29 protein-coding genes and 2 pseudogenes are annotated in these 43970 nt (G+C 49.8%); 20 read left to right on the top strand and 11 right to left on the bottom strand.

All coding sequences use genetic code 11. From position 1 onward, the window contains the following. Positions 1-200 precede the first annotated feature (200 nt). From BWI93_RS16540 to BWI93_RS16550, 3 genes and pseudogenes are all read left to right on the top strand, one after another. Entirely contained in the window at positions 201-815 is a 615-nt protein-coding gene (locus BWI93_RS16540; protein ID WP_094813249.1) for a (2Fe-2S)-binding protein, read from the top strand. Next, positions 812-1797, top strand: a pseudogene (locus BWI93_RS16545) (xanthine dehydrogenase family protein subunit M). Before BWI93_RS16540 ends, BWI93_RS16545 begins: the two are co-directional and overlap by 4 nt. A 4-nt stretch (positions 1798-1801) precedes the next feature. Continuing rightward, positions 1802-4012 carry a xanthine dehydrogenase family protein molybdopterin-binding subunit gene (locus BWI93_RS16550; protein WP_094813251.1) on the top strand — a complete coding sequence of 737 codons (2211 nt, stop codon included), beginning with the start codon at positions 1802-1804 and terminating at the stop codon, positions 4010-4012. A gap of 208 nt (positions 4013-4220) precedes the next feature. Here the strand turns inward: BWI93_RS16550 and BWI93_RS16555 are convergent, their stop codons facing one another. Next, positions 4221-5483, bottom strand: a complete 1263-nt coding sequence (locus BWI93_RS16555; RefSeq protein WP_094813253.1) for a dipeptidase — start codon at positions 5481-5483, stop codon at positions 4221-4223. Between the two features lie 201 nt (positions 5484-5684). Between BWI93_RS16555 and crtD the strand changes: the two genes are divergently transcribed. The 5 genes and pseudogenes from crtD to BWI93_RS16580 all read left to right on the top strand — a co-directional run bounded on the left by crtD (position 5685) and on the right by BWI93_RS16580 (position 14095). Next, positions 5685-7160 carry a 1-hydroxycarotenoid 3,4-desaturase CrtD gene (gene crtD / locus BWI93_RS16560; RefSeq protein WP_094813255.1) on the top strand — a complete coding sequence of 492 codons (1476 nt, stop codon included), beginning with the start codon at positions 5685-5687 and terminating at the stop codon, positions 7158-7160. 336 nt (positions 7161-7496) lie between these two features. Then, positions 7497-10280, top strand: coding sequence for a 2-oxoglutarate dehydrogenase E1 component (locus BWI93_RS16565; RefSeq protein ID WP_094813257.1), 2784 nt, complete (start codon positions 7497-7499; stop codon positions 10278-10280). 94 nt (positions 10281-10374) lie between these two features. After that, positions 10375-11933 (top strand): annotated as a pseudogene (gene odhB / locus BWI93_RS16570) (2-oxoglutarate dehydrogenase complex dihydrolipoyllysine-residue succinyltransferase). A 229-nt stretch (positions 11934-12162) separates the two neighbouring features. After that, on the top strand, positions 12163-13029 hold the full coding sequence (locus BWI93_RS16575; protein WP_094813259.1) for a glycerophosphodiester phosphodiesterase family protein: 867 nt from the start codon (positions 12163-12165) through the stop codon (positions 13027-13029). Between the two features lie 109 nt (positions 13030-13138). Further along, positions 13139-14095, top strand: coding sequence for an MBL fold metallo-hydrolase (locus BWI93_RS16580; RefSeq protein WP_094813261.1), 957 nt, complete (start codon positions 13139-13141; stop codon positions 14093-14095). 90 nt (positions 14096-14185) lie between these two features. Here the strand turns inward: BWI93_RS16580 and mutS are convergent, their stop codons facing one another. Beyond that, positions 14186-16825, bottom strand: coding sequence for a DNA mismatch repair protein MutS (gene mutS / locus BWI93_RS16585; protein ID WP_094813263.1), 2640 nt, complete (start codon positions 16823-16825; stop codon positions 14186-14188). 247 nt (positions 16826-17072) lie between these two features. Between mutS and BWI93_RS16590 the strand changes: the two genes are divergently transcribed. From BWI93_RS16590 to ribD, 3 genes are all read left to right on the top strand, one after another. Continuing rightward, the gene (locus BWI93_RS16590) at positions 17073-17630 is read left to right on the top strand and encodes a hypothetical protein (protein WP_094813265.1); all 558 of its coding nucleotides are present in this window, start codon (positions 17073-17075) and stop codon (positions 17628-17630) included. A gap of 56 nt (positions 17631-17686) precedes the next feature. Beyond that, positions 17687-18175, top strand: a complete 489-nt coding sequence (locus BWI93_RS16595) for a hypothetical protein (RefSeq protein ID WP_094813267.1) — start codon at positions 17687-17689, stop codon at positions 18173-18175. Positions 18176-18284: 109 nt separating this feature from the next. After that, positions 18285-19301: a bifunctional diaminohydroxyphosphoribosylaminopyrimidine deaminase/5-amino-6-(5-phosphoribosylamino)uracil reductase RibD gene (gene ribD / locus BWI93_RS16600; protein ID WP_094813269.1), complete on the top strand. Its 1017-nt coding sequence runs from the start codon at positions 18285-18287 to the stop codon at positions 19299-19301. A 1-nt stretch (position 19302) separates the two neighbouring features. On the opposite strand, the gene BWI93_RS16605 is transcribed toward ribD, so the two are convergent. The 3 genes from BWI93_RS16605 to BWI93_RS16615 form a co-directional block, all read right to left on the bottom strand. Continuing rightward, positions 19303-20049: a shikimate dehydrogenase gene (locus BWI93_RS16605; RefSeq protein ID WP_094813271.1), complete on the bottom strand. Its 747-nt coding sequence runs from the start codon at positions 20047-20049 to the stop codon at positions 19303-19305. 82 nt (positions 20050-20131) lie between these two features. Continuing rightward, complete coding sequence (locus BWI93_RS16610) at positions 20132-20788, bottom strand: VTT domain-containing protein (RefSeq protein WP_094813273.1); 657 nt, start codon at positions 20786-20788, stop codon at positions 20132-20134. Positions 20789-20822: 34 nt separating this feature from the next. After that, positions 20823-21596 (bottom strand): phosphosulfolactate synthase, encoded by a 774-nt coding sequence (locus tag BWI93_RS16615; RefSeq protein WP_094813275.1) that lies wholly within the window; start codon positions 21594-21596, stop codon positions 20823-20825. A gap of 320 nt (positions 21597-21916) precedes the next feature. On the opposite strand from BWI93_RS16615, the gene BWI93_RS16620 reads away from it, so the two are divergent. The 6 genes from BWI93_RS16620 to BWI93_RS16645 all read left to right on the top strand — a co-directional run bounded on the left by BWI93_RS16620 (position 21917) and on the right by BWI93_RS16645 (position 31681). Next, the gene (locus tag BWI93_RS16620; RefSeq protein ID WP_094813277.1) at positions 21917-22537 is read left to right on the top strand and encodes a TetR/AcrR family transcriptional regulator; all 621 of its coding nucleotides are present in this window, start codon (positions 21917-21919) and stop codon (positions 22535-22537) included. A 70-nt stretch (positions 22538-22607) separates the two neighbouring features. Next, positions 22608-23492, top strand: coding sequence for an NAD-dependent epimerase/dehydratase family protein (locus tag BWI93_RS16625; protein ID WP_255157920.1), 885 nt, complete (start codon positions 22608-22610; stop codon positions 23490-23492). Between the two features lie 181 nt (positions 23493-23673). Then, positions 23674-24648, top strand: a complete 975-nt coding sequence (locus tag BWI93_RS16630; RefSeq protein ID WP_094813279.1) for a hypothetical protein — start codon at positions 23674-23676, stop codon at positions 24646-24648. Positions 24649-25087: 439 nt separating this feature from the next. Continuing rightward, positions 25088-25504 (top strand): DUF2141 domain-containing protein, encoded by a 417-nt coding sequence (locus BWI93_RS16635; protein ID WP_094813280.1) that lies wholly within the window; start codon positions 25088-25090, stop codon positions 25502-25504. Positions 25505-25538: 34 nt separating this feature from the next. Beyond that, the gene (gene prmA, locus BWI93_RS16640) at positions 25539-26378 is read left to right on the top strand and encodes a 50S ribosomal protein L11 methyltransferase (RefSeq protein ID WP_094813283.1); all 840 of its coding nucleotides are present in this window, start codon (positions 25539-25541) and stop codon (positions 26376-26378) included. Positions 26379-26542: 164 nt separating this feature from the next. Further along, positions 26543-31681: a hypothetical protein gene (locus tag BWI93_RS16645; protein WP_094813285.1), complete on the top strand. Its 5139-nt coding sequence runs from the start codon at positions 26543-26545 to the stop codon at positions 31679-31681. A 63-nt stretch (positions 31682-31744) separates the two neighbouring features. Here BWI93_RS16645 and BWI93_RS16650 read toward each other — a convergent pair whose 3' ends face one another. Next, entirely contained in the window at positions 31745-32923 is a 1179-nt protein-coding gene (locus tag BWI93_RS16650; protein ID WP_141217489.1) for a hypothetical protein, read from the bottom strand. A 306-nt stretch (positions 32924-33229) separates the two neighbouring features. Here BWI93_RS16650 and BWI93_RS16655 point away from each other — a divergent pair, with 306 nt between their 5' ends. Next, complete coding sequence (locus BWI93_RS16655) at positions 33230-33973, top strand: SDR family NAD(P)-dependent oxidoreductase (RefSeq protein ID WP_094813301.1); 744 nt, start codon at positions 33230-33232, stop codon at positions 33971-33973. 67 nt (positions 33974-34040) lie between these two features. Then, on the top strand, positions 34041-34508 hold the full coding sequence (locus BWI93_RS16660; protein ID WP_094813289.1) for a GNAT family N-acetyltransferase: 468 nt from the start codon (positions 34041-34043) through the stop codon (positions 34506-34508). 134 nt (positions 34509-34642) lie between these two features. Here BWI93_RS16660 and BWI93_RS16665 read toward each other — a convergent pair whose 3' ends face one another. From BWI93_RS16665 to BWI93_RS16675, 3 genes are all read right to left on the bottom strand, one after another. After that, a complete protein-coding gene (locus BWI93_RS16665) occupies positions 34643-36217 on the bottom strand; it encodes a calcineurin-like phosphoesterase family protein (RefSeq protein WP_094813291.1) in 1575 nt (524 codons plus the stop codon). A gap of 11 nt (positions 36218-36228) precedes the next feature. Beyond that, complete coding sequence (locus tag BWI93_RS16670) at positions 36229-36501, bottom strand: hypothetical protein (protein ID WP_102201068.1); 273 nt, start codon at positions 36499-36501, stop codon at positions 36229-36231. 288 nt (positions 36502-36789) lie between these two features. Continuing rightward, positions 36790-37467 (bottom strand): hypothetical protein, encoded by a 678-nt coding sequence (locus BWI93_RS16675; protein WP_255157921.1) that lies wholly within the window; start codon positions 37465-37467, stop codon positions 36790-36792. A gap of 310 nt (positions 37468-37777) precedes the next feature. Here BWI93_RS16675 and BWI93_RS16680 point away from each other — a divergent pair, with 310 nt between their 5' ends. Further along, entirely contained in the window at positions 37778-38530 is a 753-nt protein-coding gene (locus BWI93_RS16680) for an HD domain-containing protein (protein WP_255157922.1), read from the top strand. Positions 38531-38887: 357 nt separating this feature from the next. Here BWI93_RS16680 and BWI93_RS16685 read toward each other — a convergent pair whose 3' ends face one another. Further along, a complete protein-coding gene (locus tag BWI93_RS16685; RefSeq protein ID WP_094813297.1) occupies positions 38888-40393 on the bottom strand; it encodes a RagB/SusD family nutrient uptake outer membrane protein in 1506 nt (501 codons plus the stop codon). A gap of 9 nt (positions 40394-40402) precedes the next feature. After that, positions 40403-43537, bottom strand: a complete 3135-nt coding sequence (locus tag BWI93_RS16690; protein ID WP_094813299.1) for a TonB-dependent receptor — start codon at positions 43535-43537, stop codon at positions 40403-40405. Positions 43538-43970 lie beyond the last annotated feature (433 nt).

A 43970-nucleotide genomic window follows, 5' to 3' on the forward strand; every position in this document is an offset into this window, starting at 1 on the left:
TCCAGCCTGGAAGGCTTACGGGCTACTAGCCAGTCAGTAAAGAGAACCAAATTCGGTCCAGGTGGATAACGAAGAGCAAAATTTTTGATAAGCAGTTCATAAGGTTGCTTATAGTCTACCAGTCAGCCGTGCTTACGGGGCGAAACCCGATTTAAATAAACAGAGCACCTCTAAAAAGCACACTTCATTTTTAGAACTTTATGAAAACGAGCAAAAAGACTATTGAAAACGAAGCCCGCCGCGATTTTTTGAAGCAATCGTCGGTGTTGTCGGCTTTGGTGCTATCCCCCGAAAAGGCGATCAAGGACCCGAATTGGGATGAAAAAATTGCGGCTCCTTTTGAAAAAGTACCACTGAAACTGGAAATCAATGGGGTCAAGCATACGCTGAACGTGGAACCGCGTACGACCTTACTCGACCTTTTACGCGAGCAACTGCACCTGACGGGTACCAAAAAAGGTTGCGATTACGGCCAGTGCGGAGCCTGTACCGTACATTCCGACGGCCAGCGAATTAATTCCTGCCTGACCCTGGCAGTCACCGAAGAAGGCAAGAAAATCACGACCATCGAAGGACTGGCCAAAGGCGATACCCTGCATCCCATGCAGGAGGCTTTCGTCAAACACGACGGTTTTCAATGCGGTTACTGCACGCCCGGTCAGATTATGTCGGCGGTGGCATGTATCCGCGAAGGACACGCGAATTCCGAAGACGAAATCCGGGAGTACATGAGTGGGAACATCTGCCGGTGCGGAGCCTATCCCAATATTGTCGATGCCATTATGGACGTGAAGAAAGGAGGACAAACGGTATGAAAGCCTTTCAATACGTCCGGGCCATTACGGCAAAGTCAGCCCTTGAAGCGTTGGTAAAAGACCCTTCCGCTCAGTTCATTGCGGGTGGCACCAATCTGGTCGATTTGATGAAACGGGGCGTAACGGCTCCGGATAAACTCATCGACATCAGTCGTTTACCGCTGAATAAAATTGAAAAAGTAGCCAATGGCGTTCGCATCGGAGCCATGGCCCTCAACAGTCAGGTAGCCGATGACAAGCTGATCCTGGAAAAGTGGCCGCTACTGGCTCAGGCCCTCAATGCCGGGGCTTCGGCCCAATTACGGAATAAGGCTACGGTGGGTGGCAATATGCTCCAGCGTACGCGTTGCGGCTATTTTTACGATACCGAAATGCCCTGTAATAAACGGCAGCCGGGAACGGGTTGCGGAGCCAAGGAAGGCTATAATCGCATGCATGCCATTTTCGGTACGAGCGAACACTGCATTGCCGTCCACCCCAGTGACATGTGCGTAGCGTTGGTAGCCCTCGACGCTGCGGTAGTCGTACAAGGTCCCAAAGGCGAACGAACCATTCCTTTCACCGAATTTCATCGCTTGCCCGGCGATCGTCCCGAAAAAGACAATACGCTGGAAAAAGATGAATTGATCGTAGCCGTAACGCTACCGGATTCGCCCTATACGCAACACGCTCATTATCTGAAAGTACGCGATCGGGCTTCGTACGCCTTTGCGTTGGTCTCCGTAGCGGCGGCGTTGGAGCTGGAGGGTAAAACCATTAAGTCGGCCCGACTGGCGATGGGTGGCGTGGCTCATAAACCCTGGCGTTTGCAGGAAGTGGAAAAGGCTTTGGTGGGCAAAACCGTATCCGAAGCTACATTTCAACAGGCTGCTCAGCAGGCGATGGCCGGAGCCGGGCGTTTGAGTACAATGCCTTCAAACTCAAGCTCGCTCCTAATACAATTGTAGAAGCTTTGAAAATGGCCGCTGGCCTAACCGCATAAGCTCATGAAAAATAAAGATGAACGAATTGGCGGACGCATGAGTCGCGTCGATGCTCAGCTGAAAGTGACGGGGGCCGCCAAATATTTCGCCGAATTTGAAGTAACCAATTTGGTCTACGGGGTACTGGTTCCGAGCACGATTACGAAAGGAACGATAAAGAGTCTGGATACGAAAAAGGCCGAAAGTGCTCCGGGTGTACTGGCGGTTCTTTCCCACCTGAACGCTCCGAAAACACCCGCGTACCAAACGGACGAACCGAGCAAAACCTCTTCCGGACGCGGTCCCGGAATGAAGGCTTTTTACGATAACAAAGTCTATTTCAACGGCCAACCCATCGCGATGGTCGTAGCAGATACCTTTGAACGGGCTACCTACGCAGCTTCACTGGTGACCGCTCAGTACGAAAAGTCTTCGCATCAAACCGACCTCAAAAGCAATCTGGATAAAGGGATTACACCCAAAAGCAAGTCCCTGCAGGATTATCAACGGGGCCAGAAAGACGCGTATCAAACGGCCCCGGTTAAGATTGAAGCCGAGTACATCCAACCTACGGAAGTACATAATCCAATGGAATTACACGGTATTCTGGCTCAGTGGGAAGGTCCGGACAAAATCACCGTATACGCGAAGACGCAGGGCGTAAAGATGACCCAGCAGGTCATTGCCGATACGTTCAAGATTCCGAAAGAAAAGGTATCCGTTCACTCGCAGTTTGTGGGGGGAGCATTCGGAATGTCGCTGCGGGTATGGCCGCACGAAATTGCCACGATACTGGCGGCTCAGAAAGTACAGCGTCCCGTCAAACTGGTGATCACGCGGGATCAGATGTTTACCATCGCGGGTTACCGACCGCATACGCATCAAAAAGTAGGCATTGGAGCCAATAAAGACGGAAAGTTTGTCGGCATTTCCCACTGGGCCAATGTTCAGAACAGTAACTACGAAGAGTTTACCGAAGCGACGGTGGGCATGACGCGGTTTCTGTACCGTTCGCCCAACGTCAACACGACCTATCGGGTTGTACCGCTTGACATTTGTACGCCGATCCCCATGCGTGGACCCGGCGAAGCGACGGGAGCTTTTGCTTTGGAATCAGCAATTGATGAATTGTCGTATGCCCTGAACATGGACCCGATTGACTTACGGATGAAGAACTATCCCGAAAAAGACCCCGAGCAGGATTTACCCTGGTCGAGTAACCACGTTCGGGAGGCCTATCAGTTGGGAGCCGATAAAATCGGCTGGTCGAACCGCCCGAAAGAACCCCGCAGCAAAAAAGAAAACGGCATGTGGGTAGGATACGGCATGGCAACGGGTACGTTCGGAGCCCACCGACGCGAGGCGACGGCCCGGGCTCAGCTCAAAGCGGATGGTACCTTGCTCATCCAAAGTGCAGCCAGTGATATTGGTCCGGGAACGGGTACGGCCATGGTGCAAATTGCCGCTGAAGTCATGGGTATGTCCGCCGACCGAATCAAGTTCGAATTAGGCGAAACGGCTTTTCCTTACGCTCCCATTCAGGGTGGTTCGGCGACGGTGGCCTCGGTAGGTTCGGCGGTACACGAAGCCTGTATGGCTTTGCGTCAGCAACTGGTGGAACTTTCGGGCAATGCTTTGAAAAAAGCCAAAGTTGATACGCTGGTTTACGAAGAAGGCCGCGTTCGCTCCCCTACCGATCGCTCGGCCAGTATTGCTTACACGGAAATTCTAAAGCGGAATAATCTGCCGATGCTGGAAGTAACCAAGGAGGCGAAACCGGGCGAAGAAGGGAAGAAATTTGCTATGTATTCCTTCTCCGTACATTTTGTGAAAGTTCATGTCCACCCCACGACAGGCGTAGTCCGGGTCAAACACGCCGTAGCCGTGGCAGATGCGGGTACGATTGTGAATCACAAAACGGCCAGCAGCCAGATGATGGGTGGAGCCGTGGGTGGTATCGGCATGGCTTTACAGGAAGAAGCCGTGATTGACCATCGCTACGGACGATATATCAACAACGATCTGGCTAATTATCACGTACCCGTCAATGCCGACATACCCGATATTGATGTCTTGTTTGTCGATAAAAAAGACCCCTACATTAATCCCATGGGAGCCAAAGGACTGGGCGAAATCGCCATTATTGGGATGGCTCCAGCCATTGCCAATGCGGTGTACAACGCCACTGGAAAACGGATTCGGGAATTACCGATTACGCCGGATAAGTTGATTTAGGCTTAATTAGTGGTTGTTATAGTTGTTGGTTGTTAGTACCTCATTGGCTATGAAGTTATAGCCAAGTCACTAGGTAATAAACAATGAGATTAGGGAGCGAACCTATTATTTGTAGCGTCAACGATTAGGATATACTTGCCTTTAATAAAGACGTCCCTGACTGTACAAGTCAGGGACGTTCTATTTTTGTGGGTTGAAATCCTCGGTTTTATCGCATAGCCATGTCGCCGCTCCGGATTTTCTCGCCTACTCTCTTAACATCCTTCATCACCCGGAAAAAGTTATCACCCCAGATTTTTTTCAGGTCCTTTTCGCTGTAGCCACGACGAACCATTTCAATCGTCAGGTTTTCGTATTCAGAAATGTCGAAACAATCAGCCAGGTAACCACCGCCGTCATAATCACCGCCGATGCCCACATGATCCACGCCCATGATTTTCACAAAATGGTCGAGGTGATTGATTGCATCTTTCACTGTAGCCAACGGTACAGGGTATTTCTTGTTCAATTCCCGCATTTCCGTCCGCATGGCTTTCATTTGTTCGTCCGACATGGCCCCACCCGTCGTATACTTCTTACGGATTTCAGCCGTTGCTGCCTCGCGTTCGGGATTTTTGGGAGCTTCTTTAATATAGCTACTTAGTAAATTCAACTGCACTACGCCGCCTTTTTTGGCAACGGCCCGTAGTAAGTCATCGTTTAAGTTTCGGGGATGGTTCAGTACCGACCAGGCATCGGAATGCGTGGCGACGATGGGAGCTTTTGACAGTTTGATTAAATCCCACACCGTACTGTCGGATACGTGCGAAATGTCGATAATCATCCCAAGACGATTCATTTCCGTCACTACTTTTTCGCCGAAGGGACTCAGGCCGTTGAATTCCGGTCCTTTGGGATCGGTCGATGAGTCGCAGATATCGTTATTTGCCGAGTGAGAAAGCGTCATGTAGCGTACGCCGCGATCATAAAACTTTTGAAGCAGCGACAGATCGTTCCCGATCTGATAGCCATTTTCCATGCCAATAAAAATCGACCGTTTGCCCGCTTTTTCCTGAGCCATCGCCTCTTCCTGGGTCGTTACAATTTTGCCCATTTCCGGATGTCGGTTGATCTGAGCGTACATCGAGTCCAGAATCGTCATCGCCATTTTTTGTACTTTGGCATTGGCCTCGGGGGTACGGGGGCCCTGTCCCTGGTACACGGCGAAGAAAATGCCATCCACGCCGCCTTTTTTCATGCGGGGAAAGTCAATCTTCGAATCAAAACCCGTAACCGCTCCGGGTGTGGGCGTATTATCCTTCGAAATGTCAAAGCCTTTTCCGACCATCCGCATCGGCGTATCGGCGTGGGTATCCAGCGTAAACACCTTGGCGTGAATTTTCTTGGCTTTTTCAATCAGCTTGGCATCCTGCTGTGCCGATACCAGTTGGCTTAAACCAATCAGGGGTAAAGCAAGGAAAATTTTTTTCATATCCGTCGATAAAAAGGTTTACTAAAATTGGGAAGTATAGTCCACTAAAGGTATAAACATTTCGTTAAATACACATATCACGATATAAACGATAGCGATCACAAGAAAAACAATAGCGATAAGTTTGCGAAGAGTCGCGATCATTCTTTTTTAAACATTCCCCCTGTTTTCTGCTTACGTATTCAAAAACAGTAGGAATTCATGAACCAAACGGCAGCCGTTATCGGAGCGGGCATCGGCGGTATTGCCACCGCTATACGTTTAGCCGTGAAGGGCTATCCCGTTACCGTATTTGAGGCAAATACGTATCCCGGCGGCAAGTTGTCGGCTTTTGAAGAAAAAGGGTATCGCTTCGATGCGGGGCCTTCGCTGTTCACCATGCCTCAACTAGTCGAGGAACTTTTTATACTGGCAGGCGAAGATCCCAGGGAGCATTTTACCTACGAACGCCTGCCCGACATCTGTCATTACTTCTGGGATGATGGTACGTGGCTGACGGCTTCGGCGAATCCGGACCAGTTTGCTCAGGAAGTGGAACAAACCCTCGGCGAACCAGCGGCTCACGTTCGTAACTTCCTTCAACACAGTGCCTTTCAATACGACATTACCGAACAGCTTTTCCTGAAAGATTCCCTGCATAAAGCGTCCACTTGGCTCAGTCGGAAAGCCCTGCGAGGCTACCTGAATTTTCCACGACTGGGGGTTTTAGGTACCATGAATCAGGCGAACGAACAACGTTTCCAGCAGACGAAAGTCGTACAACTCTTCAACCGTTACGCAACGTATAACGGCTCCGATCCGTATCAGACGCCCGCGTTGCTCAACATGATTCCGCATCTGGAGTACAACATCGGAGCGTATTTTCCGAAAAAAGGGATGGTCAGTATCACCGAAAGTCTGATCGCTCTGGCCGAACGAAAAGGGGTTCAGTTTCGGTACCAGTCCAAAGTGGAACGCATTCAGGTACGCGATGGCAAAGCCGTCGGTGTGGTGGTGCAGGGTCAGGAAATTCCCTGTAGTATAGTTGTCTCAAACATGGACATTACGCCCACGTACCGAAAATTGCTTCCTACGGAGAAAGCTCCGGAACGTACGTTGCAACAACCCCGTTCGGGCTCAGGGCTGATCTTTTATTGGGGCGTACGGCGGGAATTTGCGGAACTGGGCGTACATAATATTTTCTTTTCGAACGATTACAAGGCCGAATTCGAGCACCAGTTTCAGTATAAAACTATTTACTACGACCCCACGGTATACCTGCACATCAGCTCGAAAATCAAGAAGGATGACGCCCCCGCAGGCGGTGAAAACTGGTTTGTACTTATCAACGCTCCCGCCAACGAGGGGCAGGACTGGGACACCATCATTGCCCAGACCCGACAGGAAGTACTGGCTAAAATAAGTCGCAGTTTGGGGGTAGACGTAGAACCACTGATTGAGAGTGAATCGGTACTGGATCCCCGAAGTATTGAACTTCGTACCTCTTCCTATCAGGGAGCCCTCTACGGAACGTCGTCTAATAATCGGTTTGCGGCCTTTTTGCGGCACCCCAATTTTTCGTCCCGTATCAAAAATTTGTATTTCGTAGGCGGTAGCGTACATCCGGGCGGCGGAATTCCGTTGTGTTTATTTTCAGCCCGTATTGTCGCCGGAATGGTTCCCGAAACCGGTCGCTAGAAAGTACCGGGGCTTATTCAACAATTATTGAACAAAATCATTTGTATAACGTTACAGAACCAAAAGCTTTTCTCAGCGAGAAATTCCCGTTAACAAAAGGCTTTTACTTCTTAACCAATGCTTTGACTGCACTGAATCATCAAACCACCAACCCATGCAACCGTATCCTTAGCCCGTCGTTTAAAGCTGCTAAAGCTTGCTTTAGAGCTCGCGACAAATGTGTGTTTTTTCAAGCTATACCTTTTTGGCGGAAATTTTAAGGAAATTTGAGATTATTTTCCTTCTCAGTCTTTTGCATCCCCTACCTTTGCCCAATTATTCGAGCAGTTTTCAGATATGGACCAATATTCATATATCGCCAATGCGGACGTGGATTACATTTCCGACTTGTACGATAAATACCAACAGGACCCTTCCAGTGTCGATACGAGCTGGCAAAACTTCTTTAAAGGCTACGATTTTTCCGTCATTTACGGTGAAAAAGGAGCCACCAATGGCGTTGCTTCCAACGGAACTTCTAACGGTCAGGCTAAACCAGCCGATGCGGGCCTTATTGCGAAAGAAGGCTCGGTACTGAGTTTGATCAAAGCGTACCGTTCACGCGGTCACTTGCTGGCGAAAACGAATCCGCTGGGTTACGATCGTAACGTAGAGGCCCGCCTGACGCTGGAAGATTACAAACTTTCCGAGAAAGATCTGGATACGGTTTTCGAAGCCGGTCACTTCTTGCTGGGTCGTTCGGCTACCTTACGCGAAATCATGGCTGCTCTGGAGAAAATCTACGCGGGCAACATTGGTTTCGAGTACATGTACGTGCGGAACATGGAAGAAAAAGAGTGGCTGCGGAATCAGATTGAGAAAGCCGCTCTGGTATTCGATCCGACGAAAGAAGAAAAAGAACGCATTCTGAAGAAACTCAACGAAGCCGTTACGTTCGAGCAATTCCTGCACACCAAATTCCTGGGTCAGAAACGCTTCTCGCTCGAAGGTGGTGAAGCAACGATTTCTTCCCTGGATACGATCATCAATACCTCTGCCGACATGGGCGTGAAAGAAGTGATGATCGGGATGGCTCACCGGGGCCGTCTGAACGTGCTGGTAAACATCATGCATAAATCCTACGATGAAATCATCAGTGGTTTCGTAGGACAGGTACCTGAACTGGAAGATAACCTCCCCAACGACATCAACTTTGGTGGAGACGTAAAATATCACCTGGGTTATTCAAGCACCCACGTAACGCCCAAAGGAACGGAAGTAAGCCTGAAACTGGCTCCGAACCCTTCGCACCTGGAAACGGTAAACCCCGTGGTGGAAGGTTTCGTACGCAGCCGGGCCGACGGAATTTTCGAAGGCGATTACGACAAGGTTATGCCCATCCTGATTCACGGCGATGCCGCCGTAGCGGGTCAGGGTATTGTGTATGAAGTGACGCAAATGGCGAAACTTCCCGCCTACAAAACGGGGGGTACCATTCACTTCGTCATTAACAACCAGATTGGTTTTACGACGGATGCGGCGGAAGGTCGTTCGGCGATTTACTGTACGGACATTGCCAAAATCATCGACGCTCCCGTATTCCACGTGAACGGGGACGATCCGGAAGCCGTGATGTTCGTATCGAAAATGGCCGTTGAATACCGTCAGGAATTCAATCAGGACGTATTCATCAATATGCTTTGCTACCGTCGCTGGGGACACAATGAATCGGATGAACCGGCGTTCACCCAACCGACGATGTACTCGCAGATCAAACTGCACAAGAACGTACTCGAACTCTATAACGAGCAACTGGTTAGCCGTGGTAAAGTAGATGCCAAGCTGGCCAAGGGCATGGAAGCCGAATTCAAGCAATTCCTACAGGATCGTCTGGATGGCGTAAAGCAGGCCGAAGCTCCCGTGTTCCATCCGCTCAAACTCGACGAAGACTGGAAAGCCCTGCGGTATGGTTCGGCGGAAGATTTTGAACAGTCACCCGATACGAGCGTTTCCCGCGAGAATCTGGATAAAATTTTCAAAGCCCTGACGACGCTGCCTGAAGGTTTTAAACCGCTCAAGCAGATCGACAAACTGATTTCCGACCGGAAGAAATTACTGGAAGAAAACGGTCAGGTGAACTGGGCCACGGCTGAGCTGATGGCCTACGGTTCGTTGCTGATGGAAGGCAAAACGGTACGGATGACGGGTCAGGACGTACAACGGGGCACCTTTAGCCACCGTCATGCGGTTCTGCACGACGCCGAGAATAACAAGACCTATACGCAGATTGACCACATCGAAGAAGGTCAGGAGCAGATGCAAATCTTCAACTCCCTCCTTTCGGAATACGGTGTGCTCGGCTTTGAGTTTGGTTACTCCATGGCCAACGCTCACGCTTTGGTAATCTGGGAAGCTCAGTTTGGTGATTTCGCCAACGGTGCTCAAATCATTATTGACCAGTTTGTCAGCTCCTGCGAATCGAAATGGGGTCTGCAAAACGGTCTGGTGATGTTACTGCCCCACGGCTACGAAGGTCAGGGTCCGGAGCACTCGAATGCCCGCCCCGAACGCTTCCTGCAGTTGTGCGGGGATTACAACATGGTGGTAGCCAACGTGACGACACCCGCCAACATTTTCCACCTCATGCGGCGTCAGCTGACCTGGGATTTCCGGAAACCGCTGGTGATCATGTCCCCCAAATCCATGCTGCGTCATCCGCTTAACGTATCCCCGCTTGAAGATCTGACGAAAGGTGGCTTCCGGGAAGTGATTGGCGATTCGTACGTGAATCCGAAAGAGGTCAAGAAAGTCCTGTTGTGTACGGGTAAAGTATATTACGACTTACTCGACAAACAGCAGAAAGATCAGCGGAAAGACGTAGCGATTGTTCGGGTTGAACAACTGCATCCGCTACCACTGAAACAGATTCAACAGGAACTGGGCAAATACGCCAAAGCGAAAGTGTACTGGGTACAGGAAGAACCCAAAAACATGGGCTACTGGTCGTTTATCTTACGTGAATTTGGTTGTGGCGTTGGTATGGAAGTAATTTCGCGTAAAACGTCCGCTTCACCGGCCACCGGGTTCCTCAAAACACACAGTGAAGAACAGGCAGCCCTCATTCAGGAAGCCTTTGCTTAACCAATAAAAAGCCGAATTCAGGTGGCGTTTAGCCTGAATTCGGCCATTTGATTATAAAACCGAACGAATCCTCCCTCCTGGGAAGTACCCAATCATGGCAATCATCGAAATGAAAGTCCCCGTCGTGGGGGAATCCGTCACCGAGGTTACCATCGCCACCTGGAATAAAAAAGATGGCGATACGGTAAAGATGGATGAGGTATTATGCGAGTTAGAGTCTGACAAGGCTACTTTCGAGCTACCCGCTGAAGCGGCGGGTGTGCTGCGTATCCTGGCGAAAGAAGGTGATACGCTCGCCATCGGAGCACCCATCTGCTCGATCTCAACGGACGGTGCAGCTCCCGAAGCTCCTCAAGAAGAAGCTCCGGCGGCGGCCTCCAGCAACGGTCAGGCTCCCGAAGCCGCTCCGGCTCCTGCCCCTGAAGCAAAGGCGGAAGAGACCAAAACCATTGAAGTGAAAATTCCGGTAATGGGCGAATCGGTTACCGAGCTACCATTGCCAACTGGAATAAAAAAGAAGGCGATTTCGTGAAAATGGACGAAATCCTCTGCGAACTGGAATCCGATAAAGCTACGTTCGAACTGCCCGCGGAAGCGGCAGGTACGCTGCATATTATCGCCGAACCCGGCTCTACGCTTGAAATCGGTGCAGTGGTAGCTACCATTACGGTAGGTGCAGGTGCTCCGGCGGCGGCTCCGGCAGCAGCCCCGGCTTCAGGAGGCTCTTCGGCCCCGGTAGCGGATAAAGCCAGTGGCGTAACGCCCGTAGCGGCGGCTATTCTGGCGGATAAAGGCATCAACCCGAAAGACATTCAGGGTTCCGGCGAAGGTGGAAAAATCACCAAAGCGGATGCTTTGAAAGCCACTTCGGCCCCGGCTCCTGCGGCGAAAGCCGAAGCTCCCAAGGCCGCTCCGGCTCCCCAGCCTGCGGCGGCCCCTGCAGCTGCGGGTGGACGGGCGGAACGTCGTCAACGCATGACTTCGCTGCGGAAAACCATCGCTCGCCGACTGGTAGCCGTGAAGAACGAAACAGCCATGCTGACTACGTTCAACGAAGTGGACATGCAGCCGATCATGGAACTGCGGTCGAAGTTCAAGGACAAATTCAAAGAAAAACACGGCGTTGGTTTGGGCTTCATGTCCTTCTTTGCGAAAGCCGTTTGCGTAGCCCTGAAAGAATTCCAGGCTGTAAACGCTTCCATCGATGGCGATGAAATCGTTTACCATGACTACGTGGATATTTCCGTAGCCGTATCAACCGAGCGTGGTCTGGTGGTTCCGATTCTGCGTAATGCGGATCAGCTGAGCTTCGCCGGTATCGAGAAAGGCATTATTGAGCTGGCGGTAAAAGCCCGTGACAATAAGCTGACGATCGAAGATATGTCAGGCGGTACGTTTACGATCACTAATGGTGGTGTATTCGGTTCCATGATGTCTACGCCGATCATCAACGCTCCGCAGGTAGCGATTCTCGGGATGCACAACATCATCGAGCGTCCGGTAGTGGTGAACAAAGAAATCGTAATTCGTCCGATGATGTACATCGCCCTGAGCTACGATCACCGCATCATCGACGGTAAAGAATCCGTAAGCTTCCTGGTACGCGTGAAACAACTGCTGGAAGATCCCGCTCGTCTGTTACTCGACGTTTAGGACGCTATCCTACTTAGTACTCAATCCCCGCTTTCGGCTTACCTGAGGCGGGGATTTCAGTTTTAGTTGTCAGTTGACTGTTTACTGTTTTCAGTTCATGCTAATACAGTAACGGAGAGGTTAACTCTGTAAATCATACATAAAACGGCTAATACTATTTTCAATTGATTGGAATACAGCGACGGAAATGCCATCCTGAAAACTGTAAACCGCAAACTGTAAACTTCCCATGCTTACCCGTTTTGGCCTGCTGGCCTTTTGTCTGGCTTTTTTGCTGGGCTGTGCTCCAAAAACGTACCTTCGCGTACCCAAACAGGGGCTTTCCGAGTACCTGAAACCCGAAGCCGGTAAACCAACGCTCATCAGTGCTCACCGGGGCGGTGGCGACTACCCGGGTTATCCCGAAAACTGCCTTGAATCGTTTGCGTATCTGGCGAAACAGGCAGCCATGATTATCGAATGTGACATTGGATTAACACAGGACAGCGTACTCGTAATGCTACACGACGACGTACTGGACCGTACGACGACCGGAAAAGGCAAACTCAACGCAGTTTCGTACGCCTATACCCAAAGTCTACATCTGAAAGATAACGCCGGTACTACGACCAAATTCCGGATGCCTACGCTGGAGCAGGTATTGAACTGGGGGAAAGGCAAAGTGATTTATACGCTGGACGTGAAACGCACGGTACCTTTTGAAAAAGTGGTAGACCTGATTCACCGCACCCATACGGAAGACAACTGCGTCGTCATTACGTATAATGCCCAGGATGCCGCAAAAGTCTACAGATTAGATCCCAGTCTGATGATTTCCGTAACCATCCGGAACGAAGCCGAATACAATCGTCACCACGATCTGGGGATTCCTGACAATCGGATGGTAGCCTTCGTGGGAACCCGAGAGCCGTCTGCCGAGCATTACGCTTTTCTGCACAAAAAAGGTATTTCCTGCATTTTAGGAACGCTGGGTAACCTCGATAAAATGGCCCAGGCCAAAGGCGATCAGGTATACGTCAATTTTGCCAAAAACGGAGCGGATATTATGTCCACCGACCGTCCCCTGGAAATGGCGAAGGCTTTACAAAAGAAATAGTAGACTGAAAATCAGCTTCTCAAAATAGCCCGCCGCGTGCGGGCTATTTTATTTAGGGCTATTTCATTGGTATGGCTTTTTCAGGATAGCTGCCCTAAAAAACCAACCTATGGAAAAGGAACTGCTGGAAGAAAAAACCCAAACGCACGGATCGGAATACGATGTAGCCGATGACGTAGCGGGTATTAAGGTAGTGTTTGTCAACGTGTACATGATTGGCAAACCGGGGGAAGGCAACCCCTGGGTACTGGTCGATGCCGCGATTCCAAACTCAGCCAGTCGTCTCATCAAAGAGGCGGAAACGCGTTTTGGTAAAGACAATCCGCCGCAGGCTATTGTGCTTACCCACGGTCACTTCGATCATACCGGAGCACTGGAAGACTTGTTAAAAACTTGGGGAAATATCCCGGTGTATGCTCATCCGCTGGAAATGCCATTCCTGACGGGAAAATCACATTACCCACCACCAGATCCAACGGCGGGTAATGGTGCGATGGCAGCCCTCTCGTTTTTATTTCCAACGCGTCCGCTCGACATTTCAGGTCGGGTGCAGCCTATCCCGCACGATGGTTTTATCGAGGAACTGCCTGACTGGCGGTTCATCCATACGCCCGGTCACGCTCCCGGACACGTATCGTTATTCCGGGATAAAGATAAAGTTCTGATTGCCGGAGATGCTTTTGTAACCACCAATCAGAATTCAGTATTCTCCGTAGCTACCCAGAAGCTGGAACTACACGGACCACCGAGCTACTTTACCTGCGATTGGCGGGCAGCGAAGAAGTCCGTCCGCCGACTAGCTCAGCTTAAACCCAGTGCCGTAGGTACGGGTCACGGCAAAGCCCTGCGGGGTAAAGAGTGGCGGTCGCAGTTACAGGAGCTTTCCGACGAATTTGATACCCGAGCTCTACCTGGCTCCAGTCGCTATATCAATCACCCGGCTCATACGGATGAAAATGGTATTGTGTCTATGCCAACACCGATCTCGTACTGGGTAGCCAAAGGTCTGGCCATCGGGGCGGTAGCGGGCCTAAGCTTATTGGCCTGGAATCGCTTACGAAAATAGCTTGATCTAACATCAAAAAGCCCGACGAAGAACATTCGTCGGGCTTTTTGATTTCCGGAGAAAACGAATCTCGAACTTCGTTTCCAGACTTTATTCCATCAATCGCTTGATCTCATTTAGCTTCAACAGGGCTTCAATCGGCGTCAGCGTGTTGACGTCGATCCGCGACAGCAGCTCTTCCACTTTTTCAAAACGCGGATCTTTTTCTGCCCCGAATAAACTCATCTGAAAGGCTGGCGTGGCTTTGGGTACTTCCCGCATGCGTTCGGTATGGTTTTCCTTGATGTGATCCTGTTCAAGGTGAGCCAGAATTTCGTTCGCCCGATTAACTACGGCTCCCGGCATACCTGCCATCTGGGCTACGTGGATACCAAAACTATGCTCTGACCCACCGGGTTTCAGCTTCCGCAGGAAAATCACCTTGTTCCCCGATTCCTTCACGGAAACGTTGAAGTTTTTGATTCGGGGGAAATCCTCCGCCAATTGGTTGAGTTCGTGGTAGTGCGTAGCGAAAAGCGTTTTCGGGCGTGCATTCGGCAGGCTATGCAGATACTCGGTAATTCCCCAGGCAATACTTACGCCGTCGTAGGTACTTGTACCCCGTCCAATCTCATCCATCAGGACCAGACTACGGTCGCTGAGGTTATTGAGAATACTCGCCGTTTCGGTCATTTCCACCATGAATGTGCTCTCCCCGCGGCTCAAATTATCGGAAGCCCCTACCCGCGTGAAGACCTTATCGACCAATCCAATATCGGCGGCAGTGGCCGGAACGAAACTACCGATTTGAGCCATCAGCACGATCAGGGCCGTTTGTCGTAGTAAAGCCGATTTCCCCGCCATGTTGGGACCCGTAATCATGATGATTTGCTGCTCTTCGTCGTCCAGCGTTAAATCGTTCGGTACGTAGCTTTCGCCCATGGGTAACTGCTGTTCGATCACCGGGTGTCGACCCGCTGTAATCCGAATCGCTTTGCCCTCGTTTACTTCCGGTTTGGCGTACTTATTCTTTTGAGCAATTTTCGCGAAACTTAGTAAAGCATCCAGCACCGCCAGTACTCGGGCATTTTGCTGAATGGGACTTACGTACTCACTGGCTGTTTGGATCAGTTCGTTGAAGATGCGTTGTTCAATGACGAAGATTTTATCCTCGGCATTCAAAATCTGATCCTCGTATTCTTTCAGTTCAGGCGTAATATAGCGTTCCGCATTGACGAGCGTTTGCTTACGAATCCACTCGGCAGGTACGCGATTCTTGTGAGCATTCGTCACTTCCAGATAATACCCAAACACTTTATTATACGCGATTTTCAGCGAGGTGATGCCCGTATTCGTGATCTCCCGGTTCTGAATATTCACCAGAAAATCCTTTCCTGCATAGGCAATCTGATGCAACTGATCCAACTCGTTATCCACGCCCGATTTGATCATGTTACCCAGGTTGGTCACCAGCGGCGGATCTTCGCGTAATTCCGTTTCAATCTTTTCGAGCAACGATTCGCAGGTATTTAGTTGTTCGGCGTACTTCCGCAGTAAGGGCTGGGTGGCACTGTGCTGGAGCAGAAAATTCCGAATCGGTCCGACGTGCGACAAAGCCCGTTTAAGAGCCAGCATTTCCCGGGGATTGATCCGGCGAACGGCTACTTTGGAAATCAAACGCTCCAGATCGCCGATTTGCCGAAGGTGCGTATCCAGCGTTTCAGCCAGTTCGGTATCCTGCAACAGTAGATCGACCGTATTGAGTCGCTCATGAATGGGTTTTAGTTCCTTCAGCGGTAGTACCAGCCACTTCCGCAGCATGCGGGCTCCCATTGGCGTCAGCGTCTGATCGAGAATCTGAATAAGCGGTACACCGTTCTCCTGCTGAGCCGTTACCAGTTCCAGGTTGCGAATCGTGAAACGATCCAGCCAGACGTACTTATCTTCTTCCAGACGTGTCAATCGGGTAATATGCCCGACATCGCGGTGCTCAGTTTCGGCTAGGTAGTGCAAAATAACCCCCGCTGCAACGATCCCCTCGGTGAGGTTTTCCACCCCAAAGCCTTTGAGCGTCGTAGTATTAAAATGAGCCGTCAGTAAGGGATACGCAAAATCGTGCGTAAAAGCCCAGTCTTCCAGTTGATACGTATTGAATTGCTCTCCGAAAAAGCCCTGAAACTCCGAGCGATTTTTCTTACAAAAGAGTATTTCCGCCGGACTAAAACTTTGCAGTAATTTTTCGACATAAGCCGCATTGCCCTGCGTAGTCAGAAATTCACCCGTCGAAACGTCCAGAAAGGAAATGCCGATTACGTCTTTTTGAAAATGCACGGCTGCCAGGTAATTGTTCCGCCGAACGTCGAGTACGTTGTCGTTAAAAGAAACACCCGGTGTCACCAGCTCCGTAACGCCCCGCCGTACGATGCCTTTGGCCGTAGCCGGATCTTCAAGCTGGTCGCAGATGGCGACGCGTTCGCCCGCCCGTACCAGCTTGGGCAGGTAATTATCCAGTGAGTGATGGGGAAAACCGGCCAGGGGCGTTTCGCCCGAGGTACCGTTGTTTCGTTTGGTGAGCGTAATTCCCAGAATCTTACTGGCCCTTACGGCATCTTCCCCAAACGTTTCGTAAAAATCGCCCACCCGGAACAAGAGAATAGCTCCCGGGTATTGCGTTTTGATTTGATTATACTGCCGATTCAGAGGGGTTTCCTTCTCCTGCTTCCCTGCACCTTCCTTGGATGGACGAGCCATAGTCACTTCAGTCGTTGGGTCAGTGAAAAGCTCCGTAAACGAGCCTTTTTCCTGACCAAATAAACAATGGATAGAAGACAAAGATACGGCCGGAAGAGGTCGCTTGACAAGGCCAACGGGCAGACCTGCTGAAATAATCCTCCCTGTGAATCAGGTCACACCTTAAAGGGTCGTCTGATTTTTTTAGGATAAATCGGAACTTGTTCGCCGAGAAAATTGTAATTTTGCAACCAAGTTGCAGAAAGCTATGAAATCGATCGTATATGCATCCACTTCCGTACTCACGGTGATTGCTCACTGGCTGTGCTGTCTGTTGCCTTTGCTGGCAGCAGTACTGGGCCTGAGCGGTTCTTCGTCGGTACTGAGTTGGGTATTGGATTACCGCTGGTACTTAGTTGGTTTTCAGGTACTCTTAATGAGTTGGTCTTTTTATCATTTATACGTACAGCATCAGCCTAGTCCGCGTTTACGTTACGAACGGGCGATTTTCTGGTTCTTATTAGTGTTCTCGGTAGTGGCCTGGAGCATTCCGCACGAATGGCTGATGTCCAATGACCAGAAAATGGCGACGGCTCAGGTACAACGGGTGTTCAACGCCCGGAAAGTAACACTGGCCCTGTCGGACGATACGACGCCACAAATGCTGGAAAAAAGTCTGGAAAATGTGGATGGGGTCCTGCAGTTGAAGCCCGTACAGGCGGGAGTGATTTCCTTACGTTACGATTTTCGAAAAATCAATAAAGACCAGTTGCTGCAGGACCTTCGTAATCAGGGCCTGGAACTGACGGAAGTCAGCTACCAGTAACGAATGGTTTTCTCCTGCTTTTGTCCTAATCTTGCGAAGTCTAATTAATCCCTGCTATGATCAAACGTTTTCTCCCTCTGTCGGCTCTGCTCGTCGGTTTGCTGCTGTTTTCCTGTCAGGAAAAGGAAAATCCCCAGCTGAAAGAAGCGGCAGCTATTCACAACGAAGCTCATGAAATCATGGAAAGTATTGAGCCCGAAGTAGAATCACTGGATAGCCTGCAATCCGCTCTGGCCAACAAACAGATCGCCGCGAAAGACACGGCAGCCTTTGCTTCGGCTGTAGCCGCTCTGGATAAAGTAAAAACGGACTTCAAAGCCTGGGAAGAAAACCTGGTGACGGTTCCGGGCATGGAACATAAGCACGAGCATGAACACGAAGGCCATGGCGAAGGGGAACACCATCACCACCACGAGCATAAAAAAGCTCCCGATGTAACGCCCGAGCAACACGTCGAAATTCAGAAAGAAATCAAGAAAAATATCGAGCAGATTCAAACCGAACTGAAAGCCGCTAAAACGCAGGCTGAAGCTCTGTTGAAGTAATAAACAAGGTCAGAATTTAGGAAAGACGCTGGTGAAACGAACTCGTTTGATCAGCGTCTTTTGCGTATGATCGTATATTCGCTTTTTGACTAGTGAAAAACACGCATTGATGGACGAACTTTTCATGCAACGGGCTCTGGAACTGGCCCAGCTAGGACAGGGTACCGTGGCACCGAACCCCATGGTCGGTTGTGTGATTGTGCACGAAAACCGGATTATCGGTGAAGGCTGGCACCGACAGTATGGACAGGCTCACGCGGAAGTCAATGCTCTGAACGACGTTACCGAACGGGACTTACTCCCGCAAGCGACCGTATATGTAACGCTCGAACCTTGTTCACACTACGGCAAAACGCCGCCCTGTGCCGATCGGCTTGTCAGTGAAGGCGTGCGACGGGTAGTGATTTGTAACGATGATCCGAATCCGCTGGTGGCGGGTCGGGGTATCCGGAAATTACGGGAAGCGGGTATTGAGGTCGAAACGGGGGTTTTAGCCGCTGAGGGTCGTCGCATTAATCGCCGTTTCTTCACGTATTTTGAAAAGAACCGCCCCTTTTTAATCCTGAAATGGGCGGAAACGGCGGACGGCTATCTGGCCGGACGCGAAGGCCAGCCGATCCAGATTTCCAATGCCGTTTCCCGGCGACTGTTGCACAAATGGCGGACAGAAGAAGACGCTTTTCTGGTTGGAACACGTACCCTTCAGGCCGATAATCCGCAATTGAATGCTCGCCTCTGGCCGGGTCGCAATCCCGTTCGGATTGGTCTGGATCGGACATTGAGCCTACCGGATACCTTTCATTTTCTGGATGATTCGCAGGTAACGCTGGTGTATAATCAACGCGAAACTCGCCAGACGGAACGTACGCGGTGGGTGATACCAGATTCCTGGGATTTGCTCACTCTGATCCAGGATTTACGGCAGCGGTCCATTCAAAGTGTGGTGATCGAGGGCGGCCCTACCCTGTTGCAATCCTTCATCGAACAGAATCTGTGGGATGAAATTCGGATTTTCCGCAGTTCGGTTCGTCTCGGCTCCGGTCTGGCCGCCCCGGATTTCTGCGGTACCCTGCTTCAGAAAGATCGTCTGTTGACGGACGAACTCAGTATATGGGCACCGCTGTAAGTTATTCATTCCAGATTTCCCAGGACTTCTCAGCCTGTAATTCCAGCATGCGGTATCCGTTGTGCGTGGCAGCTCCGTGTTCAGCTCCGCGTTTCATAAAGAGCGTTTCTTCGGGATTATAGACCAGATCGTACAGCAGGTTCTGTTCGGTCAGTGACGCGTACGGCAGGTCCGGACAGGCGTCGACGTTCGGGTACGTGCCCAGCGGCGTGGCGTTAATGAGGAGCGAATACTCAGCCAGTACATCCGCGTTCAAATCCGAGTAATTCAGAAACGCATCGGACTCTTTCCTGGATACCGTTTTGTACGTAATGCCCAGATCCTCCAGAGCGATACGAACGGCTTTGGTGGCTCCGCCATCCCCCAGAATCAGGGCTTTTTTCGGTTGCAATTGTTGAAAAGGCTCCCAGCGTTCAAGCGACCAGCGAAAGCCCCAGTAATCGGAATTATAGCCTTTCAGCGTACCATCGGATTGTACTTTAATGACATTGACAGCACCGATTCGTTCGGCCAGCGGGTCCAGTTCGGTCAGGAAGGGCAGTACGGCTTTTTTGTGCGGAATGGTTACATTCAGCCCTTTTAGTTCCGGCCACTGAGCTACTAAAGCCGGTAATTCGTTCGCTTCGGGTAATTCAAATAGTTCGTAAACGTGTGTTTCGGCTAGCCCTTCCCGTTGAAATTTCTCGGTGAAATAACGTTTGGAGAAGGAGTGTCCGAGCGGAAAGCCGATGAGGGCGTAGAGGTTCATAGGGTATCAGTAAAAAAGCGTAAAGAATCGTAATGGCTTTGACACCTCTACTAATTCTTTACGCTTTGCTTTTGAAAAGGTTTTATACCGTTTTCTTCGTCATAAATTTCTCTTTCAGAATTCCCCAAATGATAGGTAATACCGAAAGACCGATGATTCCGAAAACAACAATCTCGAAATTCTTCTTCACAAATTCCAGGTTACCAAAGAAGTAGCCCAGTAGTGAAATACTCGTTACCCAAAGTACGGCTCCCGCTACGCAGAAGAAAATGTACCGTCCGTAAGTCATACTACCGGCTCCAGCAACGAAGGGAGCAATCGTCCGAACGATCGGTACGAAACGGGCGATAATCACCGTTTGTCCACCGTATTTAGCGTAGTATTCTTCGGTTTTGTACAGGTATTCGCGTTTGAAAAACAGAATACGTTCCCTCGATCGAATAAAATTGGAGAAGTACTTGCCAACAAAATAATTGAGGTTGTCGCCCATCAAAGCCGCCACAATCAACAGGGGAATGATTACCCCTACTGAAAGCTCATTGGTATCGCGGGCCGCCAGTGCTCCAGCCGCAAATAGCAGCGAATCGCCGGGCAACAGAGGCATGACAATGAAGCCAGTTTCCACGAAAACGATCAGAAAAAGAATGCCGTAGGTCAGCAATCCGTACTCATTTACCCACACGTCCAGGTAACGATCCAGGTGCATGAGGAAATCCAACAATCCTTTAATAATTTCCATAAAAAGAAGAGACAGATAGAATTTGGGTGGGAAGTTAACAGTCTTTTTCCATATTCAGAAAATGGGAGAAGGTATCACCCCGGAGGCCTAAGCGGATGGTTTCCACCGAAATAACCTCATTGGGAGCAATGTTTCCGAGGTTCACGTTGGCTCCCAGGAGCTGTACGAACCATACCTGCTGAGCCTTTTGGGGAGCTTCCCAGATGATGTGCTCGGCGGGAACCTGCGTGAGAATTTCTTCGACCAGGCCTTGACGGACCTCTCCGGAAGAGCGGAATAAACCGACATTACCCCCTTCACGGGCTTCACCGATTACTTTCCAGGCACCAGCCGCCAGTTCCGCGTTCATGAGTTGAATCCACTTATACGGCGGAATGATCTTCGCTTCATCCTTCGATCCTACTTCCGAAAGTACGGTTACCTGTTTCGATAAGGTACTGATGTACTGTAGTTTCTCATCCTGAGGCATATCAATGGAGCCGTCAGAGACTTCCGCGTGCGTCAAGCCGAATTCGTCGATTACGCGTCTGTAATCATCAAACTGACCGCGAATAACGAACGCTTCAAAAAGAGTACCGCCGAAGTAAACCGGAATACCAGCTTCCTTGTAAACTTTCAATTTTTCTTTCAGCCTGGGCGTTACGAAAGACGTCGCCCATCCCAGCTTTACAATGTCTACATGATCGGCAGCAACATCCAGAAAATCTTCTGCTTGTCTGATACTTAGCCCTTTGTCCATAGCCATGGTTAATCCAGACTGCCGGGGCTTCTCGGTACGCTCGGGAATTTGATTTAAATGGTAATTCATACGGCAATGATTGCTTTCACGAGAAAGTGCAAAAGTAGCCTAGTCCAACCGTTAGACAAGGAATCCGGAATAAATCTCTGGTAATAGGGGGATTTCCGGGGGTCCGAGAAGGAAACGCCTCGGACTGCTCAAAGTTTAGAATTATTTTCCGTTTCGCGGCTCATTGTTTCCAAGATCGAATACATTGTTTAGCACAAAGCACTATAATATTCTATTAATCAGCCAGTTAATTTAAAGTCAATACGAGAAATTAAAAATCATTTCCGAACATGTTTTATTTACTAAACACTGTTCATTAAATTTACATCAAAATAAATTACATGGGTATACAGGAACGAAAAGAGCGGGAAAAACAGGAAATGCGGGAACTGATTCTGCAAACGGCCAGGCAGGTATTCATTGAAGAAGGGTATGAGAAAACGTCTATCCGTACCATTGCGGACCGGATTGAATACAGTCCCGCTACGATTTATCTATATTATAAGGATAAAGATCAGTTGCTATTTGCCATTCACGAATTGGGCTTCGACGCACTCCTCGCCTCCTTTCAAACCCTGCAGGAAATAGCTGACCCCTTGGAGCGATTCCGGCAACTGGGTCATCGATACGTGCAGTTTGCAATCAACAACCCAGAAATGTATGATCTGATGTTCATTTCCTACTCTCCCATGAACGCTCTGGAAAAAGCTCAGGAAGGAAGTACCTGGGATTGCGGGTATCAGTCTTTTCATACGCTTTGCTCCATCATCCAGGAGAACATGGATCAGGGGCTGCTTCGTACTAACGATTTATATGTTACCGCTTTATCGGTATGGTCGTTTGTACATGGACTGGCTTGCTTACACATTCGGAATCGACTCAAAGCTTTTCCGGAGCATTTAAATACGCAGCAACTCATGGACCAATCCCTTGATCTATTGATTACCTCGCTGAAAGTCTAAGTCAGTCTTAACTATTTCTCAACCGTTTTTCCCTTCAAGCCATGCAAACGATTCTTGCTCTGGCGGAGCCGTGGCTGTTCCGCTCGCCCAACACCTGCGTACCTACACTGACGAAATTCGACTGGTCAGCCGAACACCTCAGCGAGTCAACCCCAGCGATACCCTTTTCCCCGCCAATCTGCTTGATGCCGCTCAGGTAGATGCGGCGGTTGCAGGGTCTTCCATCGTTTATCTGACGGTGGGTTTACCCTATCGAACCAAACTTTGGCAGGAACACTGGCCAGTAGTCATGCAAAATGTCATTCAGGCCTGCCGCAAACACCAGGCCCGGCTGGTATTCCTGGACAACATCTACGCATTGGGATACGTGCAGGGAACCATGACCGAAGAGACACCCGTGAATCCCATCAGTAAAAAAGGGGAAATTCGGGCCCGAATCGCCCAGCAGTTGTTAGACGAAACCAAAGCCGGTAATGTCGAAGCCGTGATTGCCCGGGCTCCGGATTTCTACGGTCCCAACGTCAAGACCAGCGTGATAGACATTACCGTCATCCAGAATTTGAAAAAAGGAAAGAAAGCCCAGTGGCTGGTAAATAGTGAAGTAAAGCATTCTTTCATTTTTACACCCGATGCGGGGCACGCGATGGCTCTACTCGGTAACAATGCCGAAGCTTACGGGCAAATCTGGCACTTGCCGACGGCGGCTCCCGCCCTTACCGGAGCGGAATTTATCACAGCCTGTGCCCAGCAATTAGGAGTTTCTTCAAAATTTACCACGCTACCTAAATGGATGATTCAGATGGCGGGTCTCTTCGTTCCTGATTTGAAGGAAAGCATTGAAATGTTGTACCAATACGAACATACCTATCTGTTTGATAGCAGTAAGTTTGAGAAACACTTTGGTTTTCAGCCTACCACCTACAGCGAAGGCATCCGTCTAGCCACTCATGTTTAAACAGATTTTGAGCTTCTTGAACGGTTAATAATTACACAAGCGATTGGTTTCCAGTCGCTTTTCTTTTGCAATCCCTACTCAAAGTTCCTCAAATCGTTCCTCAATACTCCCCAGTTTTTTCTTTGGAATGTTCTTTTCTTCACTACAGCCAAACAGAAAATTCCAACCAACATTAAAAGCCATGAAAAAGAATATCATCGTACTCTCCGCGGCCCTGGCCGTTATCGGTATAAGTTCCTGTCAAAGTACTCGCTCTACTCCTGCTGGCGATAGCCGCACGGACTCTCTCTCCACGGCTTCTGTTCGGATGAACAACGCCAGCAATTCAAGTACGGTACCGGGTTCCAGCACGCCCGCTACGAACAACACAGGCATTGTAGAACAGGGCGGTATGGTTCCGAACAATTCCTATGCTCGTTCGGATAATCGGGACCGGACCAATCGAAACAATTCGGCGACGAACAATAATCAGACGAATATTTCGAATCAATCCGTGGTAAACCCCGGAGCGATGAGTAATGCGGCGAATCCATCAGCAACGGACCCAACGGTTACTTCCGGTACGGGTAATCCAGCGACCAGCTCAACGATGAGCAACGGTTCCAACAATTCACTCATGCGGGGCAATACGACGACCAATTCCACCAATACAACTACGAATACTGCCGGTGTACGGCCTGACATGAGCCGGGAAACGGGTGTATCGAAAGAATCAGCACCGACTGTCAATAGCTACCTGAGCAAATCTTCTCGTTCCGGAAATACTTCCGGTAAGGAGTTGCCAAACAATCCAGAAAATATGGTAGCTCCTCCCTCAGCGGATACCTCACAACGTACCCAGGCCATGACTACGCCCGGTCAGCGAAACGGTGTTAACGCGACGGAGTCAATGACGGCCACTTCGACGAATGTGGAAAAGGCAATGGCTAATCCCACCAGTGGTACCACAGGAATGAATTCCTCCAAAGATTTGATGAGTCAGGTGAATAAACACCTGGAAGCGGTAGATCAGGAGCTGAAAGCCTCTCCTTCAGCAGCCCGACGGACGGAATTAAACCAAAAACGCCAAAAATTAGTAGGAGCACTTAATAAATTACAGGAGGTAGAAACGACTCTGTCGCAAATGGACAAAAATTCGTCTATGCCTAAAAAATAATGATTCTTGCCGACACTTCAAGGACTTTCGTCGGCAGACTTAGTTCTGACGAAAGTCCTTGTTTAATTGAATTTTATCTAAATCCGTAGTGCTCGGCAAGTAAACTCCTTACAAAATTTTAGCAATACATTTATTAGTAAATAAAGAATTATACTTAAACATTACTCATTAATACATATATTTTATTTTGAATTGCTCATTATAATTGGAATAAAATATAACATTCAATGATATTTACTAAAAAATAGTATTTAACAAAATTTCTCTATTTTTGTAATGTTCAGGCGTCTAACGACGTCTGGATGTCTGGTTGGATTTGGGAGTAATCCCAATTCAATCCAAAACAGACAAAGGTTGAAGGTTGAACGTTATTGGGCAGTGGCTTTGCAACTGCCCAATTTTTTTAGTCAATTGTTGATAGTCTTTTTTACGTTCGCTTATGAAATCGTTGCTCATTATTAGTCATTTAGTACTCAATTTTATCCTTCCCGCCAAACAGGAACCCCTTGCCATTACTTTCACTAATGTTCGTAATACCCGGGCTCCTCTGGTTGTGGGCGTATTCCGTAAAAGTGACCCTTTCACGAAAGTGCCTTTCAAAAACTACAAACTTGAACCCAACGGCGGGTCCTCTCCGACCTTGTTCATTGACGATCTCCCGTACGGAGAATATGCAGTGGCCGTTTTTCAGGATGAAAACGGCGATGGGAAGCTCAATACTAATATTGTAGGCATTCCCAAAGAACCGTATTGCTTTTCCAATAACTATCGTCCGCGGGTGAAATCCCCCAAGTACGACCAGTGTAAGTTTGTGTATTCGCAGAAGAACAATCACATGTATCTTCAGCTTTTGTAGGCCTTGTCCGTAGCTTTTGCCGTACCTTCGTTTTATGAACTACTACGAACTAAAACTCTGCGTTTCGCCCGGGGTACACGACATCTTCGTGGCGGAACTGGCCGAAATTGGTTTCGAATCTTTTGTTGAAGAAGACACCTGTTTGCTCGGGTACATCCCGGAAACGGGTTTCAACGGGGATGCGTTGCAGCACATCATGCAACAGTACGAGTCCATCACTGGAACCGTCGATTACAGCATTAAATACCTGGAGAAAGAAAACTGGAACGCGGAATGGGAACGTAACTACCCCCCCATCGACGTAGAAGGTCGCGTACTAGTGCGGGCCAGTTTCCACGACATGGACGCTTCCAGTTACGAATACATCATTGAAATTAATCCCAAAATGTCCTTTGGTACGGGTCACCACGAAACGACCTGGATGATGCTGGCTCATCAACTGGAAATTGACCAAAGTGGCAAACAGGTACTGGATGTGGGATCGGGTACGGGCATCTTAGCCATTATGGCTGCTCTCCGCGGAGCCACCTACGTATCTGCCTTCGATATTGAAGACTGGGCGACGGAAAATGCCCTGGAAAACGTTCAGTTAAATCACCTGGAAGACGTCGTACATGTTCGCCAGGGCACCATTGAGGACGAACCCGCCGCCCAATATGACGTGGTACTGGCTAACATCAACCGGAACATTCTGCTTCGTGAAATTCCGACGTACGTCGAGTACATGACGCCCGTCGGAACGCTGGTCATCAGCGGTTTTTACGAACACGATCTGCCAGAAATCGAAGCTGTTGCACAATCCGTAGGTTTACAGCTGACTTCGCTGAAAACCAGAAATGGCTGGGCTGCGGCCCGTTTTACTCGCCAACTATAAGGCTATTCGCCTGCTAGCAGAAGCCTCAGCGTAGAGTTGAGGCTTTTTTTGTTGCGACTTTGGCGAAAAGCAGGCAGTTTCGCGTTTAAAGAAAAACGAATTGCCGGAACGTTTTCTGTTCCCTAAACGATACTTCTACCAACCCGCTACTAACTATTTCTTGTATGAGGTTTTTACTACTTTTTACACTCTTACTGACGTTCCAGTTATCGTACGCTCAGCAGGTTAAATTTTCGGATCAGCCGGATCAGTTTGTGCAGGATGTTCAAACGGCAACGGCCGCTTTTGGTCAGAAACAGGTGGGTACCGACTTCGCGACGGCCTGGACAGGATTCAACGCAGCCCAGCAGTCGCAGATCATCGCCATTACCCGGGCCATGTTTGCCAAAAACATGAAGCAACCGCCGTACCTGCTTCCCTGGTTTCAGGCTCTTCACGGTACGACACAACAGCAATTGGGCGGGGCAGAACTGAGTAACTTTCTGAGCGTAACGGAAAAAACCTTTAAGTCCAGCGATAGCAAAGCGTACCTGAATTATCTGAACTTTGTCCGGCTGTTCCTGACTTCGCGTCAGTTGTACGCTACGAACTTCCATAAACTTCCCACCACTGGAGGCTCCTTTAAATTCCGCTTCATTGATCAACCGCTGGATGTACGGACCGAGAAAACGACTTCACCCGCAACCACCCCAAAACCAGCGGATGAAGAACCCAAATCTACGGAACCTACCGACGACGGCTGGGGGAATGGTTGGGACGATTCGGGCTGGGATACGCCCGTTTCAGCGACCAATGAACCCGTAAAAGCTCTGCCTCAGCCAAAGTTACTGGCGGCGGGTCCCCTGCTTGATTTACAGGGCGTATCAGTAGCCATTGTTACGGCTCAGGATTCTTTTGTGGTAGATCAGGCGACTTTGACCCTGGGTATCAGGGAAGGTTTGCTGTACGGACAGGCGGGTAAATACACCTGGCCGATGGGTGATCTGAAACAGGCCAGCGTGGATTTGAAGTCGTACAAGATGCTGCTCAAGACGCCGCGAATTTTAGCCGATGAAGCCGTACTAACCTACGGCGAACGGCTGAAAGAGCCCGTACCCGGAACCTTCCGGTTTGAAAGCCGGAAACGTGCTCCCAATGCGGTAATTACCCAACCACAGTTTGAGTCCGCTACGGCAGACGTGGAACTGAAGAACCTGGGCAAAGACGTCGAGTACCGGGGTGGTTTTGCTCTGATTGGAACAAAAGTGTACGGAGCGGCTGCTAATGGTCACCGGGCTACGCTGACCGTTAAACAGAATGACAAAATTGCTTTTCGGGCCCAAAGCAAGGGTTTTGAATTAAGTGACTCCCTGATTTATAGTCCGAATGCCCAGTTCAGCGGCTATTTTCCCACGGGCGACTCCCTCACCCACCCGGCCCTGCGACTTACGTACAATGCCCAGACCAAGAACCTGCGGCTGGCTCGCCTCGAACGCGGCGGGTATCGCAGTGCTTCGTTCAGTGATAGCTACCACGGCTTTGCCATTCGGGCGGACGCGGCCAAGTGGAGCTTACCGAGTCAGCACCTGGAGTTTGACATCATTGGTGGCCAAACCGCCGTACCGGCCCGTTTCGAGTCCGTGGATTATTATGAGTCGACGCAGTATGACCGCCTGACCAGTCCGCAGGGATTTCACCCGGTGACGCTACTCGCGAACTGTCTCAAGCAGAAAGGCGTATCGACCATTACGGTGGACGAACTGGCGGCTCATTATCGCCGCGAGGGTAAACTCATGCGGGACGCGTTGATTCTACCCATCGAACAGGGCTTCATTGATTACAACCCCGATACCGATCAGGTAAAACTCAGCTCCAAAGGTCTGCATTACTTACAGGTAGCTCTGGCGAAAAAGGATTTTGACAACTTGGCGATTCTTTCCACCCAGGCCGGTTCAGATCGGGATAGTCTGGCCAATGCTTCCATCAACTTTAAAGATAACTACCTGACCATTCGCGGTGTAGCTCCGTTTAAAGTCAGCGATTCGCTCAAAATCTATATTCGCCCTTCGGATAAAGTGGTACGGGTCGGCAAAAACCGTTCGTTTGTTTTCAATGGCGAAATGAAGCTTGATAACTTCCGCTTCAAAGGCCGCGACCTGAATTTCAATTACGAGCAGTTTTACGTGAATCTCGATAAACTCGACACGGTAACCTTCATTCCCCAGCAGATGAAAGGGAAGAAAAACTCGAAGGAAATCGGTCAGGATTTGAAGTACGGCTCCGGCAAATTATACCTGGGTAAACCGAATAATAAATCTGGGAAGAAGCCCAGTGTACCACGACTCGTTGTACAGGATGGCGTCAATATTTACTTCGATGATACGACGCGGCTGGCAGGTGCGTACAACCGCAAGGTATACTTCAAGATCCCGAAAATTGATCAGGACAGTCTAACCAGTAAGGACATTGAGTTTGCGGGAACATTTTACTCGGATGGCGTACTCCCCCCCATCCAGACCAAGCTCGTTACCATGCCCGATAACTCGCTGGGCTTTACCCACAAGGTTCCCGAAGCTGGATTGAAGCTGTACGAAGGCAAGGGAAATCTGAAAGTAACGGGTACGCTAACCATGGATAACGAAGGCTTACGGGCCGATGGCGTGCTGACTACATTGACTACTTCTCTGGAAGCTAAAAACCTGGTGCTGACGCCGGATTCCGTCATCAGTACGGGCGGTACTTCGGGCCGGATTAAGGAAGGCATGGTAGGTAAAACCTATTTCCCCGAAGTAGCTCTGAAATCCTATGAGGTGAAATGGTTGCCGAAGCAGGATAGTCTGATTATCAAAGACAAAGAAAGTTCATTGGACTTTTACAAGGGCACCTCGCACCTGACGGGCAGTTTGCTGGTCCGATCAACCGGCCTGTACGGAGAGGGCGTTATGAAACGGAAAGACTCCGAAATCAGCTCCGAATCCTTCTCCTTCAAGAAAGATCAGTTCGTCGCCGAACGGGCTCAGATTCAGGTAGGTACGGCTGAAAAACCGGCTTTGTTAGGGCGTGCAGTAGATGTTACGTTCAATACGGTGGCTCAAAATGCGGTGATTCAAACCCCAAAAAACGCGACGCTGGAAGATTCTTCGAGTCTGTACTTCCCTTACGCGGCCTATACGACCACGATCAACCGGGCGGACTGGGACATTGCCAAGAAAACGATTTCCATGAAGGGTAATGTCAAGACGTCTATGTTCATTTCCACGAATCCGACGCAGGAAGGGCTGGCTTTTAATGGAGCGGAGGCCTTGTACGAAATGGACAAAATGACGCTGAATATCAAAGGCGTACCGTACATCAAGTCAGCGGATGCCAAGATTATTCCGGCGAACGGCCTGGTTTCGATCAAACAGGATGCGGAGATCTTACCGCTCAAAAAGGCTCGCGTCATTGCGGATACGGTCAATGAGTTTCACCATCTGTCCGACGGAACGATTCAGATTTTATCGGCCAAGAAATTCGAAGGAAATGCTACCTATCAGTACATTCGCTCCAAAGGCGATACGACAAATCTGAAGATGGATGCGTTTGAATTCCGGGAGATTGCGAATACCTCCGCCGTAGCATCGAAATCCAGTCGGCGTAACAAAACGGAAACGGTTTCCAATGTGAGTTATGGTACCGTGGCCAAATCAGGGATCAGCGAAGAAAATCGCTTTTTGCTCACGCCCCGTTTGTTGTATAAAGGTGACATTACGATGGTAGCGGCGGATCCGGGACTCAAGTTCAAGGGAGCGATTCAAACCAACCTGAAAAGCAAAATTGCCGAACCCGCCTGGATTCCCTTCGAAGGTAGTAACGGCGATAGTTTAAGTCTGCACGTAGATGGACTGAAGGGTGAAGACGGCTCAACGCCGCTCTATACCGGTTTGCATTTCGGTGGCGAGGGGCTGTATCTGACCTTCCTGTCGCCCAAGTACAATGCTCAGGATACGGACATTTTCACGGCCAGCGGCAGCCTGCGGGACGATGCCAAGACCAATCAGCTCACCATCGCCAGCGATGCCCGGGCTAACGACGAAACGCTGGAAGGAAAAAAATACGTACTGGATGACTCCAAGAAAGTGATCACGTTTGAAGGACCGATGACGCTGTTTTCGCCTGCCACTACAGTACAAGCGGCGGGATTCGCCCGACTCGTTCCCGATTCGGCCAAGTATCTGTTCAATACAATGCTGGTCTTCAACACCAGTATTCCCGCTCCTGTCATGGCGGTTGCCGCGGATAAAATTGTGAAGACGAATCTGGATGAAAAAATTAGCGAAGAGGCTGCCGAAGGAGACTTTGATCGCCTGTTACTGAAAATTGCGAACATTGCCGGTGGCAAAGTGGCCGAGCAATTCAGCCAGAAATCGACCAATGGAGCCAGCGTCGCCTTACCTACGGTTTCGCCCAAATTTGCGGCAACGGCAGTACTTTCCAACCTGAGCTTGCGGTATAATCCCGAGAATCAGGCTTTCTATAGTGTAGGGCGAATTGGCGTGGCGAATGTGGGTGCAACGGATATCAATGCCCAGTTTGATGGAGCCGTAGAAATTCGTAAAAATCCGACGGGCATTGATGACTTGTTCCTGTATCTGGAACTTAACCCTGACGTGTGGTACTACTTTGCTTCGGTTCAGGGTACGACGGAAGTCTTCAGCTCCGATCAGGATTTCAACGCTCAGCTTCAGGCCAAAACCGGTAAGGATAACAAAATTCTCCTGGTTTCCGAAGAAGACAAAAACAACTTCGTCGATCGCTTTAGTACGATGTATCGGGCCGGTTCTTCCAACAAACCCCGTGCTCCCCGCCCCCGCCCGGTAGTAGCTCAGAAGAAAACGGAAGCGGAACCAGCGAAAGAAGAAACGGTAGGTACCGAGGAAACGGCCGCTACGGAGCAGGTGGAAGAGAAAGTAGCAGCTACCAAGGCGAAACCTTCGAAGAAATCGAAGAAAAAGACCCAGGAACCGGTAGTGGAAGAAACCTTCCCGGCGGAAGAAGTTAGGGATGAAGAAACCGTAGTGGAAGAAACCGCGAAGTCCGCGAAGAAACCTAAGAAAAAAGCTCAGGAAGCAGTCATCGAAGAAACGACCGCCATGCCTGGCGACTCGGTAGCAACCGATAGCACGGATCTGAAAAAAGTGAAAGACAAAAAAGCACTTGTACAGGCTCCGGCCAGGAAAACGACCCTTTCTGATTCGACCAAGACGAAGAAAATCACGTCGCTTTCCGAAACGCAGGAAGCTGCTCCGGTGAAAAAGCCCGCCGAAAAGAAAACTGGGTTTTAATCCATACAGTAGCTCACACAAAAGGCCGGGACTTCCCGGCCTTTTTCATTGACGTACGTTGAATTACAATCGTCCCTGCGGTACATGCCCCTGCTTCAGAGCCTGTACCTGTAGGACTGTGAAAGGAGCCTCCAGCAATTCAACGGATTCCTGATAACACCGGAAAAAATCGGCAATGAATTGCAGCCGTTCGGGAAGATTAGCCCAGTCGAGAGCCCCACTTTCGCGTACACTGTCCAGTGTTGGATCGATCTGGGCTAACAAAATCCGTAACCGTTCGTTGGAAAGGCTACGCAGGTTTTCAGGGAAAAGGCTGGTTAAATCCTGACCCAGCCGCAAACGTACGTTCGGCGGCACCGTCAGGGTAAGCAGGTGACTGGTAATCAGCAAGCGGATTTGTCCAACCACCCGTTGCATTACATCGTCGAGGGTTTGTTCGAATGCGGCTTTACGGCCCAGCATTTTCTGGACTAGCATGCGGAGATAGCTAATTAAGCTTCCCGCCGGAAAAAGAATTTCCCGGATGCGTTGCTTTACACGTTCGGTATCCAGCAGCAATACAGATTCAAGCGAGGCCTGAATTTCGGGCTGCAAACGGGTTTGCTCATGAAAACCAATTTCCAGATTCGCCAGCAATTGCAGTTCAGCCTTTTTCCGAAGATCGGTTTCAAAAAAAGATTCGTAGTAATGCGTAAACGCCTGCTGCAAGTACCGCTGCCCTTCGGGTGGAAGACCAGCTCGCAAATTCTGACAGAATCTCTCAATGGATTCCGGCGTGTAGATCAGGTCATTCAAGCAAGTGCTTTCAAAACGAGCAAACTCGTACCCGATTTCTTCAAAAACCTTCTGATTACCGCGGGCTACGGCCTCACTGGATCGCTCAATACTTTGAGTAATGAATTTTTTCCAGAGTAGGTGCTCCAGCTCCTCGGTTTTGATATGGGCACCCATCTCTTTCAGTAAAGAGGTGAGCAGAGCTAAGGCCGAGTCATTGCGTAAGCGAGCGGACAATTCCGCTTCCAGGGTACGTTTCAAATCTTCTTTGCGAATGGTCTGTCCGGCCTGCCTGGAAGCCCAGGTAGCAAAGGTACACCAGTTGGCCAGCGGCCCGGTGCGTTCCAGAAAAGCAGCAGAAAGTTCGTAATAGCACTGCGTGATTTGCAGGTTTCGAAGTACAGGATCGCCTTCGCCAGCAATGATTTCTACTTCATCAGGGGTGGGTAAATTCATGACTGTACGCATGATAAATCGGTTGAGGTATTGGGGTCTATTCCGAAGAACGTGTCGAAAAGTACAAAAAGAAACTGGATTGATTTTGCAGCGTTATGCTTTTTTACACACTGACAGTCAAAGCTTTGCCTGAAACGGCACCATCGCCTAATTTTTCGGAAAGCCCGTTTCATCTGGAGTTTTTTTAGGCAAATCCAAATGCTCAGTCGTAGAAGCAGGGCATCACGGAAACGTTTGGCTAAAAACAATCCCCTGGGCTGGCCGTTTGGAACTCTAAACAATGTCTATCTTTACGCCTGCCTCTTTTCGCTAGACTTGATGAATGCTATTGTTACGGGAGCTGCCCAGGGAATTGGTTTTGAAATCTGCCGTCAGCTGGCCCTTCGGGGAGCCTCAGTTGTACTCAACGATGTGGATGAAACGCTGGCGGAAGAAGCCGCTGGAAAAATACAGGCCGAAGGCGGTACTTGTCTGGCCGTTCCCGGCGATGCCTCCGATGTTTCTTTCATTCAATATCTCGTCTCAAAAACTGTAGCGTCTTTTGGTTCAGTAGACATTCTGGTGGGAAATGCGGGTATCACTACGTTTGGCGATTTTTTTGAGTATCAGCCCGAGTCACTCCAGAAATTATTGGATCTAAACATTCGCGGTAATTTCTTTCTGACGCAACAAGCGGCTCGCCAGATGCGAGCTCAGGGGCAGGGCGGTCGGATTTTGCTCATGTCTTCCGTTACGGGTCAGCAGGCCCACGCTTACCTGGCTGCCTACGGAATGACCAAAGCGGCCCTACAGATGCTGGCGAAATCGCTGGTGGCCGAACTTTCCCCCCACGGTATTACCATCAACTGCGTAGCTCCGGGGGCCACCCTGACCGAACGTACGCTCGATGATCCCGAATACATCCCAACCTGGTCTCGTATTACACCCCTGGGTAAACCCGCCCGTGTAGCCGACATTGCGGCGGCTGTCGTTTTTCTGACTTCGCCCGAGGCGGGTCATATCACCGGGCAAACGCTGGTGGTCGATGGCGGCTGGTCAAGCGTCAGTCCTTCCCCCTATTGATTAACAGGCATACGTTTTTTTCATTTGCTTTACGGTTGACTTATCTCTTCATTTCATTAAGCCTTTTATGCAGTTTGTACTCAAGCAATTTCACGAACTTACGACTCAGGAACTATACGATATTTTAGCTCTGCGTGCCGAAGTTTTCATTGTTGAACAAAAGTGTCCGTATCAGGATATTGATGGCAACGATCAGAAAGCCTGGCATTGCATGGGCAAGGACGATACGACGGGCAAACTCATTGCATACACGCGACTCTTTGCGAAGGACGTTTGCTATCAGGGCTATACGGCCATTGGCCGGGTCGTTACGGCACCCGATGTTCGTAGTACGGGATTAGGAAAAAGGCTGATGGATGCCTCTATCGCCTATTGCCGCCGGTTGTTCGGTCCTCATTCCATTAAAATTGGTGCCCAGACGTACCTGCTCTCGTTTTATAAATCGCTCGGATTTGTTTCGACGGGTCAGGAATACGTGGAAGATGGCATTCCGCATACGTACATGACGTATGAGCACCATTCGAAAATTTCCTGATACTCAAAAGCGTCCATCGTAGAAACGGTGGACGCTTTTGATTGCTGGTTCGTATCATCCGGACAAGCTAGAAAACAGGAAAGCCGAAGAAAGCAGGGCTTCCTTCGGCTTTGTTACGATCAAGCGGTAATGGGTTAATTATTTTCCGCTGCGTTAATGACTTTCAAAGCGTGCGTTCCGGTGAAAGTCCGGCCATAGGCATCCTTCGCCCGTACTTCCAGCGTGTGTTCACCCGCGGGTAGGTTTCCCGGCAAACTGGCTTTCCACAAGTGCGTACAAGGCACCGGATTGGAAGGACGTGTACCTTGCAGTGGTTCGGCAGCTTCATCCCAACGTAAACGCGTACTGACCATGATCGGATCGGGTTCTTCCGTATAAGTCATGGCTTTCCATTCGCCGTTACCCACCCGATACTCAAGCTGATCGTTTTTGCTACCCTGGAAAAAGTTAGCGTATACTTCTCCTTTTCCGGACTGACGACGGGCAATCACTTTCGGAGCGTGAATACCGATTTTGTACGTCTCAGGCTGACCCGCCACGCGGTAATCAAAGGCGTACTGGTTGCCATTGAAGGAAAGAAACATGTATCCTTTTGGTGTACCGTCCCGCATCATCGAAACGGGTACGCCCTGAGCGTTCATTTCACCGGAATACCAGTCTCCCGAAGTCGTTCCTACGTTGTACTCGTGATGAGGCGTTTCGCGGGCAAAACCTTCTTCCTTACCAAAGAAATGGTGTAGCTGGAAGTGCGTATGAGCCGACAGAGATAAGGTATGAGGGAAATCTTTGAGGGCGTTGAACATCCGTTGCCGATCTTCCTTACGAAATTCTTCGAAAGGCGGAATGTGATAGCAGAATACGATCAGGTGATCTTTCGGTACGAGTTTCAGATCATTTTCGATGAAATCCAGTTGATCCGGACGTAAACCACCCTGATAACCTTTGCCATCGCGGGGATCGGGATAGAGAATATTGTCGAGTACGACGAAATGGACTTTCCCGCTGTTGAACGCGTAGTTGTTCGGGCCAAAGGCGGCTTCGAAACTTTCGTCGGAAAGGCTGTCCGTCTGAGCGTCGTAGTTCATGTCGTGGTTGCCCATGACGTGGAACCAGGGTATTCCTAATTTCTGAATGGCCTGTTTATAGGGTCCGTACAGGTTCGGGTTGTCTCCTACTTCATCGCCCATGCTGATGCCGAAACGCACGTCCTGGGTTTTGGTTTTTACCTCGTCGATGATCCCTTTTTCAAAGAACGTCACCTGTTCCTGCGTATACACCTGAGGGTCTCCGAAAACGAGCATTTTGTAAGTCTCGGGCTCGTCCTGTTTGATCAGGGCAAAATCTACAGATTTGGGCAGTGCACCCGTAGCGGCTACGCCCGCAAATTTGGTTTTGGGCGATCCCTGAGGTTTATGGTGGCGGTAAAACTGCGGCAGGTTGTATTCGTTTACCGGCAGGCGATACCCCGTTGGCTTGATGACAAAAATCGCATTATCCGGTCCTAGCGGCAGCGTATACGCTCCCTTTTCGTCGGTCAGTACGACTTCACGACCATTGGATACGGCCACTTTCGCTAGTCCGACTTCTTTTTTATCCTTTTTACCGTTTCCGTTTTGATCGTCGTACACGTAGCCTTTCACCTGACTCTGGGCGAAAGCGGCACTGCACAAGAGGGTACTTAGCCCGCAGGCCAGCCATTGCTGTTTCATGGTTCTGGTGATTAGTCGTTCCACTCTTCTTCGTCTGAAATAAAGTCGTATTCTTCCAACAGGAACTCCATCATTTCCTCAAAAACGGCCTCCAGAATGCCCGACTGAGCAGGTTCGGCATCGTACCAGCGAATGATAGATCTTTTCGATAAAACCGGCTGATCTTCATCATTCCGGTCAACGCGAATCAGAAAAGAAGGGTTATCCGTGTGAAGTACATAATCAACGTCCGTTTCGTTGGGCATTGATAGCAGAAACTTGGGAAGCATGGCGATATGATGCATGTGTTTTACGCCGCAAAATTGTAGCGAAGTCCTAGGTTTCACCAAGTTATATTTTCGTTAAGCGGCTTCACAAAAAGTTAATGCAATGCCGTTAACGCCTGTTCCAGACGCCATTAACGTCCCATAACCACTTACGCTATACGTAACATGTATACAAAAACTAAATGCCGATACGGTGGTAAACGAACCGTATCGGCATTGATTGCACGTAGTAATTGGGGAATAATCAGAATTCCACCACCAGACCTACGGAAGCGTAATTGATCCAGTTGAAGGTGTAGACCCGATCTACGTCGGCTCCGCCTTCCACAACCCGGTAGCCCAGTTTGACAAAGGCCTGCTCGCCCAGGGCATACGTGCTCCCGCAAAAATATCTTCGGCCCGACCTTGTTTTGAACCCAAGGCATCGCCCTCTACCAGGACGCCCCAGCGTTTGCCCGGCTGCCAGGAGGCGTAGAAATTAATGAGCGGTACAAAACCGAAGTTATCGAAATTCGTATCCTGCGTATCGTTTTTATAACGCACCTTGGCATCCCGGATTTTTGCCGTCACACCCGCTCCTACCCGCCAGTGCTCGTTGGCCACGAAATCATACCGATAGGTTAGCCGATAAGAGTTGAATTTGTAATCTACCTCCACGGGTTTCCCGGCTTCGAATACCACCGAGTTAAAAGAAACGTTTTCCCAAAAAGCTCCATCATAGCGAACGGTTAGCGGGGCGTACAGAGCAGAAATCGTGTGCCGATTATTGATGGTATAGCCCGCCCGTAAACGGAAAAAGACCTTAGGTTTGACATCCAGCTCTTTGCCAATATCCACCAGCGTACCGCCCTGATTGGGTATACGGATCCGGTTGTAAGGCGTCCCGAACACGAGGCCTGATTCCAAGTCCAGCCGAATTTGAGCCTGAGCGGCACCGGCACAAACGAATCCAAGTAGAAGTAAGAATAAAGATTTTGTTTTCATAGGTTGTGAAATTTTTCAAAACTAACCTTCAGTATTCATTATTTGTTTGAAACTTTGTCCGGTATCCGTAGTCTTAAAAAGGGCGTTCGTTTTACCGGAAACGAGGTTTGGTAAAAACTTCAGACCACTGGTTTTACGTACATGCCCGGTAGGTGGTGCTGTTAATTGCTAGTTGAGATATGTTGTATTCCGATATACTGTATGGTTCGCATGAGATTACGGGAGTCTTTGAAACGCTAATCCAGAGTTCGTTTTTCCAACGCTTACAATTCATTCACCAGGCGGAGCCATCTTCCTGGTCAATCCCCAGATACGGCATACCCGTTTTGAGCACTCCGTTGGGGTAATGCTACTCATCCGGCAACTGGGTGGTTCGGAAAAAGAGCAGGTGGCGGGGCTATTGCATGATCTTTCGCATACGGCTTTTTCGCACGTGATTGATTACGTACTGAATCATCAGGAAGAAGATTTTCATGAAAAGTGGTTTGCGTACTTTCTTCGGCAGCCCGAAATTTCCTCTATTCTGGAGGCCTATGGTTATACAGCGGATGAGATGCTGACGGGCTCGTTTTCGATCCTAGAACAGCCCCTGCCCCACTTGTGTGCCGATCGGCTGGATTATACGCTGCGGGATTTGTACTGGGCAGGATTACTGACACTTAAAGAAATTCATGCGTTTCTGGAAAACGTAATGGTATACAAAAACCGGATGGTAGTGACTTCCCTGGCCGCTGCCCGCTGGATTAAGGAGAAGTATATGGTTCTCAATCAGGAGTATTTCCAGAAGAAAGAACACCTCTACGCCAATCAGAAACTGGCGGAATTATTACGCGAATTACTGGAACATAACTTCCTGCTGGAGGACGACTTTTTCCAGAACGATACGCACGTAATCAATCTGATTGAATTCAGTCTGCACGCCCGGATGAAACTGGATAAGATTCGAAGCATGAGCGATTTTAATCCGATTGTTCCAAGCAATATCATTTTGAAGAAACGGGAAATTGATCCCGAAATTCTGGAGCACGGCCGGGTGTACCGTCTGAGCGAGCGGCAGGGTTAAGGCATTGTTGATACACGTACCGTCCCGTCCCATGGGTTGTACCCATGGCTAATCATCGTTGAACCCCTTCGGGGTTAAGGATCCTGACCTTTAAACGGCTAACACTGGTGCAAGTTTGGGTACGCATACCTGTCTCTGTCTTTTGTAACCGAGCTGCTAACCCCGAAGGGGTTCAACCGCATTAGCCCCGCATGCAATGCGGGGAATATCAGTTAGGCGGTTGGCCCTTAGAAACTGCCCGAGGGTAGGTACAGGTTTGGAAACCTGCACCAGTTCAACTCCTTTATCCTAGACGACAATCCAAAAGACCCCGAAAGTTTAACACTTTCGGGGTCTTTTGGATTGTCACTTTCAAACTTACCAGCCCTGATTCTGAGCCAGCGTACCTTTACTATTCTGAATTTCCATCGGAGGAATCGGCCAGACGTGGTGAATAGCCGGGTTGAACATCCGGGCGGCGTAAATGACCCGACCATCCGCGTGGTGTAGCGGCTGAGCGTATACGGCCTGAGCATCCCCCCAGCGAACCAGATCGAAGTGACGGTCGGTCCACTCACCCGCCAGTTCGCACCGACGTTCGCGTTTCAGATCAGACAGCGTGGCGTTGGTCAGCGTAGCCAGTCCGGCCCGTTTACGAATCAGATTCAGCTCCGTATCCGCGTTTTTATTCTGCATGAGTTTGGCTTCCGCTTTAATCAGCAGTACATCCGCGTACCGCAGCAAAGGAACGTTCAGCGACGTAGAAGGCTTATCGCCGTTCGGATTTACATATGTACCAATCGGATTGGCATAGCCGTACGGCTCCATGTACTTGCGGAACTGGTAACCCGTCCGGTTGCTTGAGCTTACCTTAAAGTTATCCTGGTTATAAGTACGCTCCTGACCGAAGTACATGAACTTATCCCCCGTTTTCAGAATCGTAGCTTCGCGGCGTTTGTCGCCCGCCGGATACGTATCATACAGTTCTTTCGTCGGATAGAAGTTACCCCAGCCATTGTACAATCCCCAACCCTTATCATCCAGGCATACACCGGGGAAAATACAGCCAAACCGCGTATCGGACGCACTCGACGTTACCGACCAGATGTACTCTTTCGACCAGTTATTAGCCGTTTTGAAAACGTCCTCGAAATTATCCAACAGGGCGTGCTGACCACTGGCCACAACCAGATCCGCGTATTTCTCGGCGTTCGCCCAATCTTTGGCGTACAGATACGTCCGGGCCAGATATGCCCAGGCTGCCGTTTTATGAGCCCGCCCGTAATCCGCGGTTTTATACGTGGAAAAGAGCGGTAACAGATCCGCCGCCTTTTTCAGATCTTCGGCGATATAGGCGTAGTTCTCCGCTACGCTCTTTGTCCGGGATACGTAAATATTTTCCGGATTGTCACGATCCTGAATAGGAATCCCCGCCCGGTTGTCGCCGTACCGATAGGCCAGTTCCAGGTGCATGACCGCATGGTTGAAGTACGCTTCGCCCAGATAGCGGTTTTTCAGCGTTTCATCCATCGTAATTTTCGGCACATTACGCAGTACATCATTGGCCCGTTTCATGACCATGTAGTGTTTAGCCCAGATGTTCCGCGTATCCGATTCGTCGCCCGTTACCTGAAAATTCTTGATTCGTTCGGCATTATCCCGGGGTTTGGTACCGATGTCGTCGCTGGCGTTGTTGAGCCAAAAGAAACCCCGACCGTACATGTCGTCGTCGCTGTACAGTTCGTAGATGCTATTCACACCCGCCAACGCATCGCTGGAAGTTTTCCAGAAGTTACCCGTGGTGGGGGCTCCCTGCGGGGTCATGTCGAGATTTTTGTCGCAGGCCGTTAGTCCCAGAGCCAGCAGAAGAATATATTTTTTCATGACGGATGATTAGAAAGAAAGGTTTACGCCAAACATGAATACGCGGGACAAGGGATACTTCGCCACGTCCTGACCAAAGCTGCTGATCCCTACTTCGGGGTCCATGCCGCTGTATTTGGTGAGGGTGAAGAGGTTCTGTCCGGTCAGATATACGCGTGCTTTTACGGCTTTGGTAACCGTAGCAGGTACGGTATAGCCCAGCGTCAGGTTTTTCAGTCGCAGATAGCTTCCGTCTTCGAGGTAGAAGTCTGAAATACGGCTGAAGTTACTGTTGGGATCCGAACCCGCCCGCAGCCGGGGAATCGTGCCACCGGGGTTACTGGGACTCCAGGCGTCTTTCACTTCTTCCAGCATGTTATAACCCGGATACGTACCAGGGTTCAGGGCCAGATTCCGCAGGGAATTGAAAATTTTGTTACCCGCGGATCCCTGGAAGAACACGTTCAGATCGAAGCCCCGGAAGGAGGCATTTCCGTTCAGACTAAAGGTTTTCGTCGGTAATACGTTGCCGAGTACCACGCGGTCTTTATCGTTGATTACGCCGTCCCCGTTGGTATCCAGGAATTTGAAATCTCCGGCCTTGGCGTTGGCCTGATACCGTTTTCCTTCGCTGTTTACGTACTCGGCAGCTTCCACATCCGACTGAAAGATACCCGCCGTCTGGTACCCATAGAAGGCTCCGAAAGGCTGTCCGACCATGTGAAAGTTGGAGTTAGGCAGGTTTCGCACCCGCGATCCAATGGGCAGCAATTCCTGACCCGACGGCAATGATTTCACTTCATTTTTCAGGAATGAAACGTTAGCACTCAGATCATACTTGAAGTCGCCCAGGCTTTGCTGATACGTCAATCCGATTTCAATCCCCCGGTTTTCCGTTTCCCCAGCGTTGATGGTACGACCATCGGGCGTACCGGCTACGCCTGGTAATTGCTCCTGAAACAACATGTTCTGGTTACGTTTCGAGAACACGTCAATCGAGCCAAACAGGCGGTTTTGCAGGAAGCCAAAATCCAGACCTACGTTCGTTTGCTGGGAGGTTTCCCACCGCAGATTGGGGTTAGACAAGGCCCGCTCGGCGTATCCGTAATTGATGACGGGCGTCGATCCCAGCATGGCCATCGACTGAGCCAGCGGCAAACTATACGCATAGTCCGACAGACCCGCCAGGTTACCAATCTTACCCCAGCTGGCCCGTAGTTTCAGATTACTGATCCAGTTGGTACGACTCAGGAAGGCTTCGTCCGAAATGTTCCAGCCCGCCGACAACGATGGATACCACTCCCAGCGACTGGCGTTCAGCAGCTTAGACGTACCATCGCGACGAATAATGGCTGAAAACAGATATTTCTCACCAAAATTATAGTTGGCCCGTCCGACATACGACTCCAGGCCACGCTCGAAAACGTTCGAGCGGTCGTACTGAATCAGTTTGGCATTTTTCAGGTACCGTAGGGAAGGATCTTCATTGTCGAAACCCGTTCCTTTCACCCCAAAATCTTCGGCTTTGGTATGCTGATACGTATGACCGACGAGCAGATCGAGGTTATGTTTTCCGGCGAAGGTCCGGTTGAAATTCAGGGTCTGTTCGTTCAGTACATCCGTGGAGCTGTAGCTGCTTTGGTACAGTTCGTTGAAATCGAAAATTTTACCCGGCTCGGTTACGCGTACCGTAAATTGCTTGTAATCGTTTTTGATTTGTGTAATCCCCCAGTTACTCCGGAAGTTCAAGCCTTTAATGATTTCCCATTCCAGATACGGGTTGATGAATACGTTCGTGACGGGATTGCGGTTGTCCAGACGCTTCAGATACGCCACCGGGTTGACCAGATCCCCGTAGGAACCCGCGTACTGTTCGGGTACGCCCCCGAAGCGACCGGAGCCGTCGTTGCGGTAAATCGTGGCATTGGGCGGATAGAAAATGGCCGTTACGATGGCTCCGGTATAGGCACTGGTCGTGTTTCCGGTTTGACCATTATTGACGGTATACGAAAGGTTTTCACCAATTTTCACGCCCTTGGCAATCTGATGCACGGAGTTGAGTCGCAGCGTGTACCGATCTGAGAACGTATTCAGCAGAATCCCTTCGTTTTTACGGTAGCCGCCCGAGAAAAAGAAGTTCGATTTCTCCGTACCGCCGCTTACTGAGGCATCGATGTTATAGATTTTTCCCGTCTGGAACAGCTCGTCCATCCAGTTGGTTTTCGTCACGCGGGAATCCGGATTGATGGTCGCATCAAAGGCCGGAATCCGGGGCAAACCGGCGTTATCGGTTGCCGTATTCATGGCGTCAGCAAAATCAGCGGCGTTCAGGGGTTTAAGTTTTTTAGCTACCTGCTGAAAACCCTGCTGGTAGTTCAGATTCACCTTCATCTGACCGCTGGTACCACGTTTGGTCGTTACCAGAATAACCCCCGCCGAAGCCCTTGCTCCGTAGATGGCAGCCGACGCATCTTTTAGTACACTCACCGACTGAATATCATTCGGATTAATCGAGCTAAACGTTCCCGGATAAATAACGCCATCCACAACCAGCAGAGGACTCTCATCGTTCAGCGAACCAATCCCGCGTACCTTAATGGTAGGCGAAGCGGTAGGATCCCCCCCTTCGTTGACCACCGTCACACCCGCTACGGTTCCCTGGAGTACTTCCGACGCATTGTTATAATTCCGGCTACTGATTTCCTTGGTCGGAATGGTGGCTACGGCTCCGAGTACTTCTTTTTTCTGCTGAGCACCGTATCCAACGACGACCATTTCCGTCAGTTGTTTCGAAGAAGGCGTCAGGGCAATATCCAGACTGGTTTGTGACTTTACGGCCACTTCTACGTTAGTGTACCCCACGTACGAAATCACCAGTGTTATGTCACCGTCGGGTAGTTGCAGGCTATACCGGCCATCGGCACCCGTCGTTACACCGATTTGCGTGCCTTTGATCGCTACCGTTGCTCCAGCCAGAACCTCGCCCGTTTCCTGATCGGTCACGCGGCCCGTAATACGCCCGGCCTGAAATACGCTTGCCTCCAGTCGATCGCGAACCATCCGCAGATGTACCAGATCAGATTGTGGCTCGGCGGCCAAACTACCCAATCCCAGAAAACAGCCCATCAGCGTAATCCAGGGGGTTTTTGAATAGATTTTTTCCATAGGAAATTTGAACGAGTAGATTTTTCAATAGGATTCAGATAATCCGTGGGATTTAACAGGCAACACACCTGACCTCAGTTTCCGAAGGTACTGAGTAGGGCGAAGTATTCATCAGGAAAAGAGGAAATTGGAAGCTTGGCGGGACTATAACTTGAAATCAACGGCGTATTCGTTACGAAACGCTTACTTCGGTCAGATGACCGTTCTGATTTAGGCTTGTATTTATCCGCATCGTTAAATCAGCCGCAAAGAGAGTTCATCCAAAGACAATCACCGAAGATTGTGAATTATGTATTTATGAATTCTTAATCTGTTTTGTTAAACAAAACTTGATTTCACAAATCCGTATTTACGCTTATTATACACGGCTCGCTGCGGGTGAAATGCGGGGTGCGTCCTTCCCGGTAGGCACAGCCTACCAACTTTTGCGTCC

It is taken from the genome of Siphonobacter sp. BAB-5385, assembly GCF_002261125.1.
Taxonomy (GTDB): domain Bacteria; phylum Bacteroidota; class Bacteroidia; order Cytophagales; family Spirosomataceae; genus Siphonobacter.

Excerpts from the sequence above, each read along its gene's own strand:
- BWI93_RS16565 (WP_094813257.1), top strand. The coding sequence starts at position 7,497 with ATGGACCAATATTCATATATCGCCAATGCGGACGTGGATTACATTTCC.
- prmA (WP_094813283.1), top strand. The coding sequence starts at position 25,539 with ATGAACTACTACGAACTAAAACTCTGCGTTTCGCCCGGGGTACACGAC.
- BWI93_RS16660 (WP_094813289.1), top strand. The coding sequence starts at position 34,041 with ATGCAGTTTGTACTCAAGCAATTTCACGAACTTACGACTCAGGAACTA.
- BWI93_RS16580 (WP_094813261.1), top strand. The coding sequence starts at position 13,139 with ATGGAAAAGGAACTGCTGGAAGAAAAAACCCAAACGCACGGATCGGAA.
- BWI93_RS16645 (WP_094813285.1), top strand. The coding sequence starts at position 26,543 with ATGAGGTTTTTACTACTTTTTACACTCTTACTGACGTTCCAGTTATCG.
- BWI93_RS16575 (WP_094813259.1), top strand. The coding sequence starts at position 12,163 with ATGCTTACCCGTTTTGGCCTGCTGGCCTTTTGTCTGGCTTTTTTGCTG.
- ribD (WP_094813269.1), top strand. The coding sequence starts at position 18,285 with ATGGACGAACTTTTCATGCAACGGGCTCTGGAACTGGCCCAGCTAGGA.
- BWI93_RS16615 (WP_094813275.1), bottom strand. The coding sequence starts at position 21,596 with ATGAATTACCATTTAAATCAAATTCCCGAGCGTACCGAGAAGCCCCGG.
- BWI93_RS16555 (WP_094813253.1), bottom strand. The coding sequence starts at position 5,483 with ATGAAAAAAATTTTCCTTGCTTTACCCCTGATTGGTTTAAGCCAACTG.
- BWI93_RS16540 (WP_094813249.1), top strand. The coding sequence starts at position 201 with ATGAAAACGAGCAAAAAGACTATTGAAAACGAAGCCCGCCGCGATTTT.
- BWI93_RS16595 (WP_094813267.1), top strand. The coding sequence starts at position 17,687 with ATGATCAAACGTTTTCTCCCTCTGTCGGCTCTGCTCGTCGGTTTGCTG.
- BWI93_RS16605 (WP_094813271.1), bottom strand. The coding sequence starts at position 20,049 with ATGAACCTCTACGCCCTCATCGGCTTTCCGCTCGGACACTCCTTCTCC.
- BWI93_RS16690 (WP_094813299.1), bottom strand. The coding sequence starts at position 43,537 with ATGGAAAAAATCTATTCAAAAACCCCCTGGATTACGCTGATGGGCTGT.
- BWI93_RS16550 (WP_094813251.1), top strand. The coding sequence starts at position 1,802 with ATGAAAAATAAAGATGAACGAATTGGCGGACGCATGAGTCGCGTCGAT.
- BWI93_RS16670 (WP_102201068.1), bottom strand. The coding sequence starts at position 36,501 with ATGCATCATATCGCCATGCTTCCCAAGTTTCTGCTATCAATGCCCAAC.
- BWI93_RS16590 (WP_094813265.1), top strand. The coding sequence starts at position 17,073 with ATGAAATCGATCGTATATGCATCCACTTCCGTACTCACGGTGATTGCT.
- BWI93_RS16685 (WP_094813297.1), bottom strand. The coding sequence starts at position 40,393 with ATGAAAAAATATATTCTTCTGCTGGCTCTGGGACTAACGGCCTGCGAC.
- BWI93_RS16650 (WP_141217489.1), bottom strand. The coding sequence starts at position 32,923 with ATGCGTACAGTCATGAATTTACCCACCCCTGATGAAGTAGAAATCATT.
- BWI93_RS16655 (WP_094813301.1), top strand. The coding sequence starts at position 33,230 with ATGAATGCTATTGTTACGGGAGCTGCCCAGGGAATTGGTTTTGAAATC.
- crtD (WP_094813255.1), top strand. The coding sequence starts at position 5,685 with ATGAACCAAACGGCAGCCGTTATCGGAGCGGGCATCGGCGGTATTGCC.
- BWI93_RS16630 (WP_094813279.1), top strand. The coding sequence starts at position 23,674 with ATGAAAAAGAATATCATCGTACTCTCCGCGGCCCTGGCCGTTATCGGT.
- BWI93_RS16635 (WP_094813280.1), top strand. The coding sequence starts at position 25,088 with ATGAAATCGTTGCTCATTATTAGTCATTTAGTACTCAATTTTATCCTT.
- BWI93_RS16610 (WP_094813273.1), bottom strand. The coding sequence starts at position 20,788 with ATGGAAATTATTAAAGGATTGTTGGATTTCCTCATGCACCTGGATCGT.
- BWI93_RS16675 (WP_255157921.1), bottom strand. The coding sequence starts at position 37,467 with ATGAAAACAAAATCTTTATTCTTACTTCTACTTGGATTCGTTTGTGCC.
- BWI93_RS16665 (WP_094813291.1), bottom strand. The coding sequence starts at position 36,217 with ATGAAACAGCAATGGCTGGCCTGCGGGCTAAGTACCCTCTTGTGCAGT.
- BWI93_RS16620 (WP_094813277.1), top strand. The coding sequence starts at position 21,917 with ATGGGTATACAGGAACGAAAAGAGCGGGAAAAACAGGAAATGCGGGAA.
- mutS (WP_094813263.1), bottom strand. The coding sequence starts at position 16,825 with ATGGCTCGTCCATCCAAGGAAGGTGCAGGGAAGCAGGAGAAGGAAACC.